The following is a 57,671-nucleotide window of genomic DNA, read 5'->3' as shown; positions in this document are numbered from 1 at the left end:
ACCCAGGGCCGCCGTTGTCCCACCGGGCTGCGCAGACGGAGCACTGCCCCCCCAACCGGGCCCACCAGCAAACGCCCCCCCGCTCGCAACTGCACCCACATTGACACCTTGAGTGCCCCCACCAAAAACTCCGCCACCTAGAGAGCCCGTAACGCCTACACCGGCAACTCCCCCTCCCGCTTCAGCCGCCCCACCGGCCAAGACACCAACGCCCCACAACCCAAGAGGATCAATGTAGCTAAGAGGGTTTCCGCTAACATATGCATACGTATTCATCCCCCCGCCCAACCCAATGGGATCGCTCTGTACATAACGCCCCAGATTGGCGTCGTAATCCCTGTAGTAGTTGTAGCTCAACTGCGTTTGCGCATCGTAGAGCTGGCCTGGGAAGCGCAACGGGATATGGGTGGCTGTACCGCTGCCGGCAACGTCTTCGTTGGGCAGTGCCGCGCCATAGGCGTCGCTGATCCAACTCCAAACGATGCCTTGGTGGGTACTGGCCAACCGCGGGGTGTTCAGGTGGTCCGAGTGCAGGTACACCAGTTGGAAACCACTCGGCACTCCTTGGGTGTAGTTCAGTTCCACCTGGGCCAGCGGCATACCGTCCAACCAGATCCAGTAGCGAGTGACGAGACGCTGACCGCTGGCATCATAGTCGGCCTGGCCAATCACTTCTCCGCCTGGACCGTACAGGTAGGTACTGCCACTCACCAGCGCACTGCTGACCGGATCGTAGGTCAGTTTGAGAGTCCGTTGGCCCAGGCTGTTGTAAGCAAAGGAAGCAATGCGCTGAGCACCGGCCTGGTACACGGCATTCATTCGACCGCTGTCATCGTAGGTGTAACGCAGCCCCGTGGTGTGCTGCTGCAAATTACCGGCAGCATCGTAGGGCAGCGTCAAGCCGTCCAGGGTCGCAAGGAGGTTGCTGTCTGTTGCGACGGTCGCCGTCTGGGTTTCGCTGACAGTGCCTGACGCCAGATCGGTCGTGGTGCGCTGGGTCCGGTTGCCGACGGCATCGAGAGCGTAGTCCTTCTGCGTGGTCGCGCTCTGCTCACGGGTCAGTCGGTTCAGGGCATCGTACTGGTACTGCACGGCGCCCCAGAGATTGCTCTGCTGACTGGTGATATTCCCCGCCGGGTCAAAGCCGTACTGGTTCTGCCAGTTGCCGATGGTTTGGGCGGTGAGTTGGTAGTCTTGGTCGTAGGTACGACTGAGGGTCAGGCCATTACCCCAGGTCAGTTGCGTGAGTGGGCCGAACGGTGCGTAGGCGATATTGCTGGCAATCGGAACGCTCTGACCATTGAGGGTGAGCGTCACCGCATTGATCTGCCCGGCGTTATTGCGAGCGTAATTCACCGACACGTTGTCGGGGTAACCCTGCTGAGCAACTCGGCCAGCGGTATCGTAGTTGTATGTCGTGGAGGCACTGATGTTCAGACCGGCCAGATTCAAGGTTCGATTCTGAGCGATCCGTTGGCCACGGTCATCGTAGACGTAGGACACGGTTCCGGTAGAGTCCTGGACGCCGGTCAATCGACCAATGCCCTTATTCCCTCCGTCCGTTTGGTCATAGGTATACACAACGTCCAGGGCCGGAGTCGCCGGGTAGCGCTGGGCGATCAGACGATTCAGGGCATCGTACTGGTAAGTGGTGAAGATCCCGCGTGCATCGGTTCTTTGCGTGACGTTCCCCGCATCGTCATAGTTGAAGTTCGAGCTACCGCCGTCAGGGCTGTTGATCTGCAACGCCCGACCTTCGGCATCGTAGAAGTATTGGGTCGTGACGCCTCGCGGATCAACCAGTTGAGTGAGCTTATCGGCAGTGTTGTAACTCAGCGCAGTGACGCCGCCCAGAGGGTCGGTCACCTGCACCACACGACCCAGGGCATCGAACGCCTGATTAGTGGCGTTACTGCGCGCATCGGTTTGCTGGGTCAGTTGGTTATTCAGGTCATAGGCATAACGGGTAACTTGCCCTCCCGCGCCGACCTGGGTGAGCAAACGACCGAGTTCGTCATAGGTGCGTTGCTGCTGACGCATCAAAGTGCCGCTCGCGTCCTTGACTTGAGAGGTCGTTCTGTTGCCCATCGAGTCAAGAGCATAGCTCTGCGTTTCTCCCAGGGTGTTGGTCACCGTGACCAAGCGGCGAGCATCGTCATAGGTGTAGGCTAAAAAACTCCCGTCAGGCGCGGTGATCTGGGTGAGATCTCCAACAGCATTGTAGGCGTACTGAGTGGTGACGCCGGCGATGCTACTGGACGCCAACCATCCCTGAGGCGTGAAGGTCAACGTGGTGACCATACCATTGGGGTCGGTGACGGTCTGCGGGTTGCCGTAGCTATCAAAGTTGGCGCGCGTCGAGACCTGACCCAGGGCATTAGTGATCGTGGTCAGATTGCCTTGGGTATCGTAGGCAAAACTGGTGATATCCGGCACATCGGTGCGCGGACCATCAATCGTGGCGACTTGGTTCAGTGGGGTGTAGGTGTAATTGATGGTCGATGCGCAAACCGGCAGAGCCAAAAAACCACTGGCCAACGCAAGAACACCGAGACGAAAGGCAGAGTGCGGCATGTTCAGGTCCTTCTGAATAAAAAGGTCATGCTCAGTTGGGCGTCGCCTGCTGACTCAGCGGCCTTCCTTGCGTGCCGTAGGTGTATAGCTTGGTTCGAGTAGGTTCCACAACCTTGCTCTTCAAAAATCGCCACAAATCGTATTGGGCGATGCTCAGCCGGGCAAACGGAGGCCGCTAGCCTCAGTACGGCAGACTTTCAGACCTTGGTCATTGAGATCAGTGACGGTCTACAGATCGCCATAACGGCCAAAATGGGTGCATGTAGGGACCTGCCCAGAGCATAACGACCATCTTCGGTGAATCCCCACCGAATGACTCATCAGCGATTCGACCTGCACCTAAAATGTCCGAGGACTGGAAGCCAGTCGGGCCGACGCGCCGGTACACCCTTAGCCCGTACAGACCACCTAGAAATGGGATCTTTTGCCCTTTTTGAAGGACAAGGTTGTGGGACCTACTCGAACTACGCTATACACCTACGACGCGCAAGGAAGGCCACCGAAGTCAGCAGGTGCCCCCAACTGAGCCCCGACCTTCAGAAGGACCTGAACATGCCGCACTCTGCCTTTCGTCTTGGTGCTCTTGCTCTGATCCTGTCGGTCCCAGCCTCCGCCTCTGCTCTCAATGACACCAACACCGTACTGGACCAAATCTCCACGACCGATGACCTTCGCACCGATATGCTGGATATCACCAGCGTTACATACGTAACGCTATTAATAACGGGCCGACGACAAATTACTTACCTAAACAGAGGGGGCAAATATGCACCCTTATGAATTCAGTGTTTCATTGAGGTTTTCCGGCGTTGATTTTGACCCAGAGCTGATTCCTGCCTCTCTAGGACTCGAGCCCACATCGAAGCACAGCAAAGGACAGACTAGAACAACACCCACTGAAAAATCCCTGAAAGGGGTGCATGAGACAAACTATTGTTCTTTTTTGTTATGCAAGAAGCGCAGCGGAGACTTGAATACATTTTTATCAGGCGAGCTCGATAAACTTGAAAAACACTCAAAGTATTTTGAAGCGCACATTGCATCCGAAAATAAAATCGAGTTTTTTATTGGGTGGTATGGAGCCGGGAACATTGGTGAGGTTTTCAGCTACCTTCTCTTGAGGCGCATGGGTGGACTGGGGATTGATATGGCGCTCGATATTTATGTTAGCTGACATAATTCCTCCAACAAAACCAAACATAGCTAGCCTGAGTATTCTCGCGAGGGCGCATAAATTAGACAGGGTGAGCAATGAGTACACCAAGGCACATTTTTTCAGGCTTACTTACCTTTTTCTTTACCATTAATTGTTTTGGACAAAGCTTTGGCTGGCAAGTCTATGAAAGCCATATAGATGCAATGGTAACATATGCATCAGCGGAAGAAGCATGCCAAGCCTCAATAGATTCCACCCTACAGGGAGTGTATGTAATACAACCCGGGAGCATGATTTTTCGGACACTTTCACCCCCGCTACCATTCGAAGCCACCCACAGGTTGACTTGTGAAGCTATGTACGTTCTGCAACCTGACTACTATGGAGGCGAGGATAACCAAGGACCTCTTCCCATGGTAAGAAAATACGGTGCGTTAATGTCGGCAATGGGAGATTGTGGGGTGGAGTTTGACCATTTAGATCTTTATTCTGGGATTTGCTATCAGGACGGAGAAGCACTCCCGAGGAAGGAAGCTGGAAACCCTGCGAGCACACCGGGCTGCGGAGGGATATCTACTGCCCAAGGGAACCCAATAAACGCCGCCACTGGAAATAAATTTCAAGACGAAACTGATTTTGAAGACAAAGTTTTCAGCATTCACAGGTACTACAACAGCACTCATAAAATATGGCAATTCAGTTACAGTGAAAGCTTAGAGATCGGCATTCAACAAGCAAGTTTAGTAAAGCCAGACGGAACCACTTCCATATTTTCCCTTGACAGCAATAAGATCGCAACAGCAGAATCGACAGAGACAGGTTCTTTAGTTTTTGATGGCACTCAATGGCTGTATACCGACAGCCAAAGAAATCAATTGGCATTTGACACGTCGGGAAATTTGATTTCCATCAAGCCGTTGACATCCGGCATTCAAACAATCACGACCATTGGTGTTAAAAAAATCATCACTTCGCCAATGACGGGAGAGGTAATGGAGATCACTCCGTATGGCACCGGTGTCCAAAGCTTCAAAATTGGGACCTTCGAAATCGTATATACCTACGATGATTCTCAGCGGCTTATAAACGCAACAAAAAACTATAATGGGACTCTCTCGACTCGACTGTATCACTATGAAGACGCCGCCAATCCTTTCGCATTAACCGGGATTACTGATGAGAGAGGGGTGAGAATGGCGACATGGTCATATGACAGTCAAGGACGGGCAATCAGCTCCGAGCACGCGGGTGGGGCGGGGAAAACGCTACTCGCCTACAATCCTGATGGCTCGACCTCCGTCACCAATGAGCTTGGCAAAGTTGCCACCTATAACTTTCAAAATTTCCAGGGTGCGCGCCGAGTCACCTCCATAATTGGAGAGCCCTCCCCAGGTTGCAGTGCCAGCAATAGCAGTTACGAGTATGACGACGCCGGCCGTGTAGTGAAAAAGACTGACAACACAGGAGTGGTGACTACTTACACCTATAACAGCAGAGGTTTGATGACCAGTCATACGGAAGGTGCGGGGTCTGCCGAACCGAGAGTGACAAATGTCGGATGGGCCCCAGACAGTGCGAATCCAACCTCTATTGACGGTAGCGGAAAAATCATCAGTTACGCCTATGATCATTCCGGCAACAAAATTTCTACAACCATTACAGGACCTGCTTCACCGCCACCTCCTCCAGGTGGATTCCCCCCCCTCCCGCCGCCCCCCGGAGGAGACGGCACTTCGCCTGTGCCCCTCCCTCATATACCAAGTGGGGTCAATTAGCCTTTCCCACCCAAATAGGGGGCTCGTTCTCTGAATAGCCCCCTCCATGCGCCCTAAAGCCCAAGAACTCACGAATGGGGCCCGCTGACCCCATTTGAAAGCGACTCACGGCGGCAGTAGAACTTCTGGTGGCTAGTTCTCGCAGCTCTAAGCAGCAGTTGGACAACATGCTGGGGGCCCCGCCAACCAGAGAGGCCAGCTCTTCGAGAGCGTGACCTTTCCCACATTTTTCCTGATGGGTATTGTTGTAGGCGGCGGCCTAAGATATACAACCTCGATGGCCGGATGCTGGCAATGCTTAGGTTCCCAAACAGAACCACCCCTCGATTTAGAAGGACCTGAAATCATGCGACTGCCCTGCTCTGCCGTGCAGCCCTTCAAGCACCTGACTCTTGCGCGCGCCCAACTGCATACCTTGCACTTCCCTGCCTTACGCAGCGACCCGCAATGAACGCCCTGACGTCTCCTGACCTCACGCAGAGCGCTGTTGAATGGCTTGTCGGGGCCGGCCGATTGAAACGCGCCGATGTCGAGCGCGCGCAGCAGTTGCAGGTCGGTCAGCACAAGCAAGATCCGACCGAGGTGCTGTTTCGCCTGGGTCTGGTGTCGGAACAAGACCTGGCGCTGGCCTGGTCAACGGTATTGGGCGCTCCCCTGCTACTGGCCGCTGATGCCCCCGAGATCAACGAGAGTCTCCCTGAGCTGTCCGTGCGTTTTCTCAAACACCACGGCGTGGTGCCCTTGTCCGCCGTGGATGGCGTGCTGCATGTGCTCATGGCCAACCCAACGCAGAACACCTCCATAGAAGCCCTGGTCTATGCCTGCCGATGCCCGGTCCGCATTTCGATTGGGTTGCGCAGTGATATCGAGCAATTGATCGAGCGTTACTACGGCCAGGGTCGAACCGCCATGGGCACGCTGATCGAAAATCTGGAAGACGATGCTGGTGATCAGACGGCTGATATTGAGCACCTGAAGGACCTCGCCTCCGAAGCCCCCGTAATCCGCCTGGTAAACCTGATTCTGCAGCGGGCCGTCGAGCAGCGCGCCTCCGATATTCATATCGAGCCGTTCGAAAGCCAGTTGAAGGTCCGTTATCGCGTTGACGGGGTTCTGCACTTGGCCGAAGCCCCGCCCGTAAGCTCCTCGGCAGCGGTCATTTCTCGCATCAAGATTATGGCCCGGTTGGACATCGCCGAACGGCGCCTGCCCCAGGACGGTCGCATCATGCTGCGGATCCAGGGCAAAGAACTCGATCTACGCGTGTCCACCGTCCCCACCAGCTTCGGCGAATCGGTGGTCATGCGCCTGTTGGACCGTGAGACAGTATCCTTCGACTTCCAGAGCCTGGGTTTCGACGGCGAGCGCCTGGACACTTTTCTTGATGTACTGGAACGGCCCCACGGCATCTTGCTGGTCACCGGCCCCACCGGTTCAGGGAAAACCACCACGCTCTACACCGCGCTCTCTCGACTCAATACCGCAGAGCGCAAGATCATCACGGTTGAGGACCCGGTTGAGTACCAACTGGAAGGCATCAATCAGATCCAGGTAAAACCCACCATTGGGTTGGACTTCGCTGGCGTCCTGCGCTCCATCGTTCGTCAGGACCCGGACGTGATTATGATCGGTGAGATGCGCGACCTGGAGACCTGCCGGATCGCAATCCAGTCATCGCTGACGGGGCACCTGGTGCTCTCAACCCTTCACACCAACAGCGCCGCCGCCAGTATCACCCGCCTGCTGGACATGGGGGTCGAGAGCTACCTGATCGCCTCCACCGTGAACGGCATCCTCGCCCAGCGGCTGGTACGTCGCTTAATACCTGAATGGCGCGAGGCATTCGAGGCGCCGGCAGAGCTGATCGCAGAACACCAACTGGATCAATACACCGACGCCAGGCCGATCCTGCTTTACCGCCCGAAAGAAGGTGCCCCCGGCACCGGGTACCAGGGACGCAGCGCCTTGACAGAATTGCTGGTCATGAACGAAACGTTGCGTTCGTTACTGATGCGCCATGCTGACGCCGCGACGCTCGAAGCCGCGGCACGGGCCTCTGGACTGCGCACGCTGTATGAGGATGGGTTGCGCCAGGCATTGGCCGGCATCACCAGCCTTGAGGAAGTCTTACGTGTTACACGCAGCGAGTGAGCATGCAGTCCTTTAAATACCGAGCGCTCGACTCAGGCGGCATCGCCCTCAATGGCCGGCTCGACGCCGAAAGCCAGGAGAAAGCCGCAAGCCAGCTTCAGGAGCGTGGCTTACTGGTGCTTCATCTTGAAACGTCCGCCAGCGGCGCCTCGTCCAGTTTCAAGAACTGGTTCCAGCGCCTTCCGCTCAATGCGGTCGAGCTCGCTCGCTTTACCCAACAGCTCGCCACCTTGATTGGCGCGGGCCAGCCTTTGGAGCGAGCGCTGAATACGCTGGTACGTCAGCCCAGCAAACCCGAAGCGCGTCTGCTGCTGGAGCGCATTCGTGACCGCGTCAAAGGTGGGCAAACGCTTTCATCCGCCATGTCACTGGAGGGCCCGCAGTTTTCCGCCCTCTACCTCAGCCTGATCAAGGCCGGCGAAGCCGGTGGTGAATTGGGCGAGACGCTTGGGCAATTGACCGCGTACCTGGAGCGAGCACAAAAAGTCAGAAGCGAGGTCATCAACGCGCTGATCTATCCCGCCTTCCTGATTGTCGGCGTGCTCGGCTCGCTCATGTTGCTGCTGGCCTATGTGGTGCCTCAGTTTGTGCCTATCTTCTCCGGACTCGGGGTACCGATCCCGTTGATCACCGAAGCCATTCTCGGACTGGGGCAGTTCCTGGGTGACTACGGCCTTTACCTGTTCGTGGCGCTCGTGGCGGCGTTCTTGTTGTTTAATCGCCATCTTCGCACCACCGCCGGACGCCTCTCCTGGGACCGACGAATACTGCTGTGGTGGGTGGCCGGTCCCTTGTTGCTACGCCTAGAGACGGCCCGACTGACGCACACCCTGGGCACTTTGCTCAGCCAGGGCGTGCCCTTGATTGCGTCGTTTGATATCGCCTTGCAAGTCTGTAAAAACCAGGCCATTCGCGGCGCGGTGGAACAGGCCATCGTCAAAGTCAAAGACGGCAGCCGACTCTCCAAAGCGCTGGAGACCGAAAGTGTTTTTCCGGACCTGGCGATCCAGATGATTCAAGTAGGCGAAGAGTCGGGCACACTCGATACCATGCTGCTCAAGGTGGCCTCGGTATATGACGATGATGCCAAGCGCAGTATCGATCGTTTGCTGGCCGCCCTGGTCCCCTCCCTCACCCTGATAATGGCCGCTCTGGTGGCATTGATCATGCTGGCGATCATGCTCCCGCTGATGAGTCTGACCAGTAATATTTGATTTGAATGGAATCTGAAAGATGAAACGTGTTCGCTCATTTCCTTCTACCAGCCGTGGTTTTACGCTGCTTGAGATGCTGGCCGTGATTGTGTTGCTCGGCGTCGTGGCCACAATCGTGGTGCGCCAGGTCGGGGGCAATGTCGATAAAGGCAAGTACGGCGCCGGCAAGGCACAGCTGGCCAGCCTCTCCATGAAAGTCGAGAGCTACGGCCTGGATGTGGGGTCCCCGCCCAAGGATCTGGTCGACCTCACGACCAAGCCCGCCAACGTCCGCAACTGGAATGGCCCCTACGCCAAACCCAGCGACCTGAAAGACCCCTTCGGCAATGCGTTTGGCTACCGCGCCCCCGGCGAGCACGGCCCCTTTGATCTCACGTTCTACGGCAAAGACGGGCAACCCGGCGGCGATGGCTACAACGCTGACGTCGGCAACTGGGAATAGCGGTGAAGCCAGGCCGCCCGGCTGAGCAGGGCTTTACCCTGCTGGAGATGCTGGCTGTGATTGTGATCATCGCCATCGGCTTCAGCGTGCTCGCCTTTGGCGTGTCACAAGGCCTGGAAAAGGCGCGGGACCGCCAGGCCAAAACAGACCTGGCGCTGGCCTTACGCAACGTGCGCAGCCAAGCCATCATGAGTGGCCAGACCGCCCTGCTGCACATTGATCTTTTACGCAACGGCTATCAGGTACCCGGGCAAGCGGAACACTTGCTGCCTCAAGGCATGCAGATGCGCCTGACCACCGCAGCGAACCTGTCCCCGCAGCACGGAGCCATTGCCTTTTACCCGAACGGCAGCGCCAGCGGCGGCAATATCTACTTGGAAAAAGGCACGCGCGCGTGGCGCGTGGACATCGCCTGGCTCACCGGTAAGGTCTCATGGACGGAGGTAGAGCAGCGATGAGCCCCCTCAAACACCCTACTCAGGGTGGATTTACGCTGCTGGAGCTGCTGGCCGCCGTGGCGCTTTTGGGAGTTGGGTTTGCCATTTTTTTAAACGCCATGGGGTACACCACCAAGGCGCTGACCCAGGACAACCAAACCACCCACATGGCTCTACTGGCCAAGTCGGTCTTTGACGAACAGACCAAAGGGCTGCTCAAGCCCGGGCACTGGGAAGGCAAGATTGACGAAGTGAACTGGCAACTGACGTCGACCCTGGCCCCGGGTAAGTCTTCCGTGGAGCTCTATCGGTTGGAACTGGCCCTGGAGCAAGGCACCCGCCAAGAGCGCTTCACCACGCTACGGGTGCAAGGTCGAAGCTCGGTGCAAGCGCGATGAGGTCGAACAACCGCGGCTTCACCCTGCTGGAGGTACTGATTGCCCTCAGCTTGCTCGGCTTGCTGATGGTCCTGATCGCCTCAGCCTTGACCGTCAGCAATCGCACGCTCGACCTCAGTGAACGGTATTCCAATCGCCTGAATGAAGTCAGAACGGCTCAAGGCTTTTTGCGCAGTGCTCTGCAACAAAGCCTTCCTGTCGCATTTCTGCATGATGCCAAAAACGTTCAGTGGGTCTTCGAAGGCGAGCGCCAGACGATGCGTTTCGTAGCACCTCTGCCGTCGCAACTGTCGGGGGGTGTCCAGCTACATTCATTCGCCCTGGTGGACAATGGCAAGGGCGCCGCTGACCTGCAGGTGAGTTTTACGCAGATCAAGGCTGACGGTCTGCACACCTGGGGAACGCCCCAGACACTGCTGCAACACTTGAGTCAGCTGCGCTTCAGCTATCGAGGCCTGGACAACAGTCTTCACACCACCGGCTGGCTTGAACGTTGGCCGTGGCCAGAAAGGCTTCCACAATACGTGCGGATCGAACTCGCCGCCCAAGGGCAAATCGACTGGCCACCGCTAGTGGTCGCGATCCCCCTGAGCCCTGCCGAAAACTCAATCGGGGCAACGCCATGAAGCCTCAGCGCGGTGCGGCCTTGATCCTCGCCCTTTGGGCGCTGGCGCTGCTGAGCCTGATGATGGGCGCCGTGGTGCAAGCCATTCGCCTGGAGAATCGCCAAAGCGCCTATGAGCTGCAACACGCCAAGGCCCAGCTCGCGGCAGAGGCGGGGCTGGCGCTGGCGATTCAGGCGCTCACCGCGTCTCCCGCCACCCTCATTGCCGATGGGCGTCCCTACGCGTTGTCCTTTGACGACGCACAACTAACGGTCAAGGTTTACAGCGAGCGCGGCAAACTGGACGTGAACTTTGCGAACGTCGACAGCCTCGCCCGCCTCACCCAGTATTTGGGGGCCTCACCGGCTCAAGCAAACCAAATTGCCGCCGAAATAAGCACTAGACGCGCGAGCAGCAATCCCCTCAAAGCAATCGAGGAACTCCAGTCATTTCCGGGGATGGATCCGACACTGTATGAACAACTGGCGCCTGACTTGACGCTGTGGACGGGGCTGGGTCAACCTGATCCGTCGTTTGCCTCCGAGGTCGTTCGTTCGGCGCTCAAGCTTGGGCCTTCCCCCCTTGGGAGAAACCCCGGTACTGTTCTCAGCGTGCACGCACAGGCCGTTCTTGCCACAGGGGCTTCAGCAGATCTGAACGTGGCTTTTTTACTCAACCCTCAAGGAGACGGCACGCAACTCTACCGCGTGCTGCGTTGGCAAGAATGAAGACAGCAATAGGGAATGGGTCCTCAGCCCTGCGGACGCTAAAAAGTCAGCTGTCCTACCAATGGCGCAGTTCAGTGTTGCCGGCCTTTTTTCGGTGGTGGCGCGCAGAACTGATCGCCTGCTTGCCCAAACAATGGCGAGAGGTGCTGGAACCCTCGAACCGAGAGGTGCTTCTGTACGGGCGCGCGGATGGAACCTGGAGCCCCCAAGGCATTGAGGCCACCCTCCCCACTCTGCCCACCCATGAACGGCAACGTCGATACGTCTTGATCCTGCCACGCGACCAGGTCCTCCTGATACCGGTCCAACTCCCCATGGCCGCCTCGCCAGACGCCGAGGCAGCGCTCGCCTTTGAGATGGACAAGTACACGCCTTTCAAGTCCAGCGATGTCTACTTTGACAAGGTGCACGTCCCGAACGGGAGCAAACGCCAAGACCACCTGGACCTTCAGTTGATCGTTGTGCTGCGCGAACGACTCGACGCGGTGCTCGATAGCGCAAGCCAGGCTGGGCACCGAATCGATGCGGTCGACGCACTGAACGATCAAGGGCAGCGCCTGAACATCAACGTGCTTCCCGCCGCGCGACGCCCCGCCAACAGCCACCCCACCCAACGACTGCACCAGATCGTGGCGGGACTGAGCGTGGTCCTGCTCGTGTCGATCATGCTGCTGTGGGTGCACAACCGTCAGAGCGCCCTGGAGGAAATGACTCGCCAGGTCAAAGCGCTGCGCAGTGACACACAACAGACCCAAGCGCTGCAACAGCAGCTCAATGGATTGCTGGACGCTGGGCGCTTCGTTGAGGATCAAAAGGCCCGGGCACTCTCCAAGGCTGCGCTGCTGCACGAACTCAGCACCTGCATTCCCGCCAACACTTGGTTGGAACAGTTGGACATCAACCAGCAAGGTACCGTCAGCCTTGGTGGACAGAGCAGTCAGGCCGGGGAGTTGATCGGAAAAATGAAAGCCTGCACCCGCTTGGAGAGCCTGCAGTTTCAGGGCATCATTCAGCCTGACAGCAGCACCGGCCTGGACCGGTTTAGCCTGACAGCCCAATTACGTATCAAGGATGATCTCCATGCGTCTGCGCCTGACAGCCCGTGAGCAGCGAGGCGCAGCATTAGCACTGGCGGCAGGTACGCTGGTGGCCGCCTACTTCCTGTGCATCCATTGGTGGTTTACCGCGCCCTTGCAGTCCATCGCCGACGAGATGGACACACTGCGCGCCAATCAGCAACGCTACCAGGCCCTTCAGGCCCAACGCCCCGTTATTGAAGCGCAGTTGGCCGCAGCCAAAAATGCGCCCCAGGGCAACGATCGCCTGCTCTCAGATTCCGACACGGGTGCCGCCACCGCACAGTTGATGCAACTGGTCTCCTCGAAGCTTCAGGCCGTTGTCACGCCAGGCAGCACTTGCAACATGACCAATCGGATGCCTATCGCCGCTGGCGAGTCGGGTCCTTATAAGCAAGTCAAAGTCAGCATCAATCTGGACTGCAACATCCAACCCCTCGCCGCCCTCCTTTATCAACTGGAGAACGAACGAGTCTCACTGTTTGTAGATACGCTCAGCCTACGTCGCAGCCCACAGCAAACGCCCGAACAAAGCCATCGCCTGACTGCCCAGATTCTCGTCAGCGCCTATGCCCGCAACGGCGCGCCCAAAGAGACCGCCCAGTGAGCCTAAAAAGACTTGGCGGCCTCAACGTGCTGATGACCGTGTTGATCGTGCTGATGGCTGTCGCCGGCGTCGCCATGCTCAAGGGCTGGGGGACCGCGATTGAGTGGTACCCCAAAGCCGAGCAAAGGCCTGCGCCACCGAAGATGGCTGCCTCCATCGCCACCGCACCGGTACCGCTGCAAACCTATAGCGAGACCTGGACCCGTTCCTTGTTCAATCAGGACCGGGGCGTCGACCCCGTCGCTGCTGCGTTGAATGTCGAGACCAGCATCCCGGCCCTCACCGGGTTATCGCTGACAGGGGTCGTGATTTCTCCACCACTGCTCAAAGCCTTCTTCAAGACCTCCGAGGGTAAAAGCCTGGGCCTGCTCAAGGGAGAGTCCCTGCCCAATGGCTGGGTCGTGGAAAAAATTGAAAGCGGGAAAGTCTCGCTGAGCTTCAAGTCCACTCAGCAAGACCTGTTGCTCCCTGTATTGAAAGTCCCTAATTCGGCGCTGCGCTGAACCGGCCAAGCGCCCCACGAATATCGCTACCGTCGCCAAGACCCAAAGGATTGCTCAACGTGATCAAACGCTTCGCCTACCCGTGCATGACCAGCCTCGTGCTGTTGTCAGGTTGCATGTCTACGCCTACCGACGAAGCCCGGGATGACAGCATCCTTCAAGCCGGTTTGGCTGGAACAGGCTCTGACCGCCCCTCCGCGGTGAGTACATCCTCCGCGATGGCGAGCTCACAACCCGTTTATGTCTCGCAGCCCCCGCAATCTCCCCAGCATCAAATCATTCGGGGAACCCGCAATCTAGCCGCCCCCAAAAACGCTGCGGTGAAATCAGCCCCTGCGGCGGTACCGGGTGAAGCCGGCACCATGTTCAACTTCTCGAGCATTCCGATCCAGGCGGTGGTCAACACCATCCTGGGCGATGTCCTCAAAAAGAACTTCAGCATTGGCCAAGGGGTCACGGGGGATGTGACGTTCTCCACCTCCAAGCCGGTAGACAAGGAACAGGCTTTCGCCATCCTGGAAACCCTGCTGTCCTGGACCAACAACGCCATTATTCTTCAGGGTGATCGTTACCTGGTGCTGCCGGCCAACCAGGCCGTGGCCGGTAGGCTCACACCGCGGATGTCGATACCCGAGCCTGGCAGCGGACTGACAGCGCGCTTCTTTACGCTGGACTACATGTCCCCTGTCGAGATGCAGAAACTGCTCAAACCCTTTGCCCGGGAAGGCGCGTTCCTCACGGTCGATACGTCGCGCAACGTGCTGGTGATGGCCGGCACTCCCGATGAGCTGAACAACTATCAGCAAACCATCAGCACCTTTGACGTGAACTGGCTTAAAGGTATGTCGATCGGGGTCTTTGGGTTGAAGCGCGCCAACGTCACCCAGTTGATGCCCGAGCTGGACCGGTTGTTCGGCCCTCAAAGCGGAACCCCGCTGGCCGGCATGCTGCGCTTTCTGCCCATCGAGCGCACCAACGCCATTGTGGCGATCTCACCGCAGCCGGAGTACTTAAACGACGTGGCGCGCTGGATCGACACCATCGACCAAGGCGGCGGCAACGAGCCACAGATGTACGTCTACGACGTGCGCAATATGAAGGCCACTGACCTGGCCAAGTACCTTCGCCAGATTTACAGCGATGAAGCGGTGCCGGATGAGCCGCCGGCTCAGGTCGCGCCGGGATTGCGCACCGTAACCTTGTCAAGCAGCGGAATGGGTGGTGGCGCCAACAGCGGCCCTACGATGCTCGGCGGTGGTGCCAACTCAATGGGCAACAACGCCATGGGCGCGATGAGTGACAACCGCTCAACAGAAGCCAACGCCGCGGAGGAGACTCAGGGTAATACAGGGAACCGATTGAAAGGCGGCTCTACCGACTCGGTCCGCATCACCGCCCAGAAGACCAGCAACCAACTGCTGGTGCGCAGTCGCCCCACGCAGTGGGCAGAGATTCAGTCGGCCATTCAACGGCTCGACAACATGCCCATGCAGGTCCAGATCGAGACGCGCATTCTGGAGGTGAGCCTGAACGGCTCGCTAAACCTGGGTGTGCAGTGGTACTTGGGGAATCTGGCCGGGAACTCCACCACCAAAGGCATCGAGAACGTATCGGGTAGCCAGGGTGCGATCGGCAGTGGCGGCGCCGCACTCGGAGCCACCGACTCACTGTTCTACTCGTTCGTCAGCAAGAACCTGCAAGTGGCGCTGCACGCGCTGGAAACCAATGGCAACACTCGGGTGCTGTCGGCGCCCTCTCTGGTGGTCATGAACAACCAGCAAGCGCAGATCCAGGTCGGCAACAACATCCCGATCAATCAGACCACCATCAACACCGGCAGTACGAACCTGACCACGAGCACGGTGCAGTACGTGCAGACCGGCGTGATCCTGGACGTCGTACCGCGCATCAATCCGGGTGGCTTGGTGTACCTGGATATCCAGCAACAGGTCAGTGACGCCAGCACCACCGTTGACGCCAATGGCAACCCCACGATTTCAACCCGGGCAGTGTCGACTCAGGTCGCCGTGCAAAGTGGTCAGACGGTCCTGCTGGGTGGCCTGATTCAGCAGAACGACTCCCGAACGGATAACAGCGTGCCCTACCTGGGCAAGATTCCAGGGCTTCAGTGGTTGTTTGGCAACACCGAGCGCAAGCGTGGCCGGTCTGAGTTGATCGTCTTGATTACGCCGCGGGTTATCACCGGCAGCAGCGAAGCGAAGGATGTTACCGATGAGTACCGGCAGAAGATGCAGTTGATGACGCCGATGAAAACCACAAAAACCGATATCTGACCGGTCATTACAGAGGGACCTGTAAAATGCTTCGATCAACACCACGGCTAATCAAATTAATCTCTCAGCTGTTTGTCTTCAAAAAAGAAAACAGCAGAAAAAATCGCAGCTCTGCAATAATGGGATTCGCTGCTGGGTTGACTGCGCTGACCCATCTACCCAGCGCGTACTCCGAAGTTGTTATTGATGTTAATGGCTATGGATATTATAACCACATTGACAGTTTTCCCAGCATTGAATTAGCTCTCCAACGATGTTATGCGTTTGCAAGTAGCTTTGGCTATAGCAACGGCGCTTGTCAAGAAGGGGGGCTCCCACCAATCGTTGACGTTCAAGCAGGCTGGTTTATCGTTTGGAACGATGACCATACAGTTGCAACCGGTCACTCAGGGGATTTCTATGTCAATAAATGCCCGCCACCTTCAGTTTTCAATGTATCGACCGCCAACTGCGGAAACGACGAACAAAAGGGCACACCGCCTGCCTATAGCTGTGCAGGCAATCCAATCAACATCGCGATTGGTAATAAGTTCCAGGTAGAGAACGACTTCAAGTCAGCTTCGGACAGTAATCTGGTCTTTAGCCGCTACTACAACAGCCTGGATGGCATCTGGCGACATAACTACTCGACTTTTATTCGCTTTGCGGTCGGCAAGCTTTCTTTGATCAGAGCAGATGGGCGAGAAACCTTCTTCAGCGTAAATGGCGACATCGTCACCCCTGATCCGACCGAGACCGGCATCCTCAGCAAATCAGCCAACACCTGGACCTACACCTCAGACACCAATGAGCAGTTCATCTTCGATAGTAATGGCCGCCTGATCACCCAAATCGACGCCGTGGGCCGTACCCAGCAATTGACCTATGCGAATGGCACCGTCACGGTTACCGGCGACACCGGCCAAACGCTTTCCTACACGGAAGACGCATCGCATCAGCCCCTCAGCCTCACCGCTGGCCCTCTGCAGATCGCCTACACCTACAACACCAACCACAACCTGACTCAGCTCACACGCACACAAGCGGGTGTCACCCAGCAGCGCCTCTTTCATTATGAAGACCCTAACCGATACTACCTGCTCACCGGCATTACCGATGAGCGTGGTGTCCGCTTCGCGACCTGGGCCTATGATGCGCAAGGCCGTGCGATTTCTAGTGAACACGCCGGTGGTGCTCAGCGCACGCTGGTGGCCTACAACGCCGACGGTTCGAGCACCGTGACTAACGAGCTGGGTAAGAACGCAACCTATCGGTTTACCAATTTGGGTGGTGTGAAGCGCGTCACCGCCATCGAGGGCGAGCCCTCCTCCAACTGTTCTGCCAGCAATTCGGCCTACACCTACAACAACAGCGGCCAGGTGCTGACCAAGACCGATGCCAAGGGATTGATCACCACTTACAGCTACAACGATCGTGGCCTGGAAGTCAGCCGTATCGAGGCCACAGGGACGCCACTCGCTCGCACAACCACCACTGAGTGGGACCCTTCACGATTTTTGAAGACCAAGGTGGTGGAACCCACACGAACCACGCTATACACCTACGACGCCCAAGGCCGGCCATTAAGCCAACAGACGACGCCCAATTGAGCCGCTCTCTTTCTCAGAAGGACCTGAACATGCCGCTCCCTGCCTTCTGTCTTGGAGTGCTTGCCTTGGCCTGTGGTTTATTGCCGCTGCCGGTCTCGGCCACCACCCTCAATTACTCCTACACCGCACTGGGCCAGATCGCCACGGTGGGTAGCCCGCGGACCGACGTGTCGGATATCACCCGCTTTGCCTACGACGCCCAGGACAACCTGACCACGATCACCAACGCTCTGGGTCAGGTCTCGACGCGTGCCAACTTTGACAGTTACGGCAATCCGCAAACGGTCAACGATCCCAATGGTGTGGGATCCACACTGACCAGCTGGCTCGCCTCCAGCAGCATTGTCGGCGCCACGACTCAATACGCCTATAACGCTTTCGGGGATCTAACCCAGATAACTGCGCCCGATGGGAATTGTTTTGTCTTACACCTACGACAAAGCATGTCGTTAGATGGCTGAGCAAGCTAATAACCATTTAAGATTTTTAATATCATTTAATTGGAGGCAGGGTAATGAAGAGCGACCCCCTTAACTGGCTTTTAGTTTGCTCAAAAACAAAAATAAGCGCATATGTATTTGCTGGAGTGGTGTTTTTCTCGTCTAGCTACTCTGCACCCACGTTGTCGGCGGGTCGATTATGGATTACAGGTGGCTGGGGTTCTACAGTGGCTGCTACTGCTATTGAGTCGTGTATGAAATTTTACGACGTGCAAACGACTCCGGGCAGTCAGTATGGTATGTGGAGTTATACAAATGCAGAGGTTTCAAAATACGATACGCAACAGCTTAGCTGCAGTGCAACTGAAACCTGGGCACCTAATGGCGAAGTTACTAACCGTGCGCCTGGCACCTACACTACGTGGGTTTATCGACAGCCGTCCTGCGCAGCCGATTCTACGGATTTAGATACAGGCGTGTGTGTTGTGCCTGGCACATCGGGAAGAAACAAAGGCGCACCCTCCCCGGAACAAGTGTGCTCTTTGGTGGGAAACCCGATAAATGTGATGGGCGGAAATAAATTCCAACAAGAAATTGATTATAAAGCGAATGGCGTTGTTTTTTCTAGATATTACAATAGTACGGACGGGGTTTGGAGACACTCTTTTTCTGCGCATTTAATATCGCAAGGGGCTAACACATTTGTAATTCTGTCAGATGGTCGTCAAATAGACTATACAACAAGTTCGAGTGGATTTGTAGCAAAGTACGGAGAGGTGGGGAAGCTGGATCAGTCTGCCACAGGATGGCACTATGTATCTAGTGATAACACTGTTTACACATTTGACTCTCTAGGGCGTCTTGTGTCTAAAGATGAACCGTCAGGCCGGCTTTTTGAAATAACTTATCCGGAGTCAAACCCAGTCAATAATTCTGGCTCAGAATTAAATATCGTCGTCAACGGGGCCAAGCATTACACATTGATTGAGGATTTCTTTCATCAACCGATAAAATTTTATGATGGTCAAGTGACGCTGGATTATTTATATGATAGCAACTCGCAGCTAACGGAGTTCAAGACAACGGTCGGTGGCATTTCAAGCACAAGGCAATATCAGTATAGCGACCCGAATGATGTCAAACTCCTCACGGGCATCGTGGATGAGAGAGGTGTATTGATCGCTAAGTGGTCATACGATTCCTCCGGTCGTGCAATATCTAGCGAGCATGCTGGCGTGAGCGATAAGGTAATGTTGACGTATATTGGAAATACATTGGCCGTAGCGGAAAACAGTCTAAGTAAAAAAACCACTTATACTTTTCAGTATGCCATATCGAGCCCACGTATTTCGAGCATAGCGGGAGAGGCGTCAGCAAACTGCCTGGCAAGCAATTCGAGTTATACGTATGACGACTCTGGACGGATTATTTCAAAAACAGATGCTTTAAATAGCGTCACAACTTACACCTACAATGACCGTGGCTTGGAAGTCAGCCGAGTGGAAGCCAGCGGCACCCCTCTGGCTCGAACCACCACCACCGAGTGGGACCCATCACGCTTTCTGAAAACCAAGGTGGTAGAACCTACACGAACCACGCTATACACCTACGACGCGCAAGGCCGGCCATTAAGCCAGCAGACGACCTCCAATTGAGCCGCCCTCTTTTCCAGAAGGACCTGAAAATGCCCCACGCAGCCTTTCGTCTTGGCGTGCTTGCCCTGGCCTGTGGTTTTTTATCACTACCGGTCTCGGCCACCACCCTTAATTACACCTACACCGCACTGGGTCAGATCGCCACGGTCGATGGTCCGCGCACTGATGTGTCGGATATCACCAGCTTCGCCTACGACACCCAAGGCAATCTGACCACGGTCACCAATGCCCTGGGTCAGGTCTCGACGCGCGCTAATTTTGACAGCTACGGCAATCCGCAGACTGTCACCGATCCCAATGGCGTGGTTACCACCCTGACCTACACCCCGCAGGGCTGGCTGGCCTCCAGTAGCATCGCCGGCGCTACGACTCAGTACACCTACAACGCCGTCGGGGATCTGACCCAAATCACCGCACCCGATGGGAGTTTTTTGGCCTACACCTATGACGATGCTCGCCGCTTGATCGCGGTGACCAACACTCTGGGTGAAACGCAGAGCTATGTGCTCGATGCGATGGGCAACAGGACCTCAGCTCAACTCAAGGACGCGAGCGGCACCCTGACACGTCAGCAGCAAAGTACCTATGACGAACTCGGCCGCTTACTTACTCAGGTCGGTGCAGGCGGACAAACCACCCGTTATGCCTATGACCTCAATGACCAGTTGACCCAGAAAACCGATGCGCGCAGTAACGCGACCAACCAGGCGTTTGATGCCCTGGGGCGTGTGACGCAGGTGACCGACCCACTGGGCGGCATCACGGCGCTGACCTACAACACCGACAACCAGATCACCCAACTGGTCGATCCGCGAGGCGTCACCACTCAGTACGTCTATGACGCTGAAGGTCGAGTGCTGCAGATCCAAAGTCCGGATGGCGGCACCTCGAATTTCACCTATGACGAAGCCGGCAACGTCTCGCAAAGAACCGATGCCCGCGGGATCATCACCACCTACCAGTACGACGCGCTGAATCGCCTGATCGCCCAGCACTACCCAGCGACACCGGCTCTGGATGTGCTTTACACCTACGACCAAACCGATGGTGGAAATAGAGGCATTGGTCGACTGACTAGTATCCAGGACCCCAGCGGAACCGTGGCCTATGTCTACGATGACCGCGGCCAACGGATCGCCCAGAACCGAGCCTTGAACCTGGCCGGTCTGAACATCAATGCTTCAACGACGTACAGCTACGATACGGCTGGCCGAGTGGCCCAACAGGGTTACCCCGACAATGTGGCGGTGAGCTATGCTCGCAACAATGCAGGGCAGGTCAACGCGGTTTCGTTGACCCTCAACGGTCAAAACTTCCCTATTGCGGCCAATATCGCCTATGCCCCGTTCGGCCCGCTCACGCAACTGACCTGGGGCAACGGCCTGACCCTCAGCCGCACCTACGACCAGGACTACCAGCTCACGACCCAAATCATCGGCAACTGGCAAAACCAGTATGGCTTTGACCCCGTTGGGAATATCACCCGCCAGCAGAGCAACCTCTGGGGCGCGGTGCAGTACCAGTACGATGCACTGAACCGACTGACCCGTGAGCAGAGCGCGACCACGCAGAAGGACTATGCCCTCGACGCTGTCGGCAACCGGACCCAGCGCACCACAACCGATTTGGCCTCCGCCACCGTCACCGAAACCCAGACCGCAACCGTGGCAACCGACAGTAATCGCCTGGCAACGGTGGAGGGGCTGACACTTCCTTACGACACTGCGGGCAACCTGCAGCAGAACACCACCGGTTTGCGTTACACCTACGATGACAGCGGCCGGATGAATGCGGTGTACCAGGCAGGGGCTCAGCGTATTGCTTCCTTCACCTATAACAACCTGGGCCAGCGTACGCTCAAGCTGACGTTTGATCCGGTGAGTGGTGCGCTGGTCAGTGGCAGCACCTATCTGTATGGCCCTGGCGGAGAGGTCATCGGCCAGGCCGATTACGGCGCCAACGGTCAACGCCTCGTCACGCGCTACTGGATCTGGCTGGACGGCATGCCGTTGGCCCAGGTGGAGCTGAACTACACCCAAGGAGTACCCAGCGGTTTCCAGTTGGTGTACCTGCACTCTGACCATCTCAACACCCCGCGGTTGGCCAGCACCAATCAGGGTATTGTCTGGAGTTGGATCAGTGATGCCTACGGCGCAGCACTGCCCAACGAGGATGTGGCCGGCAGCGGCACAGCCACTCATATCCCGCTACGCTTCCCGGGTCAGCTCTACGATGCGCAAACGCAGCTGAGCTACAACTACTACCGAGACTATGACGCCAACTTGGGACGTTATGTGCAGAGTGATCCGATTGGGCTCGGTGGTGGACTGAATGCTTACGGGTATGTGGGGGGAAATCCACTCTCTTTTGCAGATCCATTTGGTTTGCAGACTAGTGTAACGATCTGGCAGCCCGTAGGAATGGGAGAGTCGTCTTTTGGTCATGTTTCTGTTGACATCAATGGTCAAACTTATTCTTTTGGTCCCGGAGGCATGACAATTTTGCCCACTACTGAATATGTTGATAAAAATGGGTTCAGAGAGGGTACTGCCGTGAGTTTGAGCCTTACCCCGAAGCAGGAGACCGCACTCGAATCTTGCCTGTCATCCCCGCAGGGAAACTATAGGGCGCTAACAAACAATTGCGGAAGTCCCGTCCAAAACTGCTTGAAGGCTCAAGGCATTGACACCAGCAATCAGTTACTTCCAGTTTCTCTCGGTAATAAACTGATAGATAAGGGGATTACTAATGGCGTAATTAGTTACCCGGCAACACGCCCTTCGAAGGGATGGAGCGCTCCATGGGCCAGATAATCAAAACAATAGCACAACTATTATTTATATCATCTCTGTTGGTGGTTATTTACTTCCTATTCCGGGGCGTGAGCAGTTGGCGCCAAGGGTACACTTGGGAGGAAATGGACTGGAGCCAAAGTGGCAGCACTTCTGTTGCAGATTTTTTCTCAGCCAGCGATATCGGAAAGCGTGAAGTTACAGTCAGCGGAAAGAACTGTATTGAGTATTACTCTTACAAGGATGGACTACGAGTTAAATTGAACTGCCCTAAATAGACATATTGCAATCTTCCAGAGTACACGGCTGATCTGAGAAAATTCTAGGCAGTGGGGGAGCGTAGCCCCCCACACAAACATTAGGCAATGCAGCGAGGGATTCGCAATGACAGATGCACTCAACACTCAGGATGAGGGCTCCATTCCTGATTCACTTACCTCAACCCCCCCTACTTTCTTTATTACACGGCTACGATATGAAAGTCGCCTAGCGCTTGATAGTGAGCGTTTGGACAGGAAGGTTTGATGCTAATGATGCGACCATGAACAACCCCCCTCTCATAACGAAAAAAAATCAATGCCAAAAGTACAAACAAAAACAGAATTGACTGACTTTCTAGGTGAGCGATGAAGAAGATAATATCGAGGTTTTTTATGCTTTTGGGGGGTAGCGCGATCTGTTTAGGTCCAGCGCATGCCGATGACTACTATTTTTGGCTACAGCAAGAGCCAACGCCAACATACCCCTCATACCCCTCGGGCCAAGCTGCTTGTCAGGCTAAACAGGATCGATATACTGGGCTTTATGCCAGTTTTGCTCCTCAGTATTTTGGTGCAGGTGACTATCGAGAGGGGCAGTTCGCAGGCGGCATATGTAATATGTACTGGATGGAGGATGGCCACAGCCTTGGGTGGATTGGTGTTAATTTTGTAGCAGGTTCCTGTTCAAATGGAGGGGCATTTAATAATTTCTCAGCCGAATGTGAGTCACCGGAAAAAGAAGCCCTGCGTAAAAGCATAGGCCCACCAGAGGACAAATTGACATGCAACTCTCCTGCATTATTTCAAGGAAACCCAATTAACATCGCGACTGGCAACAAATTTCAAGTGGAAACCGATTATGCTCCGTTCTCGAACGACCCAAGCTCATCCTCTCTGAGATTCGTACGTTACTACAATAGCCTGGATGGATTATGGACTCATAATTATGCAGCGCACTTGGCATTGACCAGCTTTAGCATCAACTTGATAAATTTTGATGGTCGACAGTCTCTGTTTAGTCGGGTGGGAAATACAGCCACCGCCGAACCGACGGAGCTTGGCTCTCTCGTTTTTATTGACAACACTTGGATCTATAACTCTCCAGACAATAACATTTTAATTTTTAATACCTCAGGCCAACTGATCAGTTGGCAACACCCGGCAGGCAATGTACAAAATTTATCTTATAGTGGATCTAACATCTCTGTAATGGATAACTATGGCCATGCGCTGAGCTTTACTGAGAGCGCTAATCACCAGCCGCTCACCCTGCAAATTAATGATCTATCTGTGATCTACAGTTACAATGGCTTTGGGCAAATGACCAGCGTAACTCGCAATCGTGCTGGAGTCAGCAATATTCGTCAGTATCACTATGAGGACAGTTCTCACCCTACATTACTCACGGGGATCACAGATGAGCGTGGCATTCGTTTTGCCACTTGGCACTATGATGCTCAAGGGCGTGCTATTTCAAGCGAGCACGGTGGTAGCTTAGAAAAGGTCAACCTGGTTTACAATGCTGATGGTTCTACCACGGTTACCAACGCCCTAGGTAAGAGTGCGGTTTATCATTATCAGGTTATTCAGGGGGTGAAGCGTATTGTTGCTATAGAGGGTGAGCCTTCGCCGAACTGCTCCGCCAGCAACTCGTCCTACACCTACAACGACCGTGGCCAGGTGCTGACCAAGACCGATGCCAAGGGATTGAGCACCACCTACAGCTACAACGACCGAGGCCTGGAAGTCAGTCGAGTCGAAGCCAGCGGCACCCCTCTGGCTCGAACCACCACCACCGAATGGGACCCATCACGTTTTTTGAAGACCAAGGTTGTGGAGTTCACTCGAACCACGCTATATACCTATGACGCGCAGGGACGGCAGCTGAGTCAGCAGACGACGCCCAACTAAGCCTGACCACTTTACTCAGAAGGACCTGAAAATGCCGCACCTTGCCTCACCCGCTTTTCTTGTGGGCGCACTCGCTCTGGGCTGCGTTATTTGTCCTTGCCTGTGTCGACCTCAACCATTAACGACACCTACACCGTCCCGAGTCAGATCTCGAGGCGGGTCGTTTTTGATACCGATGGTAATCCACAGAGCCATTACGCCCATTTCAAAATCAGTTCGTTGGCTGGCTAGGACGTTTGTGATCAACGCCCCTCAGAGTTGGGATTTAAATTGATCGATTTTAATTCCAGCGCCATAGCATATAAATATTCTTATCAACATATTATTTAATAACTCGCCCCATGCGGAGCCTGATAGATGTTTAAGAAAATACTAGTGGCTTTTATGGCCCTGCACATGGAGCTTGCTTATTCGCAAACCATTTCATTCTGGGCGAGCACCAACTTTTTTTACCCGGTTTTCAGTGATCCGGTCCAAGGTTGCGATTATATGTACTCTGACTTCTACTGGGGAAGCTCAGGATACCGACCGGATCGGAGCAAATATGAGACACCCACGACATTTTTATGTGGTATTGAGCACTCAGACCTGACTACGTTTGGAACCATAACGCATGTTACAGCCTCCTGCGAGAATGGCACATCATATAACTTCAGCACCAGAAGCTGTCAAATGGCTGGACAAAAGGGTGCAGGGCAAGATCCACTCGTCTGCCCGGCCACTACTCCGTCTGGTGTAGTGGGCAACCCTATCAATGCCTTGATAGGTAATAAATTTCAAGCTGAATATGATTTCAGCGTCGGCGGATACAACCCTCTAACACTGTACCATTACTACAACAGCAGTGATCAAAAGTGGACACACAGCTATTCAGACCACCTGAATATAGGGGACGACTCTATTGCCATTGTGCGTTCAGATGGCCGCGAAACCATCTATGCAAAAAACGCCGACAGCTATACTTCGGATTCAGATTTTGGGACATTAGAGGCGCGTACCGACGGCTGGACCTACAAAGCTTCGGATGGGGGCCGGATGGAGTTTGACCTCAGCGGGCGTCTTGTTGAAACATATACTGTGGAGGGGGGCTCGCAATTTTTAACGTATGAAAGTGCAGCCCCCTATTATGTGGTGACCGTGAAGAACGGGTTAGGGAGCGAGGTAAAAATTACTGAGACTCCCCGCCATGAGCCGATCGCGATATCTTCATCGGGTGTAAGCGTTGGGTTTACATACGGAGACTCGTTAGACAGCGTCGAAACAACCGAAAACGGTGTCACAACCACCCGTCGATATGAATATACGCGTGTAACTTCAGTGCGCAATCTTCTGGCCGCCGTTATTGATGAGCGTGGAGTAAAGTTCGCCTCTTGGAGTTACGACTATATGGGAAGACCTCTGTCCAGCGAGCACTCAGACGGGGCCCAGAAGACATCTGTCTCTTACTTAGATGGGGCGTCAATTGTTACGAATGCGCTCGGAAAAAATGTGACTTACCGATACCAAAACATGCATGGCGTTAACCGTATTGTCAGCATAGAGGGTGAGCCCTCCCCCAACTGCCCAGCGAGCAACTCATCCTACACCTATAACGATCGCGGCCAGGTACTGACCAAGACCGATGCCAAGGGTTTGATCACCACCTACAGCTACAACGACCGAGGTCTGGAAGTCAGTCGAGTGGAGGCTAGCGGTACGCCTCTGGCTAGAACTACCATAACCGAATGGGACCCTTCACGCTTTCTGAAGACCAAGGTTTTGGAGCCCACGCGAAGCACGCTATATACGTACGACGCGCAAGGAAGGCCGCTGAGTCAGCAGACAACACCCAACTGACCCTGACCATTTTTCAGAAGGACCTGAATATGCAGAACTCACCTCTCTTATCGACACCTTTGATCCAGTCAGCCGCTACCCGGCCCGACAAGATCCGTAAGAGAAAATTAACTCGCGCCACAACATACATCTGACCCAGCAACCTCTAAAAGCTTCGAGCTCATGCCTTTTTTAACGTCTAACAAGGAGATACATTTTGCTAAAAAAAACGAGGCGTCTGTATGGAGTTATAAGCACGGGATTGAACTACGGCACTATCGCTTTCATGCTATTTTTTTCTCAGACAAGCATGGCTTATGACGAAAATTTTTATTGGTATGCCGAATTTGGAGAGGGTGACTTCAGATATCCAACTCCCATCGAACCCTGCCAAGACTATATGCGCGCCATTGCTATTGATGCCAATTTTGTTTCAATGCTATATTATGGCATCAGTAAATCTCTCCGAGAAGGTAGCCCGCACATTACATGGGCGGCGCATAACGAATATTACTGTGGTGGTACACTTGACGCTTCTGATGGTACGTCTCAGACAATTGATGATTGGGGTTGGGTTGCACTTCATGGCCAATGCCCTAGCCCCCAGCGTCTCGATGAAGAGTCGGCGACCTGTAAGGCTTTGAACTTATCACCTGGCCAGAAAGGATTCGCGTCCAATCCAACTTGTAGCAAACCATCGTCACTGACAGGAGATCCAATCGACTTTGTGACAGGAAACAATCTGCAGGAAGAAATAGATTACGCAGGAAAATCGTTGTCTTTTAGCCGCTTCTATAATAGCGCTGATGGCCTTTGGCGTAGTAACTATTCTGCTCACCTAAGAATTTCGCCCTATCAGATTACATTAGTTATGGCAAATGGGGAAGAAAAGATTTTTAACAGAAACGGCCAGGCACTTGTCCAGGCTTCTGGAAACTACGGCCTGCTGCAAGCGGCTGACACTCGCTGGGTTTATAGCGATGGCGATGTCGGAAACTATACTTTTGATGAGGGTGGTCGACTTGTAGAAGTCGACCCTATGGGAGGAGTAAAAATCAATCTTGCCTATGAGGACAGTAAGGTGGTAGTGACGTCTGACACAGGACTTTCGCTATCCTTCTCGCAAGATAATTTTCATCAGCCTCAATCGCTATCTATTAGCGGACTCAATGTTAGCTACACTTACAGCTCGGGAGTACTGGCTCGCAAAACAATTGTTAAAGATGGCGTCGAGCAGATCACAAATTATTTGCATGAAGATGCTCGCGACGCTTCACTACTAACCGGCATCGTTGATGGTGATGGTGTTAAACGCGCAGCTTGGAAATATGATGATGCAGGACGTGCGATCAGTAGCGAATTGGCCGGTGCCATAGGAAAAGTCGGTGTATATTATGCACCAAATGGCGACCCGTCAGTAACGAATGAGCTTGGAAAGGTAACCAGCTATCATATTTTAAATATCAACAATTCAAAGCTGATATCCTCAGTTAATGGCGTGCCAAGTGCAAACTGTTCTGCCAGTAATTCTTCATACACGTATAACGACCTTGGACAAGTTTTGACAAAAACCGATGCCAACGGATTAGTCACCACTTACAGCTACAATGATCGAGGCTTGGAAGTCAGTCGAGTGGAAGCCAGCGGCACCCCTCTGGCTCGAACCACCACCACCGAGTGGGACCCATCACGCTTTCTGAAGACCAAGGTGGTAGAACCCACACGAACCACGCTATACACCTATGACGCCCAAGGCCGGCCATTAAGCCAGCAGACGACCTCCAATTGAAACGCCCTCTTTTCCAGAAGGACCTGAAAATGCCTCTCGCTGCCTTTCGTCTTGGCGTGCTTGCCTTGGCCTGTGGTTTTCTATCGCTGCCGGTCTCAGCCACAACCCTCAATTACACCTACACCGCACTGGGCCAGATCGCCACGGTTGATGGTCCGCGCACTGATGTGTCGGATATCACCAGCTTCGCCTACGACACCCAAGGCAACCTGACCACGGTCACCAATGCTTTGGGCCAGATATCGACGCGCGCCAACTTTGACAGCTACGGCAATCCGCAGACCGTCACCGATCCCAATGGGGTAGTCACCACCCTGACCTACACCCCCCAGGGTTGGCTGGCCTCCAGTAGCATCGCCGGCGCCACGACTCAATACGCCTATAACGCCGTGGGGGATCTGACCCAGATCACCGCGCCGGACGGGACCTTTCTGGCCTACACCTATGACGACGCACGACGTTTGGTGGCGATGACCAACACCTTGGGTGAAACGCAGAACTACGTGCTCGATGCGATGGGCAACAGAACCTCAGCTCAACTCAAGGATGCGAGCGGTACGCTGGCACGTCAGCAGCAAAGCACCTATGACGAGCTCGGTCGTCTCCTCACCCAGATCGGCGCAAGCGGACAGACCACCCGTTATGCCTACGATCTCAATGACCAACTGACCCAGCAGACCGATGCACGCAGTAACGCCACCAGTCAGGCCTTCGATGCTCTAGGTCGTGTGGCGCAGGTGACCGATCCGCTGGGCGGCATCACGGCGCTGACCTACAACACCGACAACCAGATCACCCAGTTGGCCGATCCTAGAGGTGTCACGACCCAGTACGTCTATGATGCTGAAGGTCGAATGCTGCAGATCAAAAGCCCGGACGGCGGCACCTCGAACTTCGCCTATGACGAAGCCGGCAACGTCAATCAAAGAACCGACCCGCGCGGCGTGATCACCACTTACCAGTACGACGCGCTGAATCGCCTGATCGCCCAGCACTACCCAGCGACACCGGCTCTGGATGTGCTTTACACCTACGACCAAACCGATGGTGGAAATAAGGGCATTGGTCGACTGACCCGCATCCAGGATGCCGCCGGCGCCCTGACCTTCCGCTATGACGAGCGTGGTCAGCGGATCGCGCAAAACAGGGTCTACAACCTGGCTGGTATCACCGTCTCGCAGACTTACACCTACGACAGTGCCGGCCGCATCATCGCTCAGGGTTACCCGGAAGGCGTCTCGGTCACCTATACCCGCAATACCGCGGGTCAGGTCAGCGCAATCGACATCAGCCGCAATGGACTGACATTACCCGTTGCCAGCCAAATTGCTTACGTCCCCTTTGGTCCGATCAAACAGTTGACCTGGGGCAGTGGCGTGACGCTGAACCGCACCTACGACCAGGATTATCAACTCACAGCGCAAGCCATCGGCAGCTGGAAGACCCAATATGGTTTTGATCCAGTGGGCAACCTCACCAGCCAACAAGATAACGTGTGGGCCTCGGTGCAGTATCAATACGATGCCCTCAATCGCCTGACCCGCGAACAGACGGCCAGTGAACAGAAAGACTATGTGCTGGATGCGACAGGCAACCGTACGCAGCGCACAACCACGAATCTGAGCTCGGGCCAAGTGACGGCGACCCAGCACACCACGATTGCCACCGACAGCAACCGTGTAACCACCCAGGACGGCATGACCCTGCCGTATGACGCAGCTGGCAACCAGCTGCAAAACACCACGGGCCTGACCTACACCTACGACACCAGCGGACGGATGAACGCGGTGTACCAGGCCGGTACGCAAAAGGTGGCGGACTACCTCTACAACGCGCTGGGCCAGCGCAGTGTAAAACGCAATTACGACCCGGTCAGCGGTGCCTTGGTGAGCGGAAGCTTGTACCTGTACGGCCCGAACGGCGAGATCATCAGCCAATCGGACTACAGCTCCACAGCGCAACTCCTGGCCAGCCGTTACTGGGTCTGGCTGGATGGTATCCCGCTCGCACAGGGAGAGTTGAACTACACCCAAGGGGTGGCCACCGGCGGGCGCTTGATCTACCTGCACCCGGACCACCTGAATACCCCACGCGTCGGAACGACAGCCGTTCAGGGCATGGTGTGGAGCTGGATGAGTGATGCCTACGGCACCACAGCGCCCAACGAAGACGTTGCGGGCACCGGCACCCTCACCCATATCCCGTTGCGCTTTCCCGGTCAGCTCTACGATGCGCAAACGCAGCTGAACTACAACTACTATCGGGACTATGATGCGAATCTGGGGCGGTATGTGCAGAGTGATCCAATTGGATTGGAGGGGGGAGTCAATACGTATGGGTATGTCAACGGAAACCCGCTGACCTATGTGGACCCCTACGGCTTGTTCGGTTGGGCGGACATGCCGAGTATTCCGCAACCAGCACTTGATTTCACAATGGGCATTGCAGATGCAGTTTCCTTTGGTATTGGACCTTTGGCACGTCAAACGCTTGGTGTTGATGGAGGGGTGAATAGGTGCTCTGGTGCCTATTCGGCTGGAGAATGGGCATCTCTTGGCCTTGGTGTGGGCCGCATGGCTTATGCTGGAATTGCAAAGGTCGGGGCTGCTGCTGCAATAGATGGTGCAGCCGCTATGGAATTCCGTAATGGGGTGAAGCGTGTCATGAGAGGTCCACTCGCGGGGTCCAATTACCGCATCAAGAGTTATGAGGATTTGCTCGCGAAGTATGGTTCTGACCAAGCCATTCAGGCCGCAGCAGGGCGGACCAATTCGGCGGTGAACGCGGTCGGTGCCGGTATGGCCATTGGTGGTGCGATCGGCGCTACAACTTGTGGATGCCACTGATGAAAAGATTATTTTATACCGCCATCTGGCTTGTTATTTCGTTGCTGGCCGGTGCAGCTGGCAATTATCTCTTTGAGGTTAATTTCTGGGTCGCCTCGCTCATCGCCGGGCTTGCGTTGATGGTGAATGGCTTGATTGCAGAGTGGGAAGATCGTCGACGTGATCGCAACTCTTGAATGAATACCGACCTGTACGCTTCGAGCGGCATGGTTTTGGCAACATGCCGCTGGCCTAGAAGGTGCTGGCCGGATCATCACCCAAGGTTACCCTTGACCTGGGGCAGTGGCGTGACGCTGAACCGCACCTACGATCAGGATTACCAGCTCACGGCGCAGACCATCGGCGGCTGGAAGACCCAATATGGTTTTGATCCAGTGGGCAACCTCACCAGCCAACAAGATAACGTGTGGGCCTCGGTGCAGTATCAATACGATGCCCTCAATCGCCTGACCCGTGAACAGACGGCCAGTGAACAGAAAGACTATGTGCTGGATGCGACAGGCAACCGTACGCAGCGCACAACCACGAATCTGAGCTCGGGCCAAGTGACGGCCACCCAACACACCACAATTGCCGCTGACAGCAACCGTGTAACCACCCAGGACGGTATGACCCTGCCGTATGATGCAGCCGGCAACCAGCTGCAAAACACCACGGGCCTGACCTACACCTATGACTCCAGCGGACGGATGAACGCGATGTACCAGGCCGGTACGCAAAAGGTGGCGGACTACCTCTACAACGCGCTGGGCCAGCGCAGTGTAAAACGCAACTACGACCCGGTCAGCGGTGCCTTGGTGAGCGGAAGCTTGTACCTGTACGGCCCGAACGGCGAGATCATCAGCCAATCGGACTACAGCTCCACAGCGCAACTCCTGGCCAGTCGTTACTGGGTCTGGCTGGACGGCATCCCGCTCGCACAGGGTGAACTGAACTACACCCAAGGGGTGGCCACCGGCGGGCGCTTGATCTACCTGCACCCGGATCACCTAAATACCCCACGCGTCGGAACGACAGCCGCTCAGGGCATGGTGTGAAGCTGGATGAGTGATGCCTACGGCACCACAGCGCCCAACGAAGACGTTGCGGGCACCGGCACCCTCACCCATATCCTGTTGCGCTTTCCCGGGCAGCTCTACGATGCTCAAACACAACTGAACTACAACTACTTCCGAGATTACAACCCAGAGACTGGGCGGTATGTGCAGAGCGACCCAATTGGGTTGGGCGGGGGGATGAATACTTATGCCTATGTAAATGGCAATCCGATTAGCAACACTGATGTCAGGGGGAATAAATGACGAAGCTCATCTCGGCCATAACGGCCTGCGGGCCAAGCTTGGGGACCTTACTTTTACGTGGTTAAATCAAGCATCCTGGTTAGGTACCATACTAATACCGATGAGCGGAGTATCCACATCGCTTCCTGGGCCTACAACGCGCAAGCCCGCGCCATTTCGAGCGTGCACAGCGGCGGCGCTCAGCGCCCCTAGGTGACCTAAAATGCTGACGGCTCAAGCACCGTGACCAATGAGCTGGGCAAGAACGCAATCTATCAGTTTGCCAACTTGGGCGGTGTGAGACGGGTCACGGTCATTGAGGGCAAGCCCTCCCCCAACTGTTCTGCCAGTAATTCGTCCTATACCGACAACGAGCGTGGCGAAGTGCTGACCAAGACCGATGCCAAGGACTTGAACACCACTTACATCTACAACGACTGAGGCCTGGAAGTCAACCGGACTGGCGCCAGCGGTATGCGGAGAAAATCATACTCGAATCCTTTTCACGAGCCATCAGTGCGCCATGACCTGCTGACTGAGGGGGCGACCTTGTACATCATAGGTGTATACCGTAGTGCGTATGGGATCGACAACCTTGGTGCGCAGAAAGCGAGTGGGGCCCCATTCGGTTGTGGTTGTACGAGCCAGCGAGGTGCCGCTGGCTTCGGTGCGGCTGATTTCCAGGCCCCTATCATTGTAGGTATAGGTGGTGATGTAACCCATAGCGTCGGTCTTGGTAAGCACTTGGCCATTATCGTTATACGTGTAGCTCGAATTGCTAGCTGGGCAGTTGGGAGAGGGCTGGCCCTGGATCGCCGTGATACGCTTGGCGCCATGAATGGTCTGGAACTGAAAAACCAGCTGCTTGCCCAGCTCGTTGGTCACCGTAGTGGAGTTGTCAGCGTAAGCGAAGGTGGTTTTCTCTGCACCGCCCGCATGTTCTGCCGTTAAAGTTTTACGATTACCATTATCTTCATAAGTCCAACTAGCGAATAAAACGCCTCTCTCATCGATGACGCCCACCAGTAAGTTCCTAAAATACTCATCGTCTTTATAAAGATATTGCCGAGTGCTTAACACCCCGCTCGCTGTTTTTTGCACCTGCTCGACGCGGCCTAAATTTAGTGTGTAAACGAACGTCGCATTGGGTGTGACGAGGGTCTTTAGCTGATGCCAATCGTCCTCAGTCATCGTAACCTGCAAACCATCTCCATTTGTGACTACAATAGTTTCATCCGAAGCAGTAACACTTATCTCAGTGCCATCAGGACTTCTGACCTTTTGCAGCTTACCGGTGGAAGAAAAGTAGTAAATCCTCCCATCGATCGCACTGTATATCCAACCAGACCCAAACGAAGAAAATAGCGCAGCATCAGTATTTGATGTATACCGCCCATCGGACAGGGTATATATAGACTCTCGACCATCCTCACGAACCACATTTACCGCATCATCTGCAAACGTTAGAAAATCTGAGTAGCTGTGTCGCCAGACACCGTCGACACTATTATAAAATCGCCGCACCGTTATAGCATTTCGAGCGCCGACGACGGCATCCACTTCAACTTGATAATTATTTCCGTTAGCCGCGTTAACCGGGTCACCCCGAACCGATGAAGGGTTTGAAGCCCCATTGCACAATCGCGACTCATCAGAGACACCTTTCTGAGAGTTTGCCCGACAGTAACCCGTAGAATACTCTAAGGATGTGTCATCTGGGCAGTCGCCCGTATAATATTCCAAACTTGTGAATGCAAGTGGCCCTTGATTCCACCAAGGGTAAGTCGCACTTGGAACAAGCATAACGCAATTATAACGCGTTCCACTTGGAAAACTTGGCGATTCCAAGTAGTGATCTAACGAGCCATCATAGAGAGAAATCCCCACCCCCCAAATGAGATCTCCTTCCGTTCGAAAGAAGTGCGGGCATAGTTCCTGAGGGGTGACTGCTTTCAAATACGGTTCCTTCCAAGCTCCGCCCTCCTTCCAAAAATGATAGGGTCTAGCCTGAGCGGGTTCTAAACCCAAAATAAGGGTACAAACAAACAACGCTATAAATAACCCAGCCCCACTTCGTATGCTTCGCTGCCCTCCCCAGAAAAAGACAAGTTCAAGCGCCCCTCTTGCATTGAAGCGGGAGCGGAGATCTTCCAGATACTTGGAGTCGTGCAATGGGCCTTCCTTAGCGATTGGCTTTTGACATAATGGGTTTGCCACGATGCACTCAGGCAAATCTCGATGGTGGAGTTTGCTTGCATTCGCCTGTGCACTCAACCCCTAGGGAACTCATCTGCCTCATGGATCGGGCCTTGCGCCGATGACATGATGACCACCACGCTCAGCGAGCACCTCATGGGAGCCGCTCACAACACAGCGAGCTACTGCGATCAATTCGAGCAGACAGCAGTGCTTGCTTACAAACAAGGCAACTCAAGCATCAGTGGCCCATCCGGATCCTCTGCTGCGCTCCAGCTCCACCAGCCCTCCGTTCCATAAACTCGGTCGTACCACTGGGTCTTCCGGGCCTTCTGCGCCAGATACTCGGGCGTGTTCATCCCGAAGACTTCCAGGGGAAAATCTTGCTTCATGTCCAAGAGCCAGAAGTCCGGGAAAAACTCGCATTCATCAGCGTCATAGCGAAGTGGTTTCTCAAAGCAGCGGCCGGCGGCGAAAAGCTTGGCTTCCAGGGTGGATTCGTAATCGGAGTCCAGTGGTATCCAGCGTTCACTGACGTGCATCAGGGCGAGGTCCAGGACCTGGGCGCGAGCACCGGTGTTGCCTTTACCCGCTTCCACATTGAGCTGAGCGATCACCATGACCCGAGCACCTCGCTTCCAGGCCGTGAGCTCTTGCTTGAATCGCTTCTCTATGTCCTGCCAAACCTCGGTGACCATGCTCAAGTACGGCATGCCAAAGGGGCCTGCCAGCGGCAGCTTGAGAACCGCCCCATCGTGCTTGCTCTTGTCGAAGCGCGCCAAAGGCGATACCGCAATTACTCTACGGTTACGCTGGATCGCATCCAGCACCACACCTTCGTTGGAGATTTCTGCTTTGGAGCGAGGGGTGGCACTGACCAGCAACACGTCGCTCAGGGTCATACGCCCCACTTTGATCCGGCTCGCTGTTTGACACAGGGCACTATGGACCAACCCGCTGTTACGCTTCCCCTCCATTGCCGGGTACCAGACGTTCAGCCGTGCCTCTTGCCACAGCAAGTGCAATAGCCCCAGCAGGGTCATCGCCGGTTTGCGGAGGCTCGCCGTGGGTTTGTGAATGCCCACTCCCTTTTCGGCACGCTCACCCTTCGCCACCTGCTCAAGCAGCCCGCGCGCCAGTCGCACACGCAAGGTGCCGTCATCGCCCTCCTCGACCACGCCCTGCTCATAGCCCTGCATCCCTGAGCGCTCAGGTGCTGGCGCATAAAAACGGCATTCGTTGGCATGCTCAGAACCTGTGCCGGCGAACCTGGCCAGGTGGAAGTCGTCGGTCGTTTCCCGGCGTTTGATGGCCAGCTTGCGCTCACCCTTACCCGGGCAGCGGCACGTGGCGTGAGTGCGACCGTAGGCCTTTTCCAGTACGGACTTCCAGCCCTTGGCGAACTGATCCTCCGTTTGAAAGGGCTTCGAGAACGGTTGGCCGTCGATCAAGACCGTGAAGCGCTCATTGAGCATGGAAACACTCTCCTTGTGCAGGCCCTTTGCGTTGGGCCCTTGTCCTACCGCTTGGCGTAAACGACTTCGGGATCACACCCGGTCGCAGATGTAAGTCGATACTCAGCCATGCGCGGTCGACATCCTCCTCTTGAATTCGTCCACGTTGAATGGCTGAGGCTCCCCACTGGACTCACCAACGATCAACGCAGCGCAAATAGCCTCGGAGTCGCCGTTTCGCTTTTGTTCGAGCTCACTCAGATCGCGAATGTACTCACTGTCATTGGTACGGTGACCAGCGTTGGCATGGGCTTTACCCCAGCTATCGTGCTTATCGGTCACCACAGCGACCTTGCCCAAGATGCTCATGATTTAACACTCCTGAAAGTGATCAATAGAGCTCATACCGCACGCTATGAGAACGATGAATCCCCAAATCACGGAGCTCCCATCATGTTCGAGCGCGCGCCGGCCTCCAAGGCCAAAGTTGTCACTGAATAAAAGGGGCTAACCGGATACCTCTCGGCCCGCCGCTAACGTCGGAAACCACGCCTCCCGGCACCCAGGATCACTGGCGCTCAAAACACTAGGCATAGACCCACGCAACGCAAGGAAACGTCTGACTATCTCATCCAGTGGGTTTGGCTCGACTATCTAGGCTGGTTCGCTGTCGTTGGCAGCACCTTCCCAGGTAGCCAGGACCTTCAAGGCTTCGGTGGGCTTTCAAGCTCATTGGTCATCTGTAGTTCGCTCAGCATTCGGAAGCGCGAACAATCGACGAAACCCTCGTCGACCGAATGCCTCCCCCACCGTGACGGAAATCCACCGTCAGGTGGGTCTCCTGATCAACTTTCCATACAGGAGACAGCATGACACTTGCGATAACGATCTACGACGCGTTGACGACCGCCAACGTTCCCCCTGACAAAGCCAAAGCGGTGGTAAACGCTTGGGAGGCCGAAGTGGAAAACCTTGCGTCCAAAGCTGACCTCAAACTGGTCGAGACTCATTTGACACAGTCAATCACAGCGTTGGGCGTTGAGCTCCGCTCTTCGATCAGAGAGATGCAAGCCGCTCTGCGCGAACAGGGGGCAGAGCTTAGAGCCGAACTCAAGGAACAGCGAGCCGACCACCGGTCATCCATTAGGATTCTGCAATGGGGTAACGGTGTGACGTTCCTCTGTGTGGCAGCGCCCTTTATCCGAAGTGTATTCGGGGTGTAGGCCAAGTCGTCTTGGTTTGAGCCACGGTACCAACCTTCAGCCACCCGACATACATCGGTGGCTCACTCGTAACAAGGCGTCGGCACACGCCGCGTCCTGATTCACCACCTATTCAGCCCATGCGGGGAACACTCCCCCGTACGGGTGCGTGCCTCTCCGTGTTGGGCTTTTTCTGGAGAGATCCCATGCAACTGAATGCCCTCACCCCGCTGCAACAGCAACTGATCAAACTGCCAATCGTGCTCAGTGCACGTACCTGGCAGGAAGCCGTTTACACCGATCATCCCTTTGAGTGGGATGACTTTGAGCAACGCCTAGTCGAAGTCACCAGGGCCAGCTATCGGGCCATTCTTCAACGGCCCGAGGTGTCGGTCCTTTGCAGTTATACCTACGACTTTGGCTTCTTTCGCTTGCCACCTCAGCATCTGCAGGATGAGTTTCACTGGCTGGACCTGCGCTTAGCAGTTGAGAGAAATCATGACGTTCCAACGCTGCTGCGGATCATGCTCAGGAGCGAAAACAGTCAATCGACTGGGCGAACTCTAGGCATGCTCTTTGAGCCAGGCCTGATGGTGATGACTCGTGGTGTCGGTCAGCTCAAAGAACAAGGGCTGCTGGACATAGCCCCATACCTGGGCCGCCACCTCGCCGGTGACTGGGGCGAGTTGGACGAGGACGACAAGCTGAGCAACCTTCAGGCGCTGCAGGACGGCACCCGACTGGTCTCGGCCTACGACATTGACGCTGGAGGCTACACAAGGCTTTACATCATCACCGAGGCAGACAGGAGCGCCACCACCCTGCTGCTGCCCCATGAGTCCTGACTCATTTCCCCTGCCCCAGCCTGACTGAGGCCCATCAACCGTCTGCTCACCTTCCCGGGTGAACAGGCGGTTTCCCCTTGCTGCACGTTGTGAGTCCCAGGTGCTGGTTCAATGGCGGTGCGGCCCTCGCATCCCACGCCATTTACCCGGATGCCTTGATCCGTGAAGACGGCGCAAGACCTCTGACAGCACCGCGGACTTCCTCTGAAACCAGGAGGTCCTCTATGCCCAGCTCCGTAGCAAGAGCGCGCGCCTATGCGTTCTACCGCCAGGAAGGTCGCTGCTATTACTGCGACTACCCCATGTATGTCACCTCGCCCCGAAAATACGCGCAGCTCTATGGCTGCTCGCGCCAGCAGGCCCTGCAGATGCAATGCACGGCCGAGCACCTGGTGGCCAAGTGTGAGGGTGGCTCAAACCGCCCCTCAAACATCGCCGCAGCCTGCAAGGTGTGTAACGTACGTCGGCATCAGGGCAAGGTCGCCCTGCCGCCGCAAGCCTATCGGGAGCTCGTACAAAGCAAGGTGATGGAAGGCCGCTGGCACCCGTTTCGTCTGGCGGGGTCAGTGGTTCAGCCATAGGCAGGACACAGCAACCACCCTATGGTCGTGACTACGACCATAGGGTGGATGTCATTCAGTCCCCCCGAGTTCGACACAATGCCCGCCACTGAGTTCGCAACAGCTTTATTTCCCAACCCAATAGCGGGCCGACTCAATCTTGGGCCGGCGCCAGAGAAAACTTAGTATTGCGTCCGGAGTGAGTGGACCACTACACACTGTGAGTGTTAGCTGGTAATGGCGAGTTATCGCTTTTTTGAGAGTCCCTGCCAGATAGGATTACTGGACGCTTACCTTGCCTTCTGCATAGCGCTCGGCTGTGGTATTTTTCGCCGCCCTGAAAGCTCGTTTCGGGTATGACTCAAGGATCGAAAGAAGAATGGAAGCGGGACAGATCACGCTGCCCAGTGGTAAAACTGCTACCCTGGCAGCCACCCACACATTGACGGCCGCCAACGACTCCACCATCAAGGTAGTGCCTGTTACAGCCCCCAAGCCCGTCATCTTGTTCATCGGGGGCGCTGGCGACCAGCAAAGCTATTATTTCCAGGGTGCCTTCCATAATATCAATTATGCGGCCGAGCAATTGCTTGCGCCGCTGGATCAGCGCTTTTCCAAGGGCGCTTATGTTGTTCGCGTCATGGGCTATAACGACTCCAAGGGCGAATCCGACATTCAGAAAAACATCAAAGCGTTCATCCCGACAAAATCATCCCCTATTTACATTGTCGGTCACAGCCTTGGGGGTTGGAATGGCGCCCACCTTTCGACGATTTTGGCCGATGAAGGGTATAACGTTCAGATGCTGGTCACGCTCGATCCGGTAGGGGAAGGATTTTGGGTCTGGGTGGGTTCTGATATCTACAAATCCAAACCCGCTCCGGTGGCAAAGATATGGATCAATATCAGGGCAAATCCTTCGCAGCCGGACACCTCCGACAGCGTGGCCAATTTTGGCGAGCGCTGGACGGTGACTAGCGGGCCATCCATCAACACCTCGGTCAACTTGAACCATGCGGTGGCGTGGGCGATGTTCGTTGCGCCTATTCAAGGTGGGCAGTCAGCGCGTGATCTGATGTTGGATGCGATCACCAGAAACCTTCAGCGATGAAAAGATCAATAGCGGCCATGTTTGCCTTTTCGGTATTGCCGGGGTGTGTGCAAACGCCCCGAATTCCTGCGACTGAAATCAAGTTGATTTCAATTCAGGCTGAAGAACACCTCTTGAAGGCCCACATCAGCGCGAATCGAGAGTTGACAAGTTTGTTCAGAACTTATGAAAACGCTAACCAGTTGCCGCCATCGCTGATCTGTTCACTGGATGGTGATCGCGACTTTTCCGTCAACCATCGCATCAAGTTAAGCGCATCGGGGACAGTTGAGCTGGACCAAGATCAGGCAAGGAATGGCCGCTTTAACTATACTGCCATCCTTTTTCTCGTAGAGAAGAGCGACGGCGGTTCAAATTACAGTGTTGATCCTGTACAGATGATGCAATTGAATGCGCTGGAACCGAGCATTTCTTGCAAGGTCGCTATCACCGCTTACGGGTACAAGGCCTTTTATAGCAATGAGATTGAGGTGTCGAGACATCTGTTTTTTGATGCGCTGGGCAGGACGTCGCACTGAATGCTCGAAGCAGCCGAACTGAATGGCAACGAAGTCAGCTTGCATATGGATCCAGTGGAGCGGTCTCTGTTCTGGGGCATGCTTCAATAATCGGTGGAAATGACACGGGCTGTGGTGGATTCCCTGCTTGAGGGATCGTCCTCATCCCATCTCACATCACCGGCATTAGACGGTGGGCTTCAAATACTACGCCTGCCGGTCAAGAAGCGAATTCGTGCGAAGCTGCTGGCCATTCGGGATGAGCTGAAACGTCTGGGTGGTTTTCGTTTGGCGGTCTGCCGTCTATGGCGACAAGCCCTCACACGTCGTAACCAGCGTAATCGGCTTCAATGGTCACGCTATGGACTTCTACATACCTAGACCCAGAAATGCACATCCTTGCCCTGAGGATCGCTTCGCGTCACATACCCGAGGCAGGAGCCGTATGCGGGATCTGTGCGGGGAGCGGCAGGTAACTGCCGTCCCTACCGCGCGCGCCACCAGATCCGGTCACATCAGTTCAACAATGGGCGCCACCAACGAAAGCTGAAGAAAAAACTGAACATCGTATCCGGGATTGGTTGGCTACTTTCACTATGATAGTGCTAGCGTGAAGAGCTTGGGACACTTATCGAAGAACATTTTGAGCACGACCTGGACCTGCCTTGCCTGGGAGACATCGCCCCCCTCCGGTGACCGCCAAGCACCTGTTTGCGTCCTGACTCGGCATAGAAATGACACCTGAGTTGATCGTACTTGGGAAGGTGATCTTACTGGGCGCTTATCGGAACAAGAGATTCATGATGAACCTTCGGGTCTCGCAACTCGTGCGCGACCCGAAGGATTTTATACGCGCTTAGATCCGGATGATCTGAGTGATATGCGGCTTGCCCTTGATAGGCGCGTAAATTTCCACGATGGCTTGCCAGCTCGTTGACGAGCCTGGCTGGGTCGCTTTAGTTTGATAGCGATAATTAGTGCCATTAACGATCTGGCTCGAAACCAGTTCAGGTGTGTAATGCACACCGACGAGTCCCTCCAGAGCTTCTTTGAATACTTCCTTATCTTTTGGAGTCAGTTCGTGGTAGCCAGTCCATCCGCCAACGAGGTTTTCTTGAGCCGACATATGATAAATCTCCATATTTAAGTTCCTACTCGTCTGGCTTTTCGGAGTTCGCCCCGTTTATTGAATGGTTTCCGGAATCCATTTCCCGAACAGCTTTCCGTATAGCCCTTTTGCCGTGAACAGGGCATTTGGAAAAACACCGCTATCAGCCGCACGAATCGGGCAATGCAGGCCATGAATGGGCAAGCGTGCACGAGCGTTTGATTGTGGAAGATTGGGTGGTGTTAGCCAGCTTCAGATCCTCGTCCTTGATAAAAATAGTCATCAATGATTGATAACTGCCAGCCCCTCTGCGTCTTGTCTGCGGCGGCTCTGCTTAGGCGCATGCCTCTTAATGGTTTCAAGCTATCAAATAAAAAAGAAAAGTATGTCCGCATTTAACGGCACGAGAGGTAAGACATTGGCTATCGATATACTTTTAACCGACATATAAACCTACCAAATCGCTATATAGGACCTCATTTTTACATAGTATTTTTAGCGCATCTTCCGCGAAAACAGAGTTACGTAGAGGGCTTGACTGGACATATAACCTTGGCCGCGCAAGCACCCACTCGCCTCACTTTTTTGACCTCACTCGACGAATTGGCCGCCACGTTGGAATCGGTGGGGGGCAACGTCACACGGCTTGCCGCCTTTTCTGGAGGACCGGTGCAATTCGGATTCACCGATCTGAGGGGGCGACCTGATGACGGGCTTGCCTTTTTCCAGAGAGGAACCGCTCAGGCCCAGGACCGAGTGAGGACTGATGACAGACCTGAAGGTATCGTTCGTCAAAAAAATCGCGCAGGTATTGACCCGCATCGCCTCGATGCTGGAGGTGCCTGAATGACTTGGGCTTTGAGGTCAAAAAACCCTTCATCCAAAAGCCATTGACGCTCCCCAACCACGAGCGCTGAATACTCCTTCAGCAGTCACAAGGGGAGTGCCGTATGTCACAGATAAAAATCTTGGCCGGGGACTTCCTTGACGGGCACGCAAAGCATGAGGGCGATTCCATCATTGTGGAAACAACTCTATGCCCGTGGCCCGGGTTAAAGCTGCCCCTCTCAGAAATCTCAAAAATTGAGGTCATTAGTGAGGCTTCATATCAGAATATAGGAGGCTCGATGGGCCTTGGTTTGGTAGGTGCGGTGGTACTGGGTCCGGTTGGCGCTATTGCAGGCCTGATGCTTGCTGACGAAGAAAGAGAAATTACATTTTCACTCGACTTCTGCAATGGTAAATCGCTTCTTTGCGCGACCGACGGACGCACCTTCCGAGGTATTGAGAGCGCTGTGGGCCAGCCAACGTTATTCCAGTCACTCAAATCGTAAAAGTGGTCATTTGCGATCACGATCTACGACGTGTTGACGACTGCCCCCTCCGACAAAGACAACGCGGTGGTAAGCGCGTGGAAGGTCGAAGTGAAAAACTTGCCTCAAAGACTGTGAACGAGCCCCTGTTGATCCAGGCACACGCCAACCCGCCAACAACCCCTGATACAGCCTCCAGCCGGTGGAAAAGTTTTCGCAGAAATAAGAAGCCGGTTCTGGACACCCTGCTGATTGAGCAGTACGGGTTGTGTTGCTACAGTGAAATTCGCCCGGACCGAATGGGCTTGGGTTTCCACATCGAACACGTCGAAAACAAAAGCCAGCACCCCCAGCGCACCTTCGACTACAGCAACCTGGCGGCCAGTGCCCTGGATAGCGAAAGCGATTTACAAATACTCACTACTCAAGGCACTGAAGCATTCGGTGGCCACGCACTCGGCAAGTCAAAAGGCGTCAATTTGACCCTGTTTGTATCGTCTCATCAGGCAGACTGCTCGCGTTTCATCGCCTACCTGTCCGATGGTCGTGTGGTACCGGCTGACAGGCTGTCCCCTCAGGATGAGGACCGTGCTCGCTACACCATCAAGCTGCTCAATCTCAACAGCCCTTATCTTCAAGATTTACGTCAGCGCTGGTGGGAAGAGCTGGAAACACTTATCGACGAACACCTTGAGGACGACATGGACCTGCATTGTCTGGCGGGTGTTGACCTGATCCCCATCGGTCACGGCCTGAGCCCGCTCTTCAGTATCACGCGCAATCTTTTCGGGCGCATCGCCGAGGAGGTTCTTGAGCAGGGAGCTCCTAACTTGCGATGACCAGGATGAATGTACTGTTTATCTGCGGTAAAAATCGGCTCCGTAGTCCGACCGCCGAGCATGTGTTTGCGTCCTGGCCGGGCGTAGAAACGGCCTCGGCCGGTGTTGGCAATGACGCTGATGTCCTTGTGGATGGCGAGCTTCTGGAATGGGCCGATCTTATATTTGTCATGGAGCCCGTCCATCGCAGAAAACTCGCAGCCCGATTCCGCTCTGAGCTGGCCAGCAAACGCGTGATCTGTCTCGACATCCCGGATGACTTTGACTACATGGCGCCTGAGCTGATCGAGCTGTTGCTGGCCAGGGTGCGTCGGTTTCTACCCGCTTAACGATCAGTTGGCTGGACCGACGGCTACGATCTGCGGCAGACAGCCCGCAGGTGAATTTGGATAGCCGTGTCTAAGAGGTGAATCGCAATGACCACGAGTGAGAGCAAGATGGAGCTTCGTCGGTTAATGCTTGAAGCGGCTGAAACCGGGCTGAATATCAACGATATCGAGCCCATGGGAACACGACTCGGGATCGACTCTCGTCAGCTTGTGAACGAGCTTGCACTCGCTGTGGCGAATGGTTTCAACGCGATGACCCTCGACTTCGATTTCTGTATTCAGGTCATGAATGGACTGGAAGGCGTTGTGGCTCAACTGGCCGTCGATGGCGAAACGCCGGAGCCTGCCCTTTCCATCTATCTGGCTTTCGATGCCGGCGAGTTCAAACGGCTCGACGAGCCGGCAGAGGTCTGCCCTGCTGAGAAATACACGAGGCCGATGATTGAGCGAATCTTGCTGGAGCGTATCGATGACCGGGGCTGACCCACGCCATCGTTACGACTCTTATCGCCCGGGTTTGACCAGTGACGCCCCATGAACTGACTCGAGCCCCCTGAGGCATCCACTCAACCAACAGTAAGCGCCTCGGATAAAATGACGTCTTCTGCCAACACATTGAAGGCTAAATTTTCTGACAAAAAAAGAATGCAGAAATGCCTCAGTAGCGGTGGCGCATGGCTCGATACCGAGCGCCATGCCTCAGTCGTACGCTCCAAGAATTCTGACTCCTCAAACTCCGCCAAATCGCCCAGGTTCAATGCATCCGGCTTACCGGACAGATCAAACATTGCCTCCCCTGGGAAAGGTATCTTCATAAAGCTTCGGGCGCCCTTAAATCTGAGCTCTACGCCTCGAGGTCATCAAACTCCTCTCAATCAACCGGCAGCCCGGCCTGTGCGCACATTTCCTGACGAACGCGTTTCAGCGATACGCGCCCCTGCAGTCGACTTAGGACATCGTTGATGATCATCTGCCAGTATGGGGAGTTCGAGTCGCTTAGCCTCTGAACTACCTCCGGGGCTATTTTTTTCAGGACCTCTGCCATCGCGCACTCGAGTTCCCTTGAAGGGACTTCAATGGCGTGAGGCAGACGTTCGTAGTGCTGCCCATCGATAATTTCATCTATAACTTTTGGGTGCCACACTGTACCAATTTGCGGATCGTTTCCTCCTTGAATACCAACTCTTCCTACATAGATACCAGCAAGGATCGCAATTTCCCGCATGAGGTTCAATGTGGTCCCCCCCATGGTTAAGACACCCCTTGGGCTGTAAAAAAATACCGGAGAGCCTGACATCCCACTCTTCGAAGCACTGTCGATCAGGTACTTGGGTTGCTCATCCCAGCCGTGTTGTACGGAAGAGGCTATCGTGGCCCGCTTCCAGACAGGCTGACCGTGGATATCTTTCAAATCATGGGGGTAGCCCGGTATGAATAACTCATCAGTGATGGCGACCGAGTCAAGCCACCTCTGACTCATCTGACGGTCTGGAAGGTAATTCTGGGCAGGGCATAGCTTTGCCACCTCGCCAGCCGGAACGGTATGCAAGAGATCTATCTTACAATGTTCCACATTCCCATCAGGATGCCAGAGCTCCATATCATGGTGTATGCAAGGATCAAAGGGGATCGCTACCACGTCGATCCGAGGCCAGTTCACGGGATGAATGTAGAAAGACGCAGAACTCTCGGTGTAGATGGGTAAAACAACACGCCAGCGGGATACATATGCACCGCGCTTCACCGCTAGCGATACGACTACGTTGTCAGGTACAGCGGCATTTTTGCTCAGGTAGCCGAGCGTTTCCGTGTGTAGCCCAGTGACGTTGTGCCAAGCCGTCACAATGAAATACTTTTCGTCTCTAAGGTATAACACTCCAGTGCCTACCGAAAGCGTTTCGAGGCCGAAACGCATAGTGAGATGTACAACCGAGTTGCTAACAGCAGCCATAGATGTTTCCTTGCTGAGGAAATTTCACTCAGATACTAGCGAATTTATTTTGATACTGTAAGTGGCGCCAGTAACGCAGACACATATTAGACAGCAATTCAGGGCCTTTTTCCTCTCAATCCAGGCATACTATTTGCCTCAGCACAAGTCAGCCCGCCCGCTCCCGCTCGGACAAGCGCGACATGAAACAACCGTCCCCTTCACAAATGCCTTAAAAAAGCACAAAAAAACCCTATTAGTCCCTATGTCACTACCAGACGAATCATCGCAATCTCGGGTTAGCAGATACCATTTTCCTTCCGACAACAGGACGGAGATTAATACTTTTAACGATGTTTTGGGCACCATATTTTTCCCTCTACAAATCATTCCCAAGCGAATTGAATGCCTTGTTGATCGGCCATCTAATGACAAACGATTTAATTCAGAATAGTTACTAGGGTGTACCTGGTGCGCTTTTCCTTGCTCACTCTGCGCCTCCTACGCGACTTTAAAGTCTCTAGCCGTGCATACATGACCGTATGACCGGGGGAATCAAAGAAAATCCGGGGAACCAGATTCAAGGGATCTAAGCCGCCTTTTCATTCAGTTCACGAATAATCTTCCAGACTACGGCAGCAAGCTGACCATCCTTCAGAGCGGCACCTGTAATCGCTGGACCTGCCCGATCAGTAAGTCAATACTTATCAATAACTGCCGCCGTAGCGTCAGTGTTGCTATAGACGTATTTGTGCAATAGACACCTGGCAACTGGCTCAAGGTGTAAAAAAATTCTGACGGCCATAGTGCTGCACATACCACTACAGTGTATCCAGACCTTGAGCAGAGCAAGGCTGTATTTCATCGAAGCCAAATATTCGACGCTACTCTTTGCCGCGACCACCCACGGCCGACTTTCATGCTGTCATCCGAACAGGAACAGTTACTAGTGGGCAACTTTTTTCATGAGCCGGTTATCCCAGCAGATGAATCCGGCCAATTATTGGGATAAGAGCTTCGTTAGCGCATTTAAAGGCTATCGCGTCCGCTTAAAAATAGGCGGACAACATCGCCCTTAAATCTGGAGCTCGGAAAGTGTGTTCACCGCACCCTTACCAAGCTCCTCGGCTACTTTACGCTTTGCTTCAGCGGACTGGGCCAAGCGCTCTGCACGGGTGCCACGTTGCTTTGCTTGTCCCATCTGTTCTGCTCCTATTCCGTGGTCAGTATCGCAGGCGCGAAAATTGGCGTCCTTCTACATCCTCGCCCCCGGTGGCCGGCGCTTAGGTGTACCTGGCGCCTTTCCTTGTTTTTGCCGAGCTTTTTCCATCCTCCATTCTTTGAACTGCTATTGGGGCTCCGTCACTGATCAAATAGATATAACCCAACCTTTGAGAGCTAATTTCAAAATGGCAGTTTGCCACCTTCCATTGCTGAAGCTATACCTACGAGAATCGACTGACTCATATCCGAGGTAACATATTGTGACTATTCAACCTTCAAACATCTGGCTGAAGGGCAGGCTAGACATCAACGTTCTCTTAGCATGTATTCTTGGCACCTTACTTCTGATTATCATGATAGTTATGGCTACAAAAATTCCAAATCCAAGCGGTTTCCAGATAAAAATTTTCACAGTGACTCTTGCACTTGCTGCCGGCGGCATTGGCGCTACAATACCGGGATTTCTTAATATCCAGCATAAGAATTTTTTCAGAGCTGGAGGAGCAATGGCTCTCACCGTTATGGTTATATATTTTAACCCCCAAATAACCAGCAGCACAGTTAACTTGGTAGAGCCAGCGGAGCCAGCAGAGCCAATAGCGCTAAATTACTTAGAGCTTACCGACGGTGGTAAAATTTCTCTCTCTTGGAACGCAATGGATCCCGACCTAAGAAGCCTCTCATTTGACAGTCTTGAGGTTATGGAAAAAATGTATGGCTCATTCAGAGCCCCCTTGGGAAATATCATAATTCGCAAAACTGTTGGAGTGCAATCCGTGCAATCCCCTGCTGGATTCCCAGTAGGGCTTTATAGAGGAGTATCATATATAACGCATTTTTCAAGTGATAATGAATGCAGGATGGAATATGTGGTTTTAAGAGCTACTCAAGACCTTGTATGGAAGGTCGCATCTTATTCAATCACTCCATACCTTGTGCATTGCTCTTAGGATGGCGCCATGAATCGTACTCGTCGGCATGCTCCAGTTTGTCGCGCTCGATGGTCATCTCGGCTTTTCCCTTAACAGGTCAGCTGGAGGCCAGCAGCTCTAGTCTTCGAGGTTCATGCGATTTTTGTTAACGGAGGCGATGGTTTCCTTCCTGCCAAGCAAAATTTCGATGAACCGCTGACCCTCGTCACCGTGTTTGTTTACATATGCGGCCTCAAGCTCTGGTCGGATATCCCAGACCAAGTACCATTCGCTGAGCTTCCATCTGTTGCCTCTCCTAACGTTTTGCCGAGCGTATCGTAGTGCCGCGTCGTTCCGTTTCATGGGGACAAGACGCTCGAGGCTGAGGGTCTTGTAGATCGGTGGGGGGGGGGTACCATTACCGCCGTGGATTCCCGGAAATTTCAGCGGCGAAGACCTGTGCCAGTGTAGTCCAGGGCTCGGGGGCAGACCTAGCCGCGTTTAGATGTTGGGGGCTGGTTAAATCTACGAACTGAAGAGAGATCGCCAGCATATATTGTGTGTAAATTGTCGAGAAGATTGTTTGCTAGGACGTCATTCTCTGCAATGGCTGCCATGCCTACATAACCCATAAACGATAGTATCGAAGACCAGTGCAGCATGCAGACAATATGTTCGTTCTTATAATTTCTGACGATTTCGGTGGAGGTAATTCGCGCTCGAACCTGGACAGCCCCACCATGAGTGAACTCATTGAGCACACCCCAAACGGCCTGCTTGGTTTCTAGCAGAGCTTGACTGTCGAAGTCCGAGAGATTTCCTATGTCAGTAAGTAGTTCTGAAATTCTTGGTGGTTCCCCACCTTTGATAAATGAGTTTAGCTTGGAGTCTAAGGCGCAGCGGTGATACCAAACGCCACGGACATATGCCTCGAACTGTGGACGCATTAAAGCGAATGCAGACCCAAATAGCTCTTGATTGGTTAGTGTGTGTACTGCCTGATGATGTTCAGTGCATAGGTGAAAAAGTGATGCTGCCACGCGGCTCCGGACAGATGGATCGATTTCGAGCCCATCGACAAGGGATGATGATTGGACCATCCATCGCTCAGATTTCTCGATAGCGCTTTGCAGGTCCATGGATTTTTTAGTCCTGTCGTTTGAATTCATCGGGTCTACGCGATTTTTCGTTGAAGTCTAACGCAACGATAGGTAATGCATGACTGGTCAGAACGAAATGTCGCGTAGGCAATTTCCGCGAAGGTTACGGCGTATAGGCCCTTACGAACAATGACTACAAGTCGCTAAGTGGTCGAGAATTCGCTTGGGCTTTCCTATTTTCATGCGCTCTACCCTCGTTTCAGTGCCTGTGGTACTGCGAAAAACAGCATACCGAATCTAGGTGAGCGAGACAGCGAAATGTCCCCCCTACTTGGGTTTATCCGCACAGTGGCATTTGGAAGCCGTGCAAGGTTCGCCATTCGGGTGATGATCGGCGCATGCCTGGCAGCAGTAGTGCTTACCGTGACGCACGACCGCATGCTCGCCAACCTTGCAGGTGCAGTGGGGGCAGGCGCAGGTTTGTTCATTCATGATCGGACTCCGGTGGTCGGGTGGTCGGGTGGTCGGGTGGTCGGGTGGTCGGGTGGTCGGGTGGTCGCCAAGCATCGTGGTGCAACGCGCATGAACAGCTGACTGACGAAGTCCATCATCAGCCTCCACGTGCGCCCTCACAATGCTCCTTTGTCATTGTCTCAGAGTCATCGCCAGGCTCTGCTGTAACAAGCCTAGTCCATCAGTAGGGAGGTGCTACAGCTCAACAACGAATGAGCGTACATCCAGAACAATCTGATCACCGGCGACTTGCTCCTATCGTTGGCATCATCCGGATGCTCCAAGCAATCACTGTTCGCAAGCAATGTTTTGAGCCTGATGCCCCTGGTAGCGCTGTGTCCGTTTCACGGTGAGGTAACCAACGAAATCGGTCGCCAAGAACTTCGCGCACAGTATCCTTAACCCGAACAGCGAAATCCCTAGGCTGCCCCTACGTGACCGCGAACCTACGCTGTCCTGTCGCCTCTATGCGCATGGCAAAGATCCCTTGGTCAAAGCTCACAGAGGGGGGCTTCCCTTTTTCTCGCGGCCTCGCTGGAGTTCTCTGTTCTGGCACCGGTTTCGGTTGGGGTGTCGGTTCGCTGGTTGGTGCCTGCGGACTTGCAGGAGCTGTTGCTGCAGCAGGGAGCGCAGTAGGGACTGGCAGAGTCGCCGCGGGTGGAGCGGTGTAAACGAAGGCGAAGACTCCAATCCCCAGCGCCGCAGCCCCGAGCATCGTCAGACCTTTGCAACTTACTCTGTAAAAGAAGCTCTCGGCCTGCTCAATAGGATCGCCTACCATTTTCTTGTATTCGGCTTCCGAGAGAAAGCGATACAGCTTCGACTGCCAATCCTGGCGCAACTGCCGCTGAATGTTTATGAATTTACGGCCCGACATCACGTTCAGCGTCGTGTAGCCAAATGCAACCGCCATCACGAGTGAAATGAGGTACGGGTTGATCTGCAGCGTGAGCCGCGCAACGATCAAGCCCAAGCCCACAGTTAGCGCTGTCGAGATCGCTGCGATCGCCTGGCGGGTCGCCTCTGTCGCTTTGGAGGTTTCTTCAGTGACTGCCTTGCGAAGGTCTCCCAGGGATTTGAGGGTGTCCTTGGTGATCTCTGAGACCGCCATCTGATAGGCGATCTTCCCGCAATCCAGTGCTGCCGCAAGATTCTCCCTGAAGTACTGAAGTGCCTCTCCATCCGCCCTGCCCGATCGAGCGATCTCAGCGGACAGAAGGATATGCTTCACTTCGGCTTCACGTGCGTTGTCGAACACCCAGACTGCGGCATCCTGTACGACCTTGAAGTCATTCAGCGTGATCTGCGCGGCACCATCGATCGCCTCCGCGAGCGTCAGATTGAGCTTGGGCGGCCCTTTAAAACTGAGCTTGCTCCCGCTAGCGTCGATATCGTTCGCAAAACAACGACTCAGGGCATCAAAGGCCTGGGTTGCCCAGACCATGTGCAACGGGTCAGCTTCATCGAGCTCATGGCCCTCTGCGAGCAGCCAGTGGCGAACGTCCTCGGGCACAGTACGGACGTCAGCTGACTCTTTCACCAAAAGCCGGGGCGACTTCGTCGCTTGAGATTCGACATAGGCCTCTTCTATGCCCCAGTCGCTATACGCGCGAGCACGAGTATTGAAGGGCTTCAGCAGGCCAAGGACGTACCATCGTGATGCGGAATGACCGTTGTCGAGGAAGGCTTTAAAGCCCGCCTCTGTGGCCACGTACAAGACCGCAGTCTGATCATGCTCCTCCGGAAGCGGTTTCACGAGCTCAGCGCGAAACGGCCCGAAAGCCTCATCCCCCTCTTCGACCTCGGTTTCGCCACCGGCACTGTCATACATGGTGATCGACCAGGCAGCAGCGGAGGCGGCCTGAGCGATCGACCGAGCAGCATCAGCAGGTAGGTCAGACACAATGAGAGTGGCATTCCCCTCAGTGATCAGCGCCTGACGCTTACGTGACAGATCGTTAAGAAGGCTGGCCAGGCTTTGGTGTGACAACGCTGTCCTCCATGACCCTATCTGTGTCCACGATGATTTGTTTCTTGCCCCCTTTCAGCTCTACCACCTTTACGTTCGGGTTTTCCGCCCTGTCGGGGAACAAGATGGTGACGCCTTCGGTGGTGACGATCTTGCGCATGTAGGGCTGCCGGAGGATCTTGCGATCAGGTTCGAAGCTGAGCTCATGCAATTTGCTCTTCTTAACGCGGGTGCGGGTTTCTTTCTCAAGGCGACCAGCTATTTTTTCGTCTTTGGGATGACCAGCAGCCAGCATCACAGCCTCCACAATCGCATCTTCATCAATCAGAGAGCGAGTGCCGAGGTTTGCTTGGGCTTTCTTCAGGGCCTTGGCCACATCGTGGCCTGGCAGATGCTCGATACAGGCCTGGAGCGCCCCCTTGAGCACCTTGCGGGTAAGCTCGCTCAGCTCCGTGTCCGAGACGTCCCTGGTCACCGACAGGAAGTCGGCAAAGTAATCGGCCAGATCTACGCCATGCTTCGTACGGTCAGTGGCCGAAATGTTCTTGTCGGTAATACCACTGATCACACGGACGAGCGCTGTCTTCTGGATGGCCTTCTTTTCGTCTACCAGGGCGTTCACGATCCGGCGCAGCTTGTTGCCTGGAGCTCCGTCGTTCTGCTCCAGAGCCAGCTTGTAGTCGTACTTGATAAGGCTGTAAATCTTCACATTGGGGTCTTTGACCGACAGCTCGAACATCAACAAAACCCCATCAGCACTGCCGCCGACGTGTGCCCGGTTAAAGCTGGCAGCCAGGCTCTGAGCACCATCGACGAACGGGGTGGCTCCGGTCGCAATGGCTTCAATTTCGTTCCGGGTCGTAGACACAGCCTTGAACATGAAGACCGGCGCAGCAGCCATGTCCACAATTTTACCGATAAAAAATGCTTCCTCCTCCAAGGCGCGCTCCGGCTGTGACTCGAAGTTCTTGGTACCCACCACGTGCAGGATCATCCGAGTGATCTTGAGTGAATCTATTTCTTCGTCCGAAAAAAAACTCATGCGATCTCCATGTAAACAGCGCCCTCCTGCCCGGCAAGAGGAAGCACTCGCCTCGGCAGGTACCATAGGTGGCAATGACGCATCGATTGCAGCCTTGCAGAGGCCGGTGCCATACCCGTAAACGTGGGATCGGGCGTGATGCAGTGGTCGGAGCATATACGTAAAGACTGGCAAGCAGCCAGTATATCGGGCCGCGTGTCACTTAGGGTGGGATAGACAGGAACTGCACGAACGCTGGAGGGGATCCGGGGCTGGAGGGTGTCCATTCGGAGCGGAAAAAATGGACTTTAAGCTACACCGCTGAAAGCCAGTATTTGCGAGGTTTTAAGTGTCCATTTGTCCATCTCACTCACTACTACAGAACTCCCCTAAAAAAGCCATTGCCTGGGATCCTGTTTTCTAGCTGTGATCGCGTGTCGTTTTAGAGAGTATCTAGGTTTCTGTTACCTGGATCTTTGCCATGACGCTATCGCACCCTCTCCGGTTGCTCGGCCTGACGACCCTGCTGACCGTTGCCCCGACCTGTTTCGCCAGCACCTGGGTCATCACTGACTCCGCCCACCCTGTTGAGGTGACACCTGACGTCCGTCTGTTCCACTTGGATCGACTTGATCAGTTAGAGGCCGAGCTTTCCAGTTTGCTGCCGGACGACCCGGCCCAGGCGCAGGCTCTCTTTCGGGAAAGCCTCACGGCCGAGGCTGCTGCCGAGATCAGTCAAGCTCACCAGGACGTGGTGGATGCCTGGAGCCTGGGCGTCACCAAGATACCGGCCGTTGTCGTGGACCAGCGCTACGTCGTCTATGGCGATCCAAACCTTGAGCAAGCGCTCGCGAAGATCGAGCAGTTCAGGAGGGATCAGCCATGAGCCTTTGTACGCCGCGTCGAAGCGTTAAATCGTGGGTACCGGTTCTCCTGGCCCTTCCCTATTCGACCCTGAGCCTTGCCCTGGACACGGCCACCATCGTCCCGTCGGTGTCGTCGCCGGACTGCATGAACTACCAGGTCGTGGGGGTGTGCTATTGGCTGCGGTGCACCACCTTTGGTTGCGACGTGAACACGTCCTCAAAGGTTCGGCATTACGTGCCCGATGCCGTGGTCTCCAGCTATTCCTCCACGGGTGAGAATCCCTGGACAGAGGTCAAACTGCTCAGCCCGACCAACCCGACGGCCCAGGGCGGTGGCAGCGGTACCACCAACAACTCAAACGAGAACAACCTCGCCGTCTTCAAGAACGTCGATGTGATCGGTCACCCGGGCATCGCGGCGTTCAATGCCTTTGCCAGCGGGTCGGGTTATACGTGCGCAGGAGCCGGTACACCCTATGTGCCCAACCTGCTCAGTACCCTGGACCCTCTCGGCTGGCGCCATGGCATTCCGGAAAGCATCTATCCGCCTTCGCTGATCCCGGGCCTGCGTGAAATCGGCAGCCGGTTGGCGTTGAACCTGTGGGGCAGCGTCTATCCGCGCAGTGGTTTTCTGCACCAGCCTGACGACTACAAGGCCTCTGCCGTGACGGCTCAACGCGCGGGGGACATCGTTACCCGCCCAGGCCAGTTGCATGTCTACCAGCCGCTGTTGGCGCTGCCCAGCCCAGGCTACTGGCCCGCGGGGGAACTGCGCGAGTCCGATCCCAGCACGGGCAAGTGGCAATCGCTGACGCCGGTGCTCAGTCAATCCTGCTCGGTCTTCCCTCACCCGGCCCCCCTCCCACAGGCCCGGGACGGCGGTTATGCCTGGTCACTGTGGCGCCCCTACACCTGCTGCAAACGAGAGGGCCAGACCTTCCTCGGTAGCACCGGTCCTCAATAACGTCTTTCCCCGATTTTCGATCGTCTCTCACGAAATGGAGCTTCACCCATGACTCGGATGTCATTGTTTCACCCCTCTTCAGCCACCCCCTGGCTGGTCCTCCTCGCAGCCCTGTCGAGCCCCCTCACCTTCGCAGCGCCCCCCAGTTTCACCAGCACCGGCAGCGTGATCGGTGACGATGTGCTGTACCGCATTGGCGGTGGTAATGCGGTCTCCATGGGACGTGCCGGCAACATGCGCAGCATCGGCGTAGGTGTCGGCTGGAACAGCAACCTCATGTGCGGAAACATGGACCTGTCCACTACTCTGCACAACCAGCTCAATGGGCTCACCGATGGTTTTCAGAGCATCATGGGGAGCCTGATTCAGAATGCCACAGGTGCCGTGGCATCCTTGCCAGCGCTAATCATCCAGCGGGCAGACCCGGCCCTGTACAACCTGCTCACCAACGGCATCCTGCAAGCACGTCTGGACTTCGATCGTTCCAAGAGCACTTGCCGCGCCCTGGCCGAGCGCATGATCAATGTGGCCGGCAGCCAGAGCGGCTGGGGCTCACTTGCCGAAGGCCAGGCCCTCAAGGAAGCCATGAGCCAGAAAAGCGATGCCGTCGCGGTGACGGCCCAGGCCGAGTCGGACAAGGGCAACACCGGCATTCCCTGGGTCGGTGGTGACAAAGCCGGTGGCCAGGGCCAGCCACCGATCCGGGTGGTCAACACCGTCACCAAGGCCGGCTACAACCTTCTCAACGGTCGTGGTGCTACAGAGACGGGAACCATTGCGCCGGTCGACTGCAACAACGGGATGCTCTGCGGTGTCTGGCGCTCACCCGATGAGGCTGCGACGTTCGCCAACCGTGTCCTGGGCGAAGTGGAGCAGCAGACCTGCGAAAACTGCACCAAGAGCACCACCACGGCGGGTGTGGGCCTGACGCCGATGATTCAGGAAGAGTACGAGAGCAAACTCCAGTCACTGCAAGCGCTGATTTCCGGTACCCAACCGCCCAGCCTGGAGAACCTCGCCGCTGCCGGCAGCAGTTCGATGCCCATCACCCGGGGCGTCATCACCGCGCTGCGCGATGAACCTGACCAGGAGCTGTTGGCCCAGCGCCTGGCGTCGGAGATTGCAGTCACCAGCGTGCTGGAGAAAGCCCTGCTGCTGCAACGTGCACTGCTGGCCGGCAACAAGGAACCCAACGTCGCCGCCAACGAGATCGCCACAGCAGCGGTGAACCAGGAACGTGAGTCTCTACAACAAGAAATCACCAACCTGCGGACTGAGCTGGAGCTGCGCCGCGCCCTGACCAGCAACTCCCCCGCCGCCATCATCGCCCGCCACACCGAGCGCAAGGACAACTCCCGCACCATCTACGAAGGCGACCCGGACACCAACCGCCTTGAGAGCGTGGAGAAGGACGTCAACAGCCGTCGGAGGACGCAGCCATGAGCACGCCCTCTTCTTCCCGCTTCAAAAGCCTGGGCATCTGGGGTCCCATCGCCGTCACCTTGTTGGTCATCGTCATCGCCGCCGCCTTCAACCTGGGCGGCGTGTATGTGATGCAGGGGTTACCGGCCTGGCAGACCTGGAGGTCCAACACCTACTGGTATTTCTTTGCCTGGCGCATGGCGCTCTACAGCGTCGCCCTGCTGGGGTGGCTCAAGTACCGCGCACGTCTGCTCGAGCGTGGGCCGGGCCCAAGCCCACAATGGCGCAAAGCTGAAATCGCGGTCGTGCTGGCCTTTGTCCTGATGGAGCTGTCCCGCGCCTACACGCAGCTAGGAGGCTGATATGACCCTCTACACCAACGACTATCTGGAGTACTACCTCACCCTGGTGGGCTGGCTCGTCGGCAACGGCATCTGGGACGTGCTGATGGACTCTGGGCTCTTCGCCCTGCCGTTCTTTGCGATCCTGCTTCAGGAATGGCTCAAGGCCCGTGATGAAGGCGCCGATGAGGGCAACAAGGGCCTGCTCGCCGCCACCCGCATCGAGAACCGTCTCTGGCTGGCCACTGCCGTGATCATGTTTGCGGGCGTGCCCTTCATTGAGCTCAACCTCACGACCCTGCAGTTTGATGACAGCCGTTCACAGCAATGCCAATACCAGGTGCCGATGCCCGAGGACACCGGCTGGGGACGTTCCTTCACCTCCCTGAACAACCAAAGCGCCCGCGTGCCGGTGTGGTGGTGGTTCGTGCACTCGATGTCCAAGGCTGTGACCGGCGCCGCGGTGGCGGCCATTCCGTGTGGGACGGATCTGCGACAGATGCGCATGCAGGTCAACACCACCCGACTGCATGACCCAGTGCTCACCCAGGAAGTCGCCGACTTCACCAACGACTGCTACGGCTACTCCCGGGCCAAGCTGTTCATGAGCCGCCCCACCCTGAGTGACGAACAAACCAATGACATCAACTGGATCGGCTCCCGGTACTTCAACCAGCAGTCCGGGTACTACGACACCTACCACTCCAAGACGCCGAGAGCCGAGTGGCCCTACGATCCGGTGCGAGACATGGGGTTGGCCGAGGTCACCCATGGCGGCGGTTACCCGACCTGCAACCAGTGGTGGGCCGACAGTGACCAGGGGCTGCGCGCACGGCTACTGTCTCAGGTAGACGTCACTCTGCTGGATCGCTTTGTGCGGTGGGCCAGCTCCATGCCCCAGGATGAAGTGAACGATGCGATCATTCGGCAAGTGGTATCTCCGAGCAGCCAGCACATGACACAGGGCAAGGTCTACACCGACTACGGTGGCCAAGTCGGCGGCTCATTGTTCAACGTCATGAGCCGCGTGACAGGTGACGTGGGACTAACTGTCGGCACCATCGCTTACTTCCCGGCAATGGACGTCGTTCGGCAAGCCCTGCCCATGGTGATGGCGGCGCTGAAGATGGCATTGGTTATCTGCATGCCGTTGCTGCTGATTTTCAGCACCTACGACCTGAAGGCCGCCGTCACCGTGTCGGTGGTCCAGTTTTCCATGATATTCGTGGACTTCTGGTTTCAGCTGGCACGCTGGATAGACACCACCATCCTCGACGCCCTATACGGCTGGGACTCACCCCACTCCAGCCTGAACCCACTGATGGGTCTGAACAACACGGCGGCGGATATGCTGCTGAATTATGTGATGGCCGCGCTGTTCATCATATTGCCATCCTTCTGGATGACCTCATTAACTTGGGCCGGGATCCAGGCGGGCTCTGCTCTGCGAGGGCTAGCTGAGGGAACCAACGATGCCCAGCAACAAGGAAGCAAAGGCGCTGGGACAGTAAAGAGTAAATTTAAAAAACCATCATCCAAAAAAAAGAAGAACTGACGACTATAGGTCACGATAAAATGCCGGATCGTTAATATTTTCAAGAGAGTATGGATCAGGAAAA

51 protein-coding genes (1 of these 51 running past the window's edge) are annotated in these 57,671 nt (G+C 55.1%); 40 read left to right on the top strand and 11 right to left on the bottom strand.

Annotated elements, in window-relative coordinates; all coding sequences use genetic code 11:
* A protein-coding gene (locus M5C56_RS30735; RefSeq protein ID WP_281438961.1) for an RHS repeat-associated core domain-containing protein crosses the window boundary here: on the bottom strand, positions 1-2,574 show its 5' portion. It extends 240 nt beyond the left edge of the window; 2,574 of the gene's 2,814 nt are visible here — the first part of the coding sequence; the start codon lies at positions 2,572-2,574; the stop codon falls past the left edge of the window.
* A gap of 766 nt (positions 2,575-3,340) precedes the next feature.
* Here M5C56_RS30735 and M5C56_RS30730 point away from each other — a divergent pair.
* From M5C56_RS30730 to M5C56_RS30610, 25 genes are all read left to right on the top strand, one after another.
* Positions 3,341-3,748 carry a DUF4279 domain-containing protein gene (locus tag M5C56_RS30730; protein ID WP_103496174.1) on the top strand — a complete coding sequence of 136 codons (408 nt, stop codon included), beginning with the start codon at positions 3,341-3,343 and terminating at the stop codon, positions 3,746-3,748.
* Between the two features lie 395 nt (positions 3,749-4,143).
* On the top strand, positions 4,144-5,505 hold the full coding sequence (locus M5C56_RS30725; RefSeq protein ID WP_247263461.1) for a DUF6531 domain-containing protein: 1,362 nt from the start codon (positions 4,144-4,146) through the stop codon (positions 5,503-5,505).
* A gap of 447 nt (positions 5,506-5,952) precedes the next feature.
* Entirely contained in the window at positions 5,953-7,656 is a 1,704-nt protein-coding gene (gene gspE / locus M5C56_RS30720; RefSeq protein ID WP_103496176.1) for a type II secretion system ATPase GspE, read from the top strand.
* 2 nt (positions 7,657-7,658) lie between these two features.
* The gene (gspF, locus tag M5C56_RS30715; RefSeq protein WP_103496177.1) at positions 7,659-8,870 is read left to right on the top strand and encodes a type II secretion system inner membrane protein GspF; all 1,212 of its coding nucleotides are present in this window, start codon (positions 7,659-7,661) and stop codon (positions 8,868-8,870) included.
* A 19-nt stretch (positions 8,871-8,889) separates the two neighbouring features.
* Positions 8,890-9,312, top strand: a complete 423-nt coding sequence (gspG, locus tag M5C56_RS30710) for a type II secretion system major pseudopilin GspG (protein WP_103496178.1) — start codon at positions 8,890-8,892, stop codon at positions 9,310-9,312.
* Between the two features lie 2 nt (positions 9,313-9,314).
* The gene (locus M5C56_RS30705) at positions 9,315-9,770 is read left to right on the top strand and encodes a GspH/FimT family pseudopilin (RefSeq protein WP_247263460.1); all 456 of its coding nucleotides are present in this window, start codon (positions 9,315-9,317) and stop codon (positions 9,768-9,770) included.
* Positions 9,767-10,147 carry a prepilin-type N-terminal cleavage/methylation domain-containing protein gene (locus M5C56_RS30700; RefSeq protein WP_103496179.1) on the top strand — a complete coding sequence of 127 codons (381 nt, stop codon included), beginning with the start codon at positions 9,767-9,769 and terminating at the stop codon, positions 10,145-10,147. Before M5C56_RS30705 ends, M5C56_RS30700 begins: the two co-directional genes overlap by 4 nt.
* Positions 10,144-10,773 (top strand): prepilin-type N-terminal cleavage/methylation domain-containing protein, encoded by a 630-nt coding sequence (locus tag M5C56_RS30695; protein ID WP_103496180.1) that lies wholly within the window; start codon positions 10,144-10,146, stop codon positions 10,771-10,773. Before M5C56_RS30700 ends, M5C56_RS30695 begins: the two co-directional genes overlap by 4 nt.
* On the top strand, positions 10,770-11,480 hold the full coding sequence (locus tag M5C56_RS30690; RefSeq protein ID WP_103496181.1) for a helix-hairpin-helix domain-containing protein: 711 nt from the start codon (positions 10,770-10,772) through the stop codon (positions 11,478-11,480). The genes M5C56_RS30695 and M5C56_RS30690 overlap by 4 nt, the downstream gene beginning before the upstream one ends.
* On the top strand, positions 11,477-12,586 hold the full coding sequence (locus M5C56_RS30685) for a PilN domain-containing protein (RefSeq protein ID WP_103496186.1): 1,110 nt from the start codon (positions 11,477-11,479) through the stop codon (positions 12,584-12,586). Before M5C56_RS30690 ends, M5C56_RS30685 begins: the two co-directional genes overlap by 4 nt.
* Positions 12,561-13,163: a type II secretion system protein GspM gene (gene gspM, locus M5C56_RS30680; RefSeq protein WP_103496182.1), complete on the top strand. Its 603-nt coding sequence runs from the start codon at positions 12,561-12,563 to the stop codon at positions 13,161-13,163. Before M5C56_RS30685 ends, gspM begins: the two co-directional genes overlap by 26 nt.
* A complete protein-coding gene (locus tag M5C56_RS30675) occupies positions 13,160-13,666 on the top strand; it encodes a general secretion pathway protein GspN (protein ID WP_103496183.1) in 507 nt (168 codons plus the stop codon). The genes gspM and M5C56_RS30675 overlap by 4 nt, the downstream gene beginning before the upstream one ends.
* Before the next feature lie 86 nt (positions 13,667-13,752).
* Complete coding sequence (gene gspD / locus M5C56_RS30670) at positions 13,753-15,960, top strand: type II secretion system secretin GspD (RefSeq protein WP_247263471.1); 2,208 nt, start codon at positions 13,753-13,755, stop codon at positions 15,958-15,960.
* A gap of 26 nt (positions 15,961-15,986) precedes the next feature.
* Positions 15,987-17,549, top strand: coding sequence for a DUF6531 domain-containing protein (locus M5C56_RS30665; protein ID WP_247263459.1), 1,563 nt, complete (start codon positions 15,987-15,989; stop codon positions 17,547-17,549).
* Positions 17,550-17,578: 29 nt separating this feature from the next.
* Positions 17,579-18,010 carry an RHS repeat domain-containing protein gene (locus M5C56_RS30660; protein ID WP_247263458.1) on the top strand — a complete coding sequence of 144 codons (432 nt, stop codon included), beginning with the start codon at positions 17,579-17,581 and terminating at the stop codon, positions 18,008-18,010.
* Positions 18,011-18,063: 53 nt separating this feature from the next.
* Positions 18,064-19,644, top strand: a complete 1,581-nt coding sequence (locus tag M5C56_RS30655) for a DUF6531 domain-containing protein (RefSeq protein WP_247263457.1) — start codon at positions 18,064-18,066, stop codon at positions 19,642-19,644.
* Between the two features lie 29 nt (positions 19,645-19,673).
* Entirely contained in the window at positions 19,674-22,457 is a 2,784-nt protein-coding gene (locus M5C56_RS30650) for an RHS repeat-associated core domain-containing protein (RefSeq protein WP_247263456.1), read from the top strand.
* 605 nt (positions 22,458-23,062) lie between these two features.
* Complete coding sequence (locus tag M5C56_RS30645) at positions 23,063-24,607, top strand: DUF6531 domain-containing protein (RefSeq protein ID WP_247263455.1); 1,545 nt, start codon at positions 23,063-23,065, stop codon at positions 24,605-24,607.
* 357 nt (positions 24,608-24,964) lie between these two features.
* A complete protein-coding gene (locus M5C56_RS30640; RefSeq protein ID WP_247263454.1) occupies positions 24,965-26,443 on the top strand; it encodes a DUF6531 domain-containing protein in 1,479 nt (492 codons plus the stop codon).
* A gap of 196 nt (positions 26,444-26,639) precedes the next feature.
* Complete coding sequence (locus tag M5C56_RS30635) at positions 26,640-28,211, top strand: DUF6531 domain-containing protein (RefSeq protein ID WP_247263453.1); 1,572 nt, start codon at positions 26,640-26,642, stop codon at positions 28,209-28,211.
* Entirely contained in the window at positions 28,208-31,057 is a 2,850-nt protein-coding gene (locus M5C56_RS30630) for an RHS repeat-associated core domain-containing protein (protein WP_247263452.1), read from the top strand. The genes M5C56_RS30635 and M5C56_RS30630 overlap by 4 nt, the downstream gene beginning before the upstream one ends.
* The gene (locus M5C56_RS30625; RefSeq protein ID WP_247263451.1) at positions 31,057-31,233 is read left to right on the top strand and encodes a hypothetical protein; all 177 of its coding nucleotides are present in this window, start codon (positions 31,057-31,059) and stop codon (positions 31,231-31,233) included. Before M5C56_RS30630 ends, M5C56_RS30625 begins: the two co-directional genes overlap by 1 nt.
* Before the next feature lie 93 nt (positions 31,234-31,326).
* Positions 31,327-32,094, top strand: a complete 768-nt coding sequence (locus M5C56_RS30620; protein WP_247263450.1) for a hypothetical protein — start codon at positions 31,327-31,329, stop codon at positions 32,092-32,094.
* 6 nt (positions 32,095-32,100) lie between these two features.
* Positions 32,101-32,358: an RHS repeat-associated core domain-containing protein gene (locus tag M5C56_RS30615; protein WP_247263449.1), complete on the top strand. Its 258-nt coding sequence runs from the start codon at positions 32,101-32,103 to the stop codon at positions 32,356-32,358.
* A gap of 222 nt (positions 32,359-32,580) precedes the next feature.
* Positions 32,581-32,778: a hypothetical protein gene (locus M5C56_RS30610; protein ID WP_103498610.1), complete on the top strand. Its 198-nt coding sequence runs from the start codon at positions 32,581-32,583 to the stop codon at positions 32,776-32,778.
* Between the two features lie 72 nt (positions 32,779-32,850).
* Here M5C56_RS30610 and M5C56_RS30605 read toward each other — a convergent pair whose 3' ends face one another.
* The 3 genes from M5C56_RS30605 to M5C56_RS30595 all read right to left on the bottom strand — a co-directional run bounded on the left by M5C56_RS30605 (position 32,851) and on the right by M5C56_RS30595 (position 36,356).
* The gene (locus M5C56_RS30605; protein WP_247263448.1) at positions 32,851-34,509 is read right to left on the bottom strand and encodes a DUF6531 domain-containing protein; all 1,659 of its coding nucleotides are present in this window, start codon (positions 34,507-34,509) and stop codon (positions 32,851-32,853) included.
* A gap of 242 nt (positions 34,510-34,751) precedes the next feature.
* Positions 34,752-36,008, bottom strand: a complete 1,257-nt coding sequence (locus M5C56_RS30600) for a DUF1173 family protein (protein ID WP_103498608.1) — start codon at positions 36,006-36,008, stop codon at positions 34,752-34,754.
* Positions 36,009-36,110: 102 nt separating this feature from the next.
* A complete protein-coding gene (locus tag M5C56_RS30595) occupies positions 36,111-36,356 on the bottom strand; it encodes a type II toxin-antitoxin system ParD family antitoxin (RefSeq protein ID WP_103498607.1) in 246 nt (81 codons plus the stop codon).
* Positions 36,357-36,856: 500 nt separating this feature from the next.
* On the opposite strand from M5C56_RS30595, the gene M5C56_RS30590 reads away from it, so the two are divergent.
* From M5C56_RS30590 to M5C56_RS30570, 5 genes are all read left to right on the top strand, one after another.
* On the top strand, positions 36,857-37,210 hold the full coding sequence (locus M5C56_RS30590; RefSeq protein ID WP_103498606.1) for a DUF1640 domain-containing protein: 354 nt from the start codon (positions 36,857-36,859) through the stop codon (positions 37,208-37,210).
* A 185-nt stretch (positions 37,211-37,395) separates the two neighbouring features.
* The gene (locus M5C56_RS30585) at positions 37,396-38,034 is read left to right on the top strand and encodes a hypothetical protein (RefSeq protein ID WP_247263447.1); all 639 of its coding nucleotides are present in this window, start codon (positions 37,396-37,398) and stop codon (positions 38,032-38,034) included.
* A 224-nt stretch (positions 38,035-38,258) separates the two neighbouring features.
* Positions 38,259-38,615 carry an HNH endonuclease signature motif containing protein gene (locus tag M5C56_RS30580; RefSeq protein ID WP_103498605.1) on the top strand — a complete coding sequence of 119 codons (357 nt, stop codon included), beginning with the start codon at positions 38,259-38,261 and terminating at the stop codon, positions 38,613-38,615.
* A 358-nt stretch (positions 38,616-38,973) separates the two neighbouring features.
* Positions 38,974-39,705, top strand: coding sequence for an alpha/beta hydrolase (locus M5C56_RS30575; protein WP_103498604.1), 732 nt, complete (start codon positions 38,974-38,976; stop codon positions 39,703-39,705).
* A 17-nt stretch (positions 39,706-39,722) separates the two neighbouring features.
* Complete coding sequence (locus tag M5C56_RS30570) at positions 39,723-40,223, top strand: hypothetical protein (RefSeq protein ID WP_247263446.1); 501 nt, start codon at positions 39,723-39,725, stop codon at positions 40,221-40,223.
* Between the two features lie 835 nt (positions 40,224-41,058).
* Here the strand turns inward: M5C56_RS30570 and M5C56_RS30565 are convergent.
* A complete protein-coding gene (locus M5C56_RS30565) occupies positions 41,059-41,343 on the bottom strand; it encodes a hypothetical protein (protein WP_247263445.1) in 285 nt (94 codons plus the stop codon).
* A 917-nt stretch (positions 41,344-42,260) separates the two neighbouring features.
* Between M5C56_RS30565 and M5C56_RS30560 the strand changes: the two genes are divergently transcribed.
* The 4 genes from M5C56_RS30560 to M5C56_RS30545 all read left to right on the top strand — a co-directional run bounded on the left by M5C56_RS30560 (position 42,261) and on the right by M5C56_RS30545 (position 44,274).
* Positions 42,261-42,644, top strand: a complete 384-nt coding sequence (locus M5C56_RS30560) for a hypothetical protein (protein ID WP_103498602.1) — start codon at positions 42,261-42,263, stop codon at positions 42,642-42,644.
* Positions 42,645-42,772: 128 nt separating this feature from the next.
* On the top strand, positions 42,773-43,462 hold the full coding sequence (locus tag M5C56_RS30555; RefSeq protein ID WP_103498601.1) for a retron system putative HNH endonuclease: 690 nt from the start codon (positions 42,773-42,775) through the stop codon (positions 43,460-43,462).
* A gap of 5 nt (positions 43,463-43,467) precedes the next feature.
* Positions 43,468-43,791: a low molecular weight protein tyrosine phosphatase family protein gene (locus M5C56_RS30550; RefSeq protein WP_247263444.1), complete on the top strand. Its 324-nt coding sequence runs from the start codon at positions 43,468-43,470 to the stop codon at positions 43,789-43,791.
* An 87-nt stretch (positions 43,792-43,878) separates the two neighbouring features.
* Positions 43,879-44,274, top strand: a complete 396-nt coding sequence (locus M5C56_RS30545; RefSeq protein WP_103498599.1) for a hypothetical protein — start codon at positions 43,879-43,881, stop codon at positions 44,272-44,274.
* A gap of 83 nt (positions 44,275-44,357) precedes the next feature.
* On the opposite strand, the gene M5C56_RS30540 is transcribed toward M5C56_RS30545, so the two are convergent.
* Together M5C56_RS30540 and M5C56_RS30535 are read right to left on the bottom strand one after the other, a co-directional pair.
* Complete coding sequence (locus tag M5C56_RS30540) at positions 44,358-44,579, bottom strand: hypothetical protein (RefSeq protein ID WP_103498598.1); 222 nt, start codon at positions 44,577-44,579, stop codon at positions 44,358-44,360.
* 83 nt (positions 44,580-44,662) lie between these two features.
* Entirely contained in the window at positions 44,663-45,742 is a 1,080-nt protein-coding gene (locus tag M5C56_RS30535; RefSeq protein ID WP_103498597.1) for a hypothetical protein, read from the bottom strand.
* Positions 45,743-47,205: 1,463 nt separating this feature from the next.
* On the opposite strand from M5C56_RS30535, the gene M5C56_RS32510 reads away from it, so the two are divergent.
* On the top strand, positions 47,206-47,895 hold the full coding sequence (locus M5C56_RS32510) for a DUF4019 domain-containing protein (RefSeq protein ID WP_103498596.1): 690 nt from the start codon (positions 47,206-47,208) through the stop codon (positions 47,893-47,895).
* Positions 47,896-48,347: 452 nt separating this feature from the next.
* On the opposite strand, the gene M5C56_RS30525 is transcribed toward M5C56_RS32510, so the two are convergent.
* The 4 genes from M5C56_RS30525 to M5C56_RS30510 form a co-directional block, all read right to left on the bottom strand.
* The gene (locus M5C56_RS30525; RefSeq protein WP_247263443.1) at positions 48,348-48,995 is read right to left on the bottom strand and encodes a hypothetical protein; all 648 of its coding nucleotides are present in this window, start codon (positions 48,993-48,995) and stop codon (positions 48,348-48,350) included.
* 288 nt (positions 48,996-49,283) lie between these two features.
* Positions 49,284-49,448 carry a metallothionein gene (locus M5C56_RS30520; RefSeq protein WP_100943706.1) on the bottom strand — a complete coding sequence of 55 codons (165 nt, stop codon included), beginning with the start codon at positions 49,446-49,448 and terminating at the stop codon, positions 49,284-49,286.
* Between the two features lie 451 nt (positions 49,449-49,899).
* Positions 49,900-51,459 carry a hypothetical protein gene (locus M5C56_RS30515; RefSeq protein WP_103499421.1) on the bottom strand — a complete coding sequence of 520 codons (1,560 nt, stop codon included), beginning with the start codon at positions 51,457-51,459 and terminating at the stop codon, positions 49,900-49,902.
* Complete coding sequence (locus M5C56_RS30510) at positions 51,428-52,480, bottom strand: hypothetical protein (RefSeq protein WP_103499420.1); 1,053 nt, start codon at positions 52,478-52,480, stop codon at positions 51,428-51,430. The genes M5C56_RS30515 and M5C56_RS30510 overlap by 32 nt, the downstream gene beginning before the upstream one ends.
* Positions 52,481-52,940: 460 nt before the next feature.
* Between M5C56_RS30510 and M5C56_RS30505 the strand changes: the two genes are divergently transcribed.
* From M5C56_RS30505 to M5C56_RS30485, 5 genes are read left to right on the top strand one after another with little or no spacing between them, the layout of a single operon-like run.
* Positions 52,941-53,345, top strand: coding sequence for a TIGR03757 family integrating conjugative element protein (locus M5C56_RS30505; protein ID WP_103499419.1), 405 nt, complete (start codon positions 52,941-52,943; stop codon positions 53,343-53,345).
* On the top strand, positions 53,342-54,289 hold the full coding sequence (locus M5C56_RS30500) for a TIGR03756 family integrating conjugative element protein (protein WP_103499418.1): 948 nt from the start codon (positions 53,342-53,344) through the stop codon (positions 54,287-54,289). Before M5C56_RS30505 ends, M5C56_RS30500 begins: the two co-directional genes overlap by 4 nt.
* A gap of 48 nt (positions 54,290-54,337) precedes the next feature.
* Positions 54,338-55,732: an integrating conjugative element protein gene (locus tag M5C56_RS30495; protein WP_103499417.1), complete on the top strand. Its 1,395-nt coding sequence runs from the start codon at positions 54,338-54,340 to the stop codon at positions 55,730-55,732.
* Positions 55,729-56,073 carry a hypothetical protein gene (locus M5C56_RS30490; protein ID WP_103499416.1) on the top strand — a complete coding sequence of 115 codons (345 nt, stop codon included), beginning with the start codon at positions 55,729-55,731 and terminating at the stop codon, positions 56,071-56,073. The genes M5C56_RS30495 and M5C56_RS30490 overlap by 4 nt, the downstream gene beginning before the upstream one ends.
* Before the next feature lies 1 nt (position 56,074).
* Complete coding sequence (locus tag M5C56_RS30485; protein WP_103499415.1) at positions 56,075-57,607, top strand: conjugal transfer protein TraG N-terminal domain-containing protein; 1,533 nt, start codon at positions 56,075-56,077, stop codon at positions 57,605-57,607.
* Positions 57,608-57,671: the final 64 nt, after the last annotated feature.

Source organism: Pseudomonas sp. MWU13-2862 (assembly GCF_023242495.1).
Taxonomy (GTDB): Bacteria; Pseudomonadota; Gammaproteobacteria; order Pseudomonadales; family Pseudomonadaceae; genus Aquipseudomonas; species Aquipseudomonas gingeri_D.
The sequence above is the reverse complement of the archived record's forward strand: the minus strand, read 5'-3'. Positions and strand labels throughout refer to the sequence as shown.

What these genes read in the sequence shown, in the direction of transcription:
- M5C56_RS30730 (WP_103496174.1), top strand. Translation starts at nt 3,341, where the DNA reads ATGCACCCTTATGAATTCAGTGTTTCATTGAGGTTTTCCGGCGTTGAT.
- M5C56_RS30725 (WP_247263461.1), top strand. Translation starts at nt 4,144, where the DNA reads ATGGTAAGAAAATACGGTGCGTTAATGTCGGCAATGGGAGATTGTGGG.
- gspE (WP_103496176.1), top strand. Translation starts at nt 5,953, where the DNA reads ATGAACGCCCTGACGTCTCCTGACCTCACGCAGAGCGCTGTTGAATGG.
- gspF (WP_103496177.1), top strand. Translation starts at nt 7,659, where the DNA reads ATGCAGTCCTTTAAATACCGAGCGCTCGACTCAGGCGGCATCGCCCTC.
- gspG (WP_103496178.1), top strand. Translation starts at nt 8,890, where the DNA reads ATGAAACGTGTTCGCTCATTTCCTTCTACCAGCCGTGGTTTTACGCTG.
- M5C56_RS30700 (WP_103496179.1), top strand. Translation starts at nt 9,767, where the DNA reads ATGAGCCCCCTCAAACACCCTACTCAGGGTGGATTTACGCTGCTGGAG.
- M5C56_RS30695 (WP_103496180.1), top strand. Translation starts at nt 10,144, where the DNA reads ATGAGGTCGAACAACCGCGGCTTCACCCTGCTGGAGGTACTGATTGCC.
- M5C56_RS30690 (WP_103496181.1), top strand. Translation starts at nt 10,770, where the DNA reads ATGAAGCCTCAGCGCGGTGCGGCCTTGATCCTCGCCCTTTGGGCGCTG.
- M5C56_RS30685 (WP_103496186.1), top strand. Translation starts at nt 11,477, where the DNA reads ATGAAGACAGCAATAGGGAATGGGTCCTCAGCCCTGCGGACGCTAAAA.
- gspM (WP_103496182.1), top strand. Translation starts at nt 12,561, where the DNA reads ATGCGTCTGCGCCTGACAGCCCGTGAGCAGCGAGGCGCAGCATTAGCA.
- gspD (WP_247263471.1), top strand. Translation starts at nt 13,753, where the DNA reads ATGACCAGCCTCGTGCTGTTGTCAGGTTGCATGTCTACGCCTACCGAC.
- M5C56_RS30665 (WP_247263459.1), top strand. Translation starts at nt 15,987, where the DNA reads ATGCTTCGATCAACACCACGGCTAATCAAATTAATCTCTCAGCTGTTT.
- M5C56_RS30660 (WP_247263458.1), top strand. Translation starts at nt 17,579, where the DNA reads ATGCCGCTCCCTGCCTTCTGTCTTGGAGTGCTTGCCTTGGCCTGTGGT.
- M5C56_RS30655 (WP_247263457.1), top strand. Translation starts at nt 18,064, where the DNA reads ATGAAGAGCGACCCCCTTAACTGGCTTTTAGTTTGCTCAAAAACAAAA.
- M5C56_RS30650 (WP_247263456.1), top strand. Translation starts at nt 19,674, where the DNA reads ATGCCCCACGCAGCCTTTCGTCTTGGCGTGCTTGCCCTGGCCTGTGGT.
- M5C56_RS30645 (WP_247263455.1), top strand. Translation starts at nt 23,063, where the DNA reads ATGAAGAAGATAATATCGAGGTTTTTTATGCTTTTGGGGGGTAGCGCG.
- M5C56_RS30640 (WP_247263454.1), top strand. Translation starts at nt 24,965, where the DNA reads ATGTTTAAGAAAATACTAGTGGCTTTTATGGCCCTGCACATGGAGCTT.
- M5C56_RS30625 (WP_247263451.1), top strand. Translation starts at nt 31,057, where the DNA reads ATGAAAAGATTATTTTATACCGCCATCTGGCTTGTTATTTCGTTGCTG.
- M5C56_RS30615 (WP_247263449.1), top strand. Translation starts at nt 32,101, where the DNA reads ATGAGTGATGCCTACGGCACCACAGCGCCCAACGAAGACGTTGCGGGC.
- M5C56_RS30600 (WP_103498608.1), bottom strand. Translation starts at nt 36,008, where the DNA reads ATGCTCAATGAGCGCTTCACGGTCTTGATCGACGGCCAACCGTTCTCG.
- M5C56_RS30595 (WP_103498607.1), bottom strand. Translation starts at nt 36,356, where the DNA reads ATGAGCATCTTGGGCAAGGTCGCTGTGGTGACCGATAAGCACGATAGC.
- M5C56_RS30590 (WP_103498606.1), top strand. Translation starts at nt 36,857, where the DNA reads ATGACACTTGCGATAACGATCTACGACGCGTTGACGACCGCCAACGTT.
- M5C56_RS30585 (WP_247263447.1), top strand. Translation starts at nt 37,396, where the DNA reads ATGCAACTGAATGCCCTCACCCCGCTGCAACAGCAACTGATCAAACTG.
- M5C56_RS30580 (WP_103498605.1), top strand. Translation starts at nt 38,259, where the DNA reads ATGCCCAGCTCCGTAGCAAGAGCGCGCGCCTATGCGTTCTACCGCCAG.
- M5C56_RS30575 (WP_103498604.1), top strand. Translation starts at nt 38,974, where the DNA reads ATGGAAGCGGGACAGATCACGCTGCCCAGTGGTAAAACTGCTACCCTG.
- M5C56_RS30570 (WP_247263446.1), top strand. Translation starts at nt 39,723, where the DNA reads ATGTTTGCCTTTTCGGTATTGCCGGGGTGTGTGCAAACGCCCCGAATT.
- M5C56_RS30565 (WP_247263445.1), bottom strand. Translation starts at nt 41,343, where the DNA reads ATGGAGATTTATCATATGTCGGCTCAAGAAAACCTCGTTGGCGGATGG.
- M5C56_RS30560 (WP_103498602.1), top strand. Translation starts at nt 42,261, where the DNA reads ATGTCACAGATAAAAATCTTGGCCGGGGACTTCCTTGACGGGCACGCA.
- M5C56_RS30550 (WP_247263444.1), top strand. Translation starts at nt 43,468, where the DNA reads ATGAATGTACTGTTTATCTGCGGTAAAAATCGGCTCCGTAGTCCGACC.
- M5C56_RS30545 (WP_103498599.1), top strand. Translation starts at nt 43,879, where the DNA reads ATGACCACGAGTGAGAGCAAGATGGAGCTTCGTCGGTTAATGCTTGAA.
- M5C56_RS30540 (WP_103498598.1), bottom strand. Translation starts at nt 44,579, where the DNA reads ATGTTTGATCTGTCCGGTAAGCCGGATGCATTGAACCTGGGCGATTTG.
- M5C56_RS30535 (WP_103498597.1), bottom strand. Translation starts at nt 45,742, where the DNA reads ATGGCTGCTGTTAGCAACTCGGTTGTACATCTCACTATGCGTTTCGGC.
- M5C56_RS30525 (WP_247263443.1), bottom strand. Translation starts at nt 48,995, where the DNA reads ATGGACCTGCAAAGCGCTATCGAGAAATCTGAGCGATGGATGGTCCAA.
- M5C56_RS30520 (WP_100943706.1), bottom strand. Translation starts at nt 49,448, where the DNA reads ATGAATGAACAAACCTGCGCCTGCCCCCACTGCACCTGCAAGGTTGGC.
- M5C56_RS30510 (WP_103499420.1), bottom strand. Translation starts at nt 52,480, where the DNA reads ATGAGTTTTTTTTCGGACGAAGAAATAGATTCACTCAAGATCACTCGG.
- M5C56_RS30505 (WP_103499419.1), top strand. Translation starts at nt 52,941, where the DNA reads ATGACGCTATCGCACCCTCTCCGGTTGCTCGGCCTGACGACCCTGCTG.
- M5C56_RS30500 (WP_103499418.1), top strand. Translation starts at nt 53,342, where the DNA reads ATGAGCCTTTGTACGCCGCGTCGAAGCGTTAAATCGTGGGTACCGGTT.
- M5C56_RS30495 (WP_103499417.1), top strand. Translation starts at nt 54,338, where the DNA reads ATGACTCGGATGTCATTGTTTCACCCCTCTTCAGCCACCCCCTGGCTG.
- M5C56_RS30490 (WP_103499416.1), top strand. Translation starts at nt 55,729, where the DNA reads ATGAGCACGCCCTCTTCTTCCCGCTTCAAAAGCCTGGGCATCTGGGGT.
- M5C56_RS30485 (WP_103499415.1), top strand. Translation starts at nt 56,075, where the DNA reads ATGACCCTCTACACCAACGACTATCTGGAGTACTACCTCACCCTGGTG.